We start from the raw sequence: 43079 nt of genomic DNA, 5'->3' as shown, positions 1-43079 counted from the left end.
CACCTCAGCCCTGACGAGTATGAGACGCTGTGGCACGCCATCCAGCCCGAGTCTCAGCTCTCGTAACCCTGGCTCACTTTCCAGGGGCCGGATCATACGGTCTCGGAGTCGGGGACCAGCGAGGTGCCCGGCGTGCGCAGGAACCGGGTGACGTTCGGCTCGATCAGCGGCGCGACGTCGACCTGGCCGGTGCGCACGGCATCGAGGAACTCGGCCAGTTGCAGCCGGACCAGCTGCACGTCGGAGGTGGTGAGCCCGGCCTTGTCGATGGCGCGCAGCACGGCGGCCTGCTGTGCCGTGCCCTCCGCGTAGGCGATCTTCTTGCCCTTCAGGTCCGCGAGCTTCGTCACCGACTTGCCCGGCGCCACCGCCAGTTTCAGGGCGGTGGTGCTGGTCTGGTAGGACGCGATGATCGGGACGTCCTGCCCGGCCACCAAGGCGTGGATCGGCGGGACGTCGCCGACCTGGGCGACGTCGGCGGCGCCCGCCCGGAACGCCTCCAGGATGGCGGGACCGCCGACGAAGTTGGCGAACTCCACCTTGAACGGAAGCTTGTCGAGCTCGCCGGAGATGCGCAGCACCGATTGCAGGCGCTCGGATTGGTCGGCGACCACGAGGGTGGTGCCTGCGGGAACCTCGGTCGGCAGTGGTCCTTCGGCGGTGGGACCGACCGGCTTGTCGTCCTTCGCGCAGCCGGTGAGTCCGAGGGTCGCAACGGTCGCCACGGCGAGCAATGCGGCGGTCGCGCGGCCACGGAGGCCGGACCGGAACGTACTTGGTCGGAACATAAGGCGAATTAGAACAAGACGAAACCGGCGCGAAAACGTTTTGTCTCAGCCTGGTTCGAACCCCTCAGCGGGGCGGCGCTGCCACCGTCGTCGACCGGACCTGCTGCTGGTAGCGCTGCACGAACGGCAGAATCTGCTGCTCGATCACCGTGTTGTATTCCCGGGGCCGCTGCATCGGATTCGCGTGCCCGGTGTTTCGCGCCAGCACCACCAGCAGCGTGCCGTCCACTCCGCCGGACCGCTCGATCAGCACCCGATGGGAGTACTCGACGTCGACCACGCGGTCGGCGCTCGCGTCGCGCGGCCGGATGAAGACGATGGCGGGCCGTGGCTTGTCTGCCACGGGCTGGGCGAGGGCGCGCAGGTCGTCCGTCGCGCCACCGGCCACGATTGCGGTGAACTGGGATTCGATCAGACCGTTGCTCGCCGCGTCGCGCGAGACGATCTTCTCCCGCATCACTTCCGCCAGCACCTGGCCCAGTTGGCCGAACCGGATGCCGGGCAGCCCGTCGCCCCGGTCGACGAAACGGTCCCGGCGAGCGTAGGTCTCCACGGCCAGCCGGAGCATGCGGCTTTCCCGCGCACCGGGCAGCCAGCCCATCCACCGCAGCATGTCCTCACCGCGCCCGCGACTCTCCGGACGGACCGCGTTCAGGTCGACCGGCGTGCAGTCCAGGATCACCCCGACCAGTCTGCGGTCGCTGTCCCGGTGGATGTGCTCGGCGACCTCCAGTGCGATCACGCCGCCCATGCTGTGGCCGACGAGCACGATGTTGCGCAGGCCCGACAGTTCGGCGGCGCGCACGACGAGGTCGGCGATCACCTTGGTGTCGATACCTTGATTGTCGTAGCGGATCGCCCACACCATGCCCATCCTGCGCAGAGCGGGCAGCGCGGCGGCGGTGTCACTGGCGTCGAGCCCGCCGAGCCCGACCAGATCCACCACGACGGTGTCCCAGTTCTGCGGGTCCACCGGCGGGGCGACGGGCAGGATGGCGGGCTCGGTGCGCGCCAGTCGCGCCTGTTCCGGCGCGACGTCGTACTTCCAGTACTGCGCGAACACCACGAGTCCGGCCAGCAGCAGTGCGGCCACCCGAAGCAGCGTCACCCTGGTGCGGCGCAACGTCTTCCACCCGTGCCCCAGGCTCGTGTCCCGCAGCCGAGATCGGCGTCGCGCGTCGTCCCAGTCGGAGACGGTGGACGGGTGCCTCTCGTCCATCGGCGACATCCATCCCACTGTAGGCACGGGTGCGGGCGGTCGCCATGAGCCCGCTATCGTTCAGCGTGCCGCCTCGGCCATGGCCGCGAGTTTGCCCAGCGAGTTCCGTCGGCCGAGTTCGTTGTCGTCGAGCACGATTCAGTTCGGCAGACCGTCGGGTACCTCCTGTATGTCGGTGCCGGCCTCCGCATAACGCAAGGTAGCTGATAGTGTGCTCGCCGTCACCGACGGATCGCAGGTCGTGAATTCGATGATCTGCACCACGGTGCTCGTGCGGGCCGCGCGAAATGCTGTGCGCGGTGGCCTTGCCGCTACCGTGGGCTCGTCGCGCAAGCGAGCGTGATTCGGAACACGCCGATCTCCCCGGGCATCGAATTCGCGCACGTGTCCGGTCCTGCCGTCTGGCACCATCCACTGCCGCACCGCTTCCGCGCGCAGATGCCACCGCACACGGGTCGCGCGTCCGCACTCAGCGGGGTCACCGACACGTTCGGGGAGACTCGCGTCGCGGAAACGCCATCGATCAGCGGAAAGGCGACCAGGCGGGCTCGAACCAACCCGGGGCGGCGGCGATGAATCGCGCACGCTCCCAGCCGCCCGCGCCTTGCGGCACCGAACCCACCAGGTCGACGCCGCTGACGCGCGGCAGGTCGATGCGATTGCATTCGGCGGCGAGATCCGGTTCGGCGGGCCAAGAGCCGATCACCAGGCCCTGACACCGCACACCCGCCGATTGCAGTGCGCGGGTGGTCAGTTCGGTGTGGTTGAGCGTCCCCAGCCCGGCCGCGGTGACCAGCAGGACGGGCGCGCCGAGTTTCTGGGCGAGGTCGAGCAGGGTGAAATCGCCTAGGCGCACCAGCAATCCGCCCGCGCCCTCGACCAGGACGAGGTCGGCGTCGGTCAGGGAATCGACGGCGGCGGCGGTCTCGGCGAGTGTCAGCTCCGGCAGCCCGGCCCGGCGGGCGGCGGTGTCGGGCGCCAGCGGGTCCGGGTAGCGGGCGAGTTCGAGCGTGCGGGTGACGCCGGACAACCGTTGGATCTCCGCGAGGTCTCCGGGTTCGCCCACCGCGACACCGGTCTGCCCCGGCTTGCACACCGCCACCGAACGGCCGTTCGCCATCGCCGCGGCGGCGACGGCCGCGGTGACGACGGTCTTGCCGACATCGGTGGAGGTTCCGGTGATCAGCAGGACGGTCATGCGGGCACCGCCTCTCGCGCCTGCGCCAGCACTTCGCCGAGCACCGTCGCGATGGAGTCGAGTTCGGCCGGTGTGAGATTCGCCCGCGCGGTCAAGCGCAGTCGCGACGTGCCTTCCGGAACCGTCGGCGGACGGAAGCAGCCCACGTCCAGCCCGTGCGCTCGGCACGCCCGCGCGGCGTCGAAGGCCACTTGCGCCGGACCGAGCACGACCGACACCACCGCCGAAGGCGGCGCGGGCACACCGGCGATCCCGGCGATGTCCGCGGCGCGGGCCAGCACCCGCTCGGCCAGCTCCGGCTGGGCGCGCAGCACCCGCAACGCGGCCCGCGCGGCGCCGACGGCGGCGGGCGCGAGACCGGTGTCGAAGATGAACGTGCGCGCGGCGTCGATCAGGTGGGCGCGCACCCGGCCACTGCTCAGCACCACACCGCCCTGCGCGGCAAGGGATTTCGACAGGGTCGCGGTGATCACCAGATCCGGCGCCCCCGCCAGGCCCGACTCGTGCGCCAACCCGCGCCCGCCCGCCCCGCGCACACCGATGCCGTGTGCCTCGTCCACCACGAGCACCGCCCCGTTGGCCCTGGTCACCCGGTGCAGTTCGGTCAACGGCGCGAGATCGCCGTCGGCGCTGAACACCGAATCCGTGAGCACGAGCGCACGTTCCTCGACGCGCTCCGACAGCAGCCGCTCCACGGCCGCGACGTCGCGATGCGGCGCGATCTCCACCCTGGCGCGGGAGAGCCTGCACGCGTCCACCAGCGAGGCGTGGCTGCCCGCGTCGGAGATCACCAGCGAACCGCGCCCGGCCAGCGCGGTCACCGCGCCGAGGTTGGCCGCGTATCCGGAGGCGAACACGAGTCCCGCTTCGGCGCCGACGAATTCGGCCAACTCGGTCTCCAGCAGTTCGTGCTCGGTGGTGGTGCCGGTGACCAGCCGCGACCCGGTCGACCCCGCACCCCAGCGGCGCACCGCCTCGATCGCGCCTTCGATCACCTCGGGGTGGCGCACCAGGCCGAGATAGTCGTTGGAGGCGAGATCGATCGACGGCGCCTGCGGGGCGCGCGGCCGCAGCTCGCGGCGCAGTCCCGCGGCCACGCGCGCGGAAGCGCGTTCGTCCAACCAGCTCAACGGATCGGTAGTCACAGCTCCGAAGCATACTTGAACACCGTTCAGGGCACTCTCCCGCAGGTCCGCTGGTACCGTTGAGCCCATCGTTGGTGGTGTCACCGGCCCGCGGTGACAAGCTGCACCGGGGAGGTACACGGCCGGATGCCGCGGTGGGCGATAGTCGTCGAGGAAACAACGGGCTCGGGCGATCACAAGCGCTGGTCACCCCGAATCCTGACGGAAGTGGTCGGCACGCGCGCACAGGCGCTGGCGAAACTGGCCGGCGTGCTGCCCACCTACACCCCGGAGCATCCCAAGCTGCGCGGTCGCCGCGTCGTGCTCCGCGACGGTGACACCTATCTACTGATGGTGCGCGGCTGGTCGGACGACTACCACTGCATCTTCCGGGTGTGGGAGATGCTGTCCGACAGCGATCGTCCCGAGCTCGCCGACGGCCGCCCTGGTTCGTCCGATCGGCTCACGGACCGGTGAACCAGTTCGGCGTATCCAGCCGGAACACCTCGCCGGGCGTCAGTAAACGCAGATCGCGCTCCAGTTCGGCCAGCCGATCCGCGCCGAGCAGTTCCGCCCAGCGATCGTGGATCCGGTCGAACGTTCGCGCCGATCGGGTCAGCACGTCCTCGGCGCGTTCGGTGAGCGTGTAGACCTTGCGCCGCGCGTCGGACGGATCGTGCCCGCGGCGAAGGTAGCCCAGCCGCTCCAACGCCTCGATGTGCTTGCCCGCGGCCTGTTTCGAGACACCGAGCGCGCGCCCGAGGTCGGCGGCCGCGCAACCGTGCGGCCCGCCCGCGCGGCCGATCGCCTGGAAGACGAAGCCGTGCATCGGCCGCAACTCGGCGTGACCGTGCCCGGCCAGATCCGCGTGCACCTCGTCGATCACGGCCCGGAAGCCGAGCAGCATGCGCAGCGGCAGCTCATAGCCACCCCTGTCACTTGACATGATGGACAACCTCGTTGACTATATGGACAACCATGTTGTCTATTCTAGAGGTGGTAACCAGATGACCGTCATCCGACACTCCGACACCCGCCGCACCGAAACCCCTGGCGGTGTCATGACCACGCTCGCCTCCCCCACCCAGGGCGGCTCCGGACTCGCGTTGTGGCGGGTCGAGGTGCCCGCCGACACCGCGGGACCGCTGCACTTCATCGACGCCGAGCAGATCTGGACCGTCCTCGCCGGACGGCTCCACGTCACGCTCGACGACACGGAACTCACCGCGACCGAGGGGGATACGGTGATCCTCCCGCCGAACACGCTGCGACAGGTGCACACCGGCGACGGCTTCACCGCCATCGTCACCGCGCCCGCGGGGGCGCGGGCAGGCACACCGGACAGCGACGGCACCATCGTCCCGCCCTGGATCGCCTGACCGGTCACCGACCGATCTGCGCGGCGACCGCGGCGCGCATGCCGGCGGTGATCGTGGCGATGTCGCCGGACGTGCTGATGAACGGCGGCATGGTGTAGACGAGGTTGCGGAACGGACGCAGCCACACTCCGGCCGCCACCGCTGCGTCGGTCGCGGCGCGCATGTCGACCGGGTGGTCCAGCTCGACCACACCGATCGCACCGAGCACACGCGCCTCGACCACGCCCGGCAGCTCGCGCACCGGGGCCAGCCCCGCAGCCAGCTCCGCTTCGATCCGGGTCACCTCGCCGCGCCAGTCGCGCGAGCGCAGCAACTCGATCGACGCGACGGCGACCGCGCAGGCCAGCGGGTTGCCCATGAACGTGGGGCCGTGCATGAGCCCGCCGTGCGCCGCGCTGATCGTCTCGGCGATCCGCGTAGTGCACAGCGCGGCGGCCAGGGTGAGGTAACCGCCGGTCAGCGCCTTGCCCACGCACATCACATCCGGGCTCACCCCGGCCAGGTCGGCCGCGAAAAGCGTTCCGGTGCGGCCGAATCCGGTCGCGATCTCGTCGAAGACGAGCAGCACCCCGTGCTCGTCGCACAACCTGCGCAGGTCGGCGAGATAGCCGGGATGATGCCAGCGCATCCCGCCCGCCCCTTGGACGATCGGCTCCACGATGACCGCCGCGAGTTCGCCCGCGTGCGCGGCGATCATGCGCTCGAGTTCCGCCGTGTATTCCGGGTGGTACTCGCTCGGCGGCACCGGCGCGAACAGCTGATTCGCCAGGATGTCGGTCCACAGCGAGTGCATGCCGCCCTCGGGGTCGCACACGCTCATCGGGGTGAAGGTGTCGCCGTGGTAGCCGCCGCGCCAGGTGAGCAGCCGCCGCTTCTCCGGCTTGCCCAGCGAACGCCAGTACTGCAGGCACATCTTCACGGCGACCTCGACCGACACCGAGCCGGAGTCGCACAGGAACACCTTGTCCAGCCCGGCCGGAGTCGATTCGACCAGCAGCTCGGCCAGCCGGGCCGCCGGCTCGTGGGTGAGCCCGCCGAACATCACATGACTCATCCGCCGCGACTGGTCGACCAGCGCGGCGTCGAGCACCGGGTGCCGGTAACCGTGGATGGCGGCCCACCAGGAACTCATGCCGTCGACCAGCTCGCGTCCGTCGGCCAGGGTCAGCCTGGTCCCCGCGGCGGCGGCCACCACCAGCGGTTCGGTCGTCGCGGGGAAGCCGCCGTACGGATGCCAGACGTGCTCGGCGTCGAGGGCGGTGATCTGGTCGGGGGTCAGTGCCACAGGAATCCTCGCGTCACGGCCCGGGTCGCCCCGGAGCGGCTTGAACACCGTTCAAGTTAGCACCCGAGCTGGCCGGGGCCGCCAGGGCGTGCCTAGTTCTGTAGTTTCCCCACCTAGTGGCGTCGCCGCGGAATATTCTTTGACAAAGTCAAAGATTGGAGCCGCCGTGACCGCCGCCGCCCCCGCCGACATCGCCGCCGTCCGCGAGTTCAACCGCCACTACACGCGCGTGATCGGCGTGCTGCGCGAAGGACTGCACGACAGCCGCTACTCGCTCACCGAGGCGCGGATACTGTTCGAGCTCGCCGCGTCCGACGCCACCGAAGTGGTCGCGCTACGACACGCGCTTGACCTGGACGCGGGCTACCTCAGCCGCATTTTGGCCCGGTTCGAACAGTCCGGCCTGGTGCGGCGCAACCGCTCCGGCAGCGACGGCCGCCGCCAGGAGGTCCGGCTGACCGACCGGGGCAGGGAGATCTTCGCGACGCTCGATCAGCGCTCCAGCGACGAAGTGGGCGCGCTGCTCGACGCGCAGCCGCAAGCGACCCGCGCGCGCCTGATCACGGCGATGCGAACCATTCAGCAGATCTTGGACCGGCCCGCCGACGCACCTGCCTTCTCGCTGCGACCCCCGCGCTCCGGCGATTACGGCTGGGTGATCCAGCGTCATGCGGAGCTCTACGCGAACGAATACGGCTGGGACGCGACCTACGAGGAACTGATCGTGCGCATCGTGGCCGACTACCTGACTTCCCGCGACGAGCAGCGCGAGCGCGCCTGGATCGCGGAATCCGACGGCCGCCCGGTGGGCAGCGTCTTCTGCGTTCGCGAGGACGACACCACCGCGCGCCTGCGGTTGCTCCTGGTCGAGCCGACCGTCCGCGGTCTCGGCGTCGGCTCGGCGCTGGTGGACGAATGCCTGCGCTTCGCCACGGCGGCGGGCTACCGGGAGATCGTGCTGTGGACCAACGACGTGCTCACCGCCGCGCGGCGCGTCTACCAGCGCGCGGGATTCGAGCTCGTCGACCAGAGCCCGCACCACAGCTGGGGGCACGACCTGGTCGGGCAGACCTGGCGGCGGTCGCTCACGTCCGCGAAGTGAGCCGCGCGCCCGCTCACGAGCCGCCGCACGATGCGCCAGGTCGCGTGTGCTTCCGCTATGTCGAGCACCACACGGCCCGTCGCTGTCAGTGACCCGTATCGACGCACCGCGTGCCGCAGCACCTCGGACGCGTCCGGCGAGGGCTCGCGTCATCGCGACCGCCGCTGCGGATGAGCTCGCGACCACCGCGCCCCGCTCGGGCCAAGGCCGACGCGGCGGTGGGTCCGTTCGCCCGTGCTGTGCCGCGAGACTGCGCGGCGTTGCCACAGCGGGCCGTGCTCGGTGCTCGCACCATCCCCCGATGGCGCGAAAAATGCCTCCGACCTCGTTCGATCCAGTCACCCACAACCACCCGCACCGCTGGACGCCCGGCTGACGCTACTGTCGTTGCCATGGCTCAGCCCGACGCAGCGCCCGGTGACGCGGCACCTCTGGGTGTCTGGCCCGGCACCGCCTATCCCCTCGGGGCCACCTACGACGGCGCAGGCACCAATTTCTCGGTGTTCTCCGAGGTTGCCGACGCGGTCGAACTCTGCCTGATCGACGCCGACGGAGCCGAGAACCGGATCGCGCTCGACGAGGTGGACGGGTACGTCTGGCATGCCTACCTGCCCGGAATCGACCCTGGTCAGCGCTATGGATTCCGCGTGCACGGCCCATACGACCCCGACCGGGGGCTGCGCTGCGACCCGAGCAAGTTGCTGCTCGATCCGTACGGCAAGGCTTTCGACGGCGACTTCGACGATCACCCCTCGCTCTACACCCACGGGCTCGACTCGCTCGGCCACACCATGACCGGCGTGGTGATCAACCCGTACTTCGACTGGGGCGCCGACCGGCCGCCCAACCGGCCGTACCACGAGACGGTGATCTACGAGGCGCACGTCAAGGGCATGACGATGACGCATCCCGAGGTGCCCGAGGAATTGCGCGGCACCTATTCCGGCATCGCGCACCCGGCGGTCGTCGACCATCTGAAGGGGTTGGGGGTCACCGCGATCGAACTGATGCCAGTGCACCAGTTCCTGCAGGACCGCGTGCTGCTGGATCAGGGACTGCGGAACTACTGGGGCTACAACAGCTTCGGTTACCTCGCGCCGCACAGCGAGTACGCGACGATGGATCGCGCCGGGTCGGCGGTCACCGAGTTCAAGGCGATGGTGCGCGCGCTGCACGCCGAGGGCATCGAGGTGATCCTCGACGTCGTCTACAACCACACCGCCGAGGGCAACCACAACGGCCCCACGATCTGCTTCCGCGGCATCGACAATGCCGCCTACTACCGCTTGGTCGACGACGATCCGTCGCACTACATGGATTACACGGGCACCGGAAACAGTCTCAACGTGCGCCACCCGCACACCTTGCAGCTGATCATGGACTCCCTGCGCTACTGGATCCTGGAGATGCACGTCGACGGCTTCCGCTTCGATCTGGCCGCGACGCTGGCGCGGGAACTGCACGACGTGGACCGGCTGTCGACGTTCTTCGACCTGGTGCAGCAGGATCCGGTGGTGAGCCAGGTCAAACTCATCGCCGAACCGTGGGACGTCGGCGAGGGCGGCTACCAGGTGGGCAATTTCCCCGGCCTGTGGACGGAGTGGAACGGCAAGTACCGCGACACCGTGCGGGACTACTGGCGCGGCGAACCGGCGACGCTGGGCGAGTTCGCCTCTCGGCTCACCGGTTCCTCGGACCTGTACGAGGCCACCGGCCGCAGGCCGAGCGCGAGCATCAACTTCGTCACCGCGCACGACGGGTTCACGCTGCGGGATCTGGTCTCCTACAACGAGAAACACAACGCGGCCAACGGCGAGGACAACCGCGACGGCGAGAGCTGGAACCGCTCTTGGAACTGCGGTGTCGAAGGCCCGACCGACGACCAGGACATCCTCGCCCTGCGCGACCGGCAGAGCCGCAACCTGCTGGCCACGCTCATGCTCAGCCAGGGTGTGCCGATGCTGGCGCACGGCGACGAGATGGGCCGCACCCAGCACGGCAACAACAACGTCTACTGCCAGGACTCGCCGCTGGCCTGGATGGACTGGTCGCTGCGGGAGAAGAACGCCGATCTGCTGGAGTTCACCCGTGCCGTGGTCGCGTTGCGCACCCGGCACCCCGTCTTCCGGCGCCGCCGCTTCTTCGCGGGCGGCCCGGTCCGTTCGGCGGACAACGCCCGCGACATCGCCTGGCTCACCCCGTCCGGCGAGGAGATGACCGGGGCGGACTGGGACAGCGGATTCGGCAAGTCGCTGGCGGTCTACCTCAACGGCGAGGCGATCCCCGAGCCGGGCCCGCGGGGCGAGCGGATCACCGACGACTCGTTCCTGTTGTGTTTCAACGCCCACGACGCGGCTATCGACTTCGTGCTACCGAGCACCGGCGACGGCGCGGAATGGTCGGTGGCACTGGATTGCTCGACCCCGACCGGCATGACCGACGCCCGGTACGCCGGCGGCGCGGCCGTCACCGTCGAAGCTCGCTGTCTCCTCGTCCTCCGCCAGGCCGCCTGACCCGAATGCCGATGAACGCACCCGATCCCACCGAGATGCACGTGACCGACCCGGTGTCCCTCCGACGCAAGCCCGCCCGCCAGACGACGATCCGCAGCGCCTACCGGCTACAGCTGCGACCGGACGCATTGACCTTCGCCGAGGCCCGCGCCATCGCGGAATACCTTCAGCAGCTGGGCATCTCGCACCTGTACCTGTCGCCGATCCTGACCGCGGCGCACGGCTCGACGCACGGCTACGACGTCACCGACCCGACCACGGTCTCCGCCGCCCTCGGCGGGCCGACGGGGCTCAAGGCACTCGCCGACGAGGTGCGCAGCCGCGGCATGGGACTGATCGTCGACCTGGTGCCCAATCACGTCGGCGTCGCCGATCCGCGACAGAACGCCTGGTGGTGGGACGTGCTGCGGAACGGCCAGGAGTCGCGGTTCGCGCCGTATTTCGACATCGACTGGAGCCCCGGCAACGGCGCGGGCGGCAGGCTGGCGCTGCCGGTGTTGCAGAGCGAGAACGACCCGGCCGCCTTGACCGTGGACCGCACCGGCGCCGAGCCGATGCTCGCGCTGCACGATCTGCGTTTCCCGATCGCGCCCGGCACCGACGGCGACAACGCCCTGCGCATCCACGACAAACAGCACTACCGGTTGGTGAGCTGGAAGGCCGGGCTGTGCACCTATCGGCGTTTCTTCGCGGTGAGCAGCCTGGCCGCGATCCGTCAGGAGAACCCGGAGGTCTTCGAGCTCACCCACCGCGAGCTCGCCGCGTGGTGCGAGCACGACCTGATCGACGGCGTGCGGGTCGACCATCCGGACGGTCTGGCCGATCCCGCCGGTTACCTCACCCGGCTGCGCAGACTGATCGGCCCGCACCGGCTGTTGCTGGTGGAGAAGATCCTGGCCAACCGCGAGCCGCTGGACGCGACGCTGCCCATCGATGGCACCACCGGCTACGAGGCGCTGGCCGACTTCGGCGGCGTGCTGATCGATCCGCGCGGGGAGCACGCGCTCACCGAACTCTCGCGCCGGGTGGCCGGGCACGGCAGCGACCGGGCCTGGATCGGCGAGACCGAACACCGGATCAAGCGCGCGGTCGCGGAAACCATTCTGACGCCAGAGGTCCGGCGGCTGGTGGCCGCGATCAAACAGGACGCGAACGCCGAGAGTTTCGACACCATGGCGCTGACCAACGCCACCATCGAGGTGCTGGCGTTCATGCCGGTCTACCGGGCCGACTACGCGCCGCTGTCCGGGATGACGGGCGCGGTGATCGCCGAGGTGGAGAAACGCAACAGCGAACTCACCGCGCCGCTGGCGGTCCTGGTCGCGGCGCTGGCCGCCGACGGGGCCGCGGCGATGCGCTTCAGCCAGGTCTGCGGCGCGGTGACCGCGAAGGCGGTCGAGGACACCATGTTCTATCAGGCCGCGCGGCTGGTCTCGTTGCAGGAGGTCGGCGGCAACCCGGCGCGCTTCGGCCACTCGCTCAACGAGTTCCACCTGTCCAACAGCCAGCGCGCGCAACGCTGGCCCGCCACTCTGACGACGCTGTCCACGCACGACACCAAGCGCGGCGAGGACGTGCGCGCCCGCATCGGCGTGCTGTCCCAGGCCGCGGAGACCTGGGCGCGCAACGTCGACTCCTGGCTGGAGACCGCCCCCGCGCCGGACGGTGCGACGGCGTTGTTCCTGCTGCAGAACATGTTCGGGGTGTGGCCAGCGGACGGGCGACCGGCCGCATCGGTGCCCGGCCTGCGTGAGCGTGTGCACGCGTTCGCCGAGAAGGCGATGCGGGAGGCGAACAGCAAGACCTCCTGGGAGGAGCCGGACGCCGAGTTCGAGGCCGCGGTGCACGCGTGGCTGGACGCGGTGATCGATGGCCCGGTGGGCTCCGAACTCGGCGACCTGGTGCACGAACTGGCCCCGCACGCCTGGTCGGACGCCTTGTCGCAGAAGCTCTTACAGCTGTGCGGCCCGGGCATCCCGGACGTCTACCAGGGCTGCGAGCTGTGGGAGGACTCCCTCGTCGACCCGGACAACCGCAGGCCGGTGGACTTCGCCGCCCGTGCGGGCATGCTGCAATCGCTCACCGGCACGCCCGCGCTGGATACCACCGGCGCGGCGAAGATGTGGATCGTCGCCTACGCGCTGTGGTTGCGCCGCGAACGTCCCGAATGCTTCGTCGGCGGCACGTACCGGCCGCTGTTCGCCACCGGCGACCACGCGTCGAAGGTGGTGTCCTACGCCCGCGGCCGCGCGGGCGAGGCCCCCGAGGTCATCGTCGCCGCCACCCGCCACAGCGTGAGCCTGGCCGAGACCGGCTGGAGCGATACGTTCCTCGACCTACCCGCGGGCAGCTGGACCGACCGGCTGACCGGCCACACATTCCAGGGCCGGGCCAGGCTGGAGAAGATGTTCGCCAGGCTGCCGGTCGCGCTGCTGGTGCGCTGACGGCTCGGGCACGGGCGCGCCCGCCTGCTCGAGTTTCTTGGAGAACACCCCGCGGATCTGCTCGAAAGCCGCTTCCGGGATCACACCGCCCAGTTCTTCGCGCCAGCGTCGCAGATTCGCGGGATGGTAGTCCAGCGCGTCCTGCGCGCTCGCGGACAACCGCACGCCCTGATCGGTGGGCATGGACATCCGGCGCCAGGAATCCCAGTGGAACCGGTGACTGCGCGGATTACGCAGCGTCCGAACCACGTTCAGGACGCGGTAGCCGATGCTCAGGGAATCGTGCAGCCGCATGTGGTCGCCGTTGGTGTGGTCGCAGCGCTTCGACAGCGCCGCCAGCCGGTCCCGGTCGAAGGTCAGCCCGACCGACTCCGCCTCGCGGACCATCCACTGCAGCGTGATGTCGGACAGGCCGCATTCGGTGTAGCCGCCACCGATGTCGCTGTGCACGCCGGGGAACCACACCTGCTTGACCCGCTCGAAGCCGCGCCGGTACTTCACCGTCGGTTCGACCGGCACCTCCCACACGGCCGGTTCGAAGTTGCGCCGCCGCTCGTCGATGGCCAGCGCCTGGCGGGCGCAGTGCACGTGCCGGGAGAGTTTGACGTCGTGGAAGCGGTGCCGCAGGGAGGTGATGCCAGGGACGCCGAGCGCGCCGACGGTGTCGAACACGCCGAGGAAATCGATCTTCGCTCGGTGGCAATGCTTCCGGCGGAATTCCTGCCACTGCTCGGGCTCGGCCGGATCGGGGTTCTCCCGCGTCGGCGCGGGCGGTCGCTGCCGATAGATGTTCAGGGCATCCGGGTACTTGCCTTCGATCATCGCTTCGGGGGTCATGATTCCGACACGGTTGATCAGGCCGGCCAGGCTGCGGGCGGTGAAGGCGCCTCGGCTGAAGCCGAAGATGTAGATCTCGTCGCCCTTCTCCCAGTTCAAGGCCAGATGCCAGTAGGCGGACGACAGGTTCGCCTCGAGTCCGAGTCCGAAGGCGCCGCCCATCAGGCGATCGCTGAGGAATCCGCGGGCACCTGGGCCGGAGACGTAGGTGACCCACTGCTGGATCGTCTCCCCCGCCGGTCCGGGCGCATCGAACCGGATCGTCTGCGCGATCTTGACTATGTTCGAAACCGTGCTGCTCGACTCGGCCTTCCACGTGCCGTCGCAACACACAACCAGACGTTTCATGCGCTGATCCTCCCGCCGGCATCCCACCGAAACCCGCGTATTCGACTACTCGAATTCATCGCCTGCGACGGGGAAGCGTTAATGCGGGGCGCGCTACGGCGTGCCGCCGGGCCCTTCGCCGAGACCCGCGACCGCCATGCCGATCAGCCACCGCGCCGCGCCGAGCGCTGCCGCGACGAGTACCGCGAGTTGCAGCGATCCGGTGATCAGGGCCAGGACGAGGCAGGTCACCAAGCCGACGACCAGTGCGTCGAGCTTGTATACCGGCCACGCGCTACCCGCGATGTCGATCGTGGTGCCGCGCGCCGAGGAGTGAACGACCGCCATCCCCTCAGGGTAGTCGGAATTGGAAGTTCGGGCCAGCGAACTTTTTGTCGCCGGGAACACAAGTAATCGCCGCGGCGTTGCCGCAGATATGCCACTGACAGGTGAATACGAACCGAGTACATCCGACTGGGCCCGCGAACAGGCCGAGAAGTACGAGAACTCCGGCGGCACCGAGGGCGCGACCTTGCAAGGTGTGCCGATCATCCTGCTCACCACTAAAGGGGCCAAGACCGGCAAGCTGCGCAAGACCCCGCTGATGCGGGTGGAACACGACGGCGAGTACGCCGTGGTCGCCTCGCTGGGCGGCGCGCCGAAGCATCCCGTCTGGTACCACAACATCAAGGCCGAACCGCACGTCGAACTGCGCGACGGCACGGTCAACAAGGACTACACCGCCCGCGAGGTGTTCGGCGACGAGAAGGCGCAGTGGTGGGAGCGCGCGGTCGAGGTGTGGCCGGATTACGCGAACTACCAGACCAAGACCGATCGTCAGATCCCCGTCTTCGTTCTCACCCCGCAGTAGCTTCTGCGCAGGTAGCCCGCGTGTCACCGCCACCCGCCGCAGCTCGCCGCCGCGGCGGGTGGCAGCATATTCGGGGTGTCCGATCCGCTTGATGTCCTCGACGCACTGACCGCTTCTCGTCCCGCCCTCACCGCGGACGAGATCGATGCTGCCGCCAAGCGGATTGCCGACGTCATTGATCCGACCCCGCTGCAGCGCAGCGAGCGGCTGTCCAAGCTGACCGGGGCGAACGTCTATCTGAAGCGCGAAGACCTCAGCGCGGTCCGCTCCTACAAGCTGCGCGGCGCCTACAACCTCGTGGTCCAGCTGACCGAGCGGGAACGCGCCGCCGGCGTGGTCGCGGCCAGCGCGGGCAACCACGCGCAGGGCGTCGCGTTCGCCTGCCAGGCGATGGGGATCAAGGGCCGCATCTACGTGCCGACCACGACGCCGAAGCAGAAGCGTGACCGCATCCGGGTGCACGGCGGAGAGTTCGTCGAGCTCATCGCGGTCGGCGAGACCTACGACACCGCCGCCGCGGCCGCCGCCGCCGACGTGGAGCGCACCGGCGCGACCATGGTGCCGCCGTTCGACGACACCCGCACCGCGGCTGGTCAGGGCACCATCGCCGCGGAGATCCTGGAACAGCTCCCCACCACCCCTGACCTGGTGATCGTGCCCGTGGGCGGCGGCGGCTGCCTGGCGGGCATCGGCACCTACCTGCGCGCCCGATCCCCCCGCACCGCCATCCTCGGCGTGGAGCCCGCGGGCGCGGCCTCGATGACCGCGGCTCTGGTGGCGGGCGGTCCGGTCACGCTGCCGGAGATCGATCCGTTCGTCGACGGCGCCGCGGTGCGCCGGGTGGGCGCCGTGCCGTACGCGGCGGTGTCCGGATTCGGCGGGCGCGTGGTCTCGCACGCGTCGCTGCCGCTGCTGACCACCACCGAATCTCCCAGAGGCGCGGGCACTTTCCAGATGATGCAGGTCGACGAGGGCGCGATCTGCACGACCATGCTCGACCTGTACCAGAGCGAGGGCATCATCGCCGAGCCCGCGGGCGCGCTCACCACGACGGCGCTGGCGGAGATCACCGTAGAGCCGGGCTCCACGGTGGTGTGCCTGGTGTCCGGCGGCAACAACGACGTCTCCCGCTACGGCGAGATCATCGAGCGCTCGCTCGTGCACAGCGGGCTCAAGCACTACTTCCTGGTGGACTTCCCGCAGGAACCCGGCGCGCTGCGCCGCTTCCTCAACGAGGTGCTCGGCCCGGAAGACGACATCACGCTGTTCGAGTACGTCAAGCGCAACAACCGGGAGACGGGCGCGGCGCTGGTCGGCATCGAACTGGGCGCCCCCGACGGGCTGGCGCCGCTGCTGGAACGGATGCATCACTCCCCGATCCAGTGCGAGCGCCTCGAGCCCGATTCACCGGCCTACCGCTACCTGACCTGAGCGCGACTCCGGCGGTCAGGCGGCCTCGGGCGTCTGACCGACCGGTATCCGACTGCCACGCAGCCTGGGGCCTCCGCCGCGACCGCAATCCGACATGCCACGCTCGGGCCTCCGCACAGCCGGGATCCGACGCGTCACGCAGCCTTGGGCGTCTGCGCGGCCGAAATCCGACGCGTCACGCAGCGCGCGGCCAGCATCCGACTGCCACGCAGCCTCGGGCCTCCGCGCGACCGCAATCCGACATGCCACGCTCGGGCCTTTTCACAGCCGGGATCCGACGTGCCACGTGGCCTTGGGCGTCTGCGTGGCCGAAATCCGACGCGTCACGCAGCCTCGGGCGTCAGCGCAGCCGAAATCCGACGCGTCACGCAGCCTCGGGCCTCCGCGCAGCCGAAATCCGACGCGTCACGCAGCCTCGGGCCTCCGCGCAGCCGAAATCCGACGCGTCACGCAGCCTCGGGCGTCAGCGCAGCTAGCATCCGACGGTCACGCAGCCTTGGGCGTCTGCGCGGCCGGGATCCGGCGGCGGGACGAACGCAGGCAGTTCAGCATGAGCGGCAGCAACCAGAACGCCGCCGACTGGTCGTAGCTGAGCTGCGCGACGGAGAGCCGGTTGTGCACGAAGCCGACCGACAGGCCCAGCCGGGGTTCGGCCCAGCCGAAGGAGCCGCCGAGGCCGATGTGCCCGAACCCGGCGTGGGCGCCCGGCATCGGCAGCGAGTGGTAGCCCAGACGCCACATCATCGGCAGGTAGAACAGCGCGCGATCGGGCTGGTAGGTCTCGACGCGGCGCAGCGCCTTCATGGTGCGGCGGCCGAGGTACCTGTGGTCGGCCACGGTGCCGTCGCCCGCGAGCGCGCCGTACATCGTGGCCAGTGCCGGCGCGGTGGCCACACCGTTGCCCGCACCGAGTTCGGTGTCCAGGATCGGCGGGCTGACGCCCTCGAGGATGGCTTCCAGACCGGGCAGGAACAGGCAGCGGGTGGCGGCCCCCAGCGCGCCGGGAATCCGGTGGCTACGGCCGAGAACCGCTGCGCCGAGCGGCTTTCCGAGCGCACTCAGCTGGGTGCCCGCCAGCGGGGCGTAGGTGATCGGCGCACCGGCGGGCGGCCTGCCCAGGTGGAGCCCTTCGATGCCGAGCGGCTCGGCGACCTCGGTGCGGATCAGCTCGCCGAGGCCGGTGCCGGTGATCGCGCGCGTCATGCCTCCGACCAGCCAGCCGAAGGTGAGCGCGTGGTAGGTGGGAACGCCGAGCAAGCGGTCGGGCTTGGCCGCGGCCAGGCGCTGTTCCATGAGTTCGTGGTCCAGCACGTCGGCCAGGCCGCCGGTGGCGATCGGGGCCAGCGCGGACAGTCCCGCCCGGTGGGTGAGCAGATGACGAATGGTGATCTTGTGCTTGCCGTTGGCGCCGAACTCCGGCCAGTACTCCGCGACCGGAGCGGAGTAATCGAGCAACCCGCGGTCGGCGAGACGGTGCACGACGGTGGCCGCGATCCCCTTGGTGGCCGAGAAGATGATCGTGCCGGTGTCCCTGGTCCACGGAACGTCACCGCCGGAGCCGACCCAGATGTCCACCAACGGCTCTCCGTGCCGGTGCAGCGTGAACGCCGCCCCCGCGCCCCGGCGATTGCCGAACGCCCGTGCGAAAGCGCGCACGAACGGTGCGAATTCGGCGGCAGCGCTGCCACCCATCCCCGGGGGAAGAACCGCAAAGTCCCCGGAAGCGACGTTGCTCATCTCTCCACGGTAATGGCATGGGACGATTCCGGCAAAGTACCTGTCTCGGACAGTTGTACGCCCGTTACCGGGCGAGTGCCCGAAAGGCCGCCGCGAGCTGGGGTTCCACGCGCTCAGCGCGGGCCGGGCGGCGCCGTCTCCAGCAGGGTGAACGAGTGGCCGGGAACGGTTGTGGCGGAACGGCCGATCGTCGGGGATTCCCAGGACAGCAGCGGAAGGCCCGCGATCGGCACCGCGACCTGGTCCTCGCCGAGGTTGCACACCAGGGCCAGGGTGCCCCGGCGAACGACGATCCACCGCGCGGACTCGTCGTAGTCCACCGAAACGTGGGTCAACCAGGGATCGCTGAGCTCCGCACGATCGCGGCGCAGGGCGAGCAGCGCGCGATAGCACGACAGCAGCCGGGCGTGGCCCGGCTCGTCGGCTTCCGTCCAATCGAGTTTGGAGCGCAGGAACGTTTTCACATCCTGCGGGTCGGGCACCTCGCCCTCGGGCCAGCCGTGCTGGGCGAACTCCTTCTTGCGCCCGGATGCGGTGGCGGCGGCGACATCCGGGTCGGTGTGCGAGGTGAAGAACTGGAACGGTGTGCGGGCGCCCCACTCCTCCCCCATGAACAGCATCGGCGTGAACGGTCCGCACAGCACCAGGGCGGCCTTGATCGCGAGCTGGCCGCCGGTGAGATAGGCGCTCGGGCGCTCGCCCAGCGCCCGGTTGCCGATCTGGTCGTGATCGCAGGTGTAGGCCAGCAGCGCGCTGCCCGGGATCAGGCTGCGATCGATCGGGCGGCCGTGCGTGCGGCCACGGAAACTGGAATACGTTGCGGCGTGGAAGAACCCGTGCTTCAACGTGTGGGCCAGGCAGCGCAGGGAACCGAAGTCCGCGTAATAGCCCTGCCGCTCACCGGAGACCGCGGTGTGCACGGCGTGGTGCAGGTCGTCGTTCCACTGCGCGGTCAGGCCGTAGCCGCCCGCCGCGCGCGGGGTGATCAGCTTCGGATCGTTGAGATCGCTCTCCGCGATGAGCGTCAGCGGCCTGCGCACGTGGGTGGCCAGGCGCTCGGTCGCGACGGCGAGTTCGGCCAGCAGGTGGGTGGCGGTGCGGTCGACCAGGGCGTGCACCGCGTCCAAGCGCAGCGCGTCGATGTGGAAATCGCGCAGCCAGCGCACCGCGTTGTCGATGACGTACCCGCGCACGTGATCGGACTGCGGGCCGTCGAGATTGAGGCTCTGCCCCCAGGTGTTGCGGCCCTCGGTCAGGTAGGGCGCGAAGCGCGGCAGGTAGTTCCCGGACGGGCCGAGGTGGTTGTAGACGACGTCGAGGCAGACCGCGAGCCCGCGGGCATGACAGGCGTTCACGAACCGTTGCAGGCCGTCGGGCCCGCCGTAACTCTCCTGCACCGCGTACCAGAGCACGCCGTCGTAGCCCCAGTTGTGCGGGCCGTCGAAGGCGTTCACCGGCATCACTTCGACCACGGTGACGCCCAGCCCGACCAGGTGGTCGAGCCGTTCGATCGCGGCGTCGAAGGTGCCTTCCGGGGTGAAGGTCCCGATGTGCAGTTCGTAGTAGACCGCCCCGGCCTGCGGCCGACCGGTCCACGCCGCATCGGTCCACCCCGCCGGATCGAGGGTGTGCAGCGCCGAGCGGGCGTGCACGCCGTCGGGCTGGCGCGGCGAGCGGGGATCGGGCAGCACGGTCGGATCGTCGTCGAGCAGGAAGCCGTACCTGGCGCCGTTCGCGGCGGGCACGTCGGCGCGCCACCACCCATCCGGCGACCGCGTCATCGAATGGACGACACCCTCCAGATCCAGTCGCACCGACTCCGGCCGCGGTGCCCAGACTTCGAACACAGTCACCGCGCCAGCATCCCACGGGCATGCCCGGTCCGCCCGATACGGTCACCGGCCTCAGGCGCGGCGGCACCTGCGGTCCCGGCTTCCTGACCGGCTGGCCGGAGCCGCTTCCCTCGGTCCCGTGCAGCCACTGGGGCCGGGTCGAGCAGAGGACCGCAAAGGCGCGGAAAACTGTCGGGCTGGGGCCGTGCAGCCCTGGTCGCAATGGGCGATGCCTGTCAGAGTGAAGGCATGGGTGCCTATGCCGAGCATGTGCTGCCGCGGATCGTCAATCGGTCCTGCGGATTGCGGGAATTGACTCCGCTGCGCGAGCGGGTGTGTGCCGGACTGCACGGACAGGTCGTGGAACTCGGTTTCGGTTCGGGACTGAACGTCCCGTTCTACCCGGCGGGGGTCGCGTCGGTGCGCGCGGTCGAGCCCGCCGATCTCGGCTGGCGGCTGGCGAGCGAACGCGTCGCCGCCGCCACCGTGCCGGTCGAGCGGGCCGGGCTGGACGGGCAGGCGCTGCCCTTCCCGGACGACGCCTTCGACTGCGCGCTGTCGACCTGGACGATGTGCACCATCCCCGACATCGCCGCCGCGCTCACCGAGGTGCGCCGGGTGCTCGTCCCTGGCGGGACCTTGCATTTCGTCGAGCATGGGCTTGCGCCCGACGAGAAGGTGCGGGCGTGGCAGAACCGGCTGAACCCGGTCCAGAAACGACTGTTCGGCGGCTGCCACCTCAACCGCGACATTCGCGGCCTGGTGACAGACGCCGGTTTCGAGATCCGCGACGCCGAGTCGTTCTACGGGGAGCACGCTCCCCGCTTCCTGGTCGCCCAGACGCTCGGTGTCGCGGTGTCGCCCTGAGGACTCAGACGATGCGCACCGACAAGGTGTAGGTCGCGTTGCCCCGGCTCGGCGCTATCGAGATCGTGTAGTAACCGTTCTGCGGCAAGGTGATCCGGCTCCCGATCTCCTCGGCGCACAGCACGCGTCCGTCCGGGGCGGTGGCGCTGAACCGCGCGTTGCCCTCGACCGAGATGAGTTCGGTGGTCAGGGTCTGCCCCGCCCGCGCCTCGAGCACGTAGGTGTCGGCGTCGCCGCGCACGACCGCTCCGCCGACCGACGCGTGATCGCTTCCCGGCGCGAACTCGATCAGCTCGACCGCGCCCGCGTTCGCGGCGCCCGCGCCGACCGTCGCGACGGCGAACGCGGGCACGAACAGCGTGACGCCGAGTACGAGCAGGCGCAGGGTGCGCAGGATGGCTTGCATGATGATCCTCGTTTCCTGGAGTGGACTCGCTCAGAACTATCCGCGAGCCCGCCTATCGGACGCTTAACAGCCGCTTGGACTCCGGAACAACGCTGGCCAGAAGGCCCTTCGAAGTATATTGGAACGATCGGTTCAAAACCGTGCTAGCGTAAACCCATGCCACGACCCAGATCCTTCGACGAGGACCGCGCGGTGGACGCGGCGATGCACGCCTTTTGGCGCGCGGGATACGAGGCGACCTCCACCGAAGACCTCTGCGCCGCGACCGGCCTTGGCCGCAGCAGCATCTACAACACCTTCACCAGCAAGCGGGACCTGTTCGGCCGCGCCCTGCGCCGATACATGACAGCCAAGAACGCGGCGACGTTCGACCTGCTCGACAGCGAGACTGGGGTGCGCGGCATGATCCGCGCCCTGCTGTGGCAGATCGTCGAGGCCCCGGACGAGGACCCGCTCGGCTGCCTCGTGGTCAACTCGACGATCGAACTGGCCCCGCGCGACCCCGAACTGGCCGCCGTTCTCGCCACCGATTACCAGCGACGACTCGCCGTGCTGACGGACGTGTTCGAGACGGCCAGGCGCGCCGGTGAGATCGCGCCTGACAAACAACCGACCGCCTTGGCGCACTTCGTGATCGCCACGATCGGAGGGATGCGGGTGGCCGCACGCGGCGGCGCGGACCGCGAGACGCTCGCCGCCATCGCGATCACCGCCCTCGACGCCCTCTGAGACTTGTCGACTTCGGCGACGGCCTCGCCGCGCCTAATTTTGGATAGATCAGTACAAAATAAGGAGGTACCGATGCCCGTGGCGATCTACGTCCTGGGTCTGTCGATCTTCGCCCAGGGCACCTCGGAGCTGATGCTCGCGGGCCTGCTCACCGAGATGGCCGCAGACCTGGGCGTCTCCGTGCCGCGCGCGGGCCTGCTCATCTCGGGCTTCGCACTGGGCATGCTGGTGGGCGCGCCGGTACTGGCGGTGGCGACACTGCGCTGGTCGCGGCGCACCGCACTGCTCTCCTTCCTCGCGGTGTTCGTCGGCACTCACGTCGTCGGAGCGCTCACCTCGGAGTACTGGGTGCTGTTCGCGACGCGGATGGTCGGCGCGTTCGTCTACGCCGGGTTCTGGGCGGTTGCCGCGACAACGGCGATCGGTCTCGTCCCGGCCACGGCGCGCGGCAAGGCGATGAGCATCGTCGCGGGCGGGCTCACTTTGGCCATCATCATCGGGCTTCCGGCGGGCACCGTGATCGGACAACAGCTCGGCTGGCGCGCGGCGTTCTGGGCGGTCGCGCTGCTGTCGGCGGCGGCCGGGATCGGCGTGCTGGCGAAGATCCCCGGCGGACGGACCGACGCGCCGCTACGCCTGAGCACCGAACTGCGCACGATGATGCGCCCCGCGCTCTGGCTTTCCTACGCCACCACCGCGCTCGCGATCGCCGCCCTGATGGTCACCTTCGCCTACCTCGGCGCTCTGCTGTCCCGCACCACCGGCATGGCGGACGGCTGGATTCCGGCGGTACTCGGCATCTACGGACTCGGCGCGTTCCTCGGCATCGTCATCGGTGGGCGCACCGCCGACAATCACCCGCTGACCAGCCTGTACGTCGGCATTACCGGCGGCGTGCTCACCTCGGCGCTACTCGCCCTCACGATGGAGCACACCGTCCCCGTCGTACTGCTGTCGTTCCTGTTGGGCGCCTTCGGTTTCGGCATCAACCCGACCCTGAACAGCCGCGTCTTCACCCTCGCGGGCGACGCGCCCACCCTGGCGGGAGCCACCAACATCTCCTCGTTCAACGTCGGCATCACCGCAGGCCCCTGGATCGGCGGGCTGGCCATCAGCGCGGGCCTCGGCTACCCGGCGGTCGCCTGGATCGGCGTGATTCTCGGCCTCGCCGCCCTCGCCGTCGTCGCTTGCAGCCACGCGCTGCACCGCAAGGAGGTTTCACGCGCGTCGGTCGACACACCTGCCCCGACCCTGGCGGAGGTGAACTGATAGCTCCGTCAGCGGCCCTGGCCCGACCATGCGTTGCTCGGGTGCGGGGCCGCTGTTGTTCGCGGCGGGAATCCAGTTCAAGCCGATCGGTCGAACTTCCCGTCACGGATGCCGGAGGCAAAGACATCCCACTGGCCCGGCGCGAAGATCAGCGCCGGGCCGGTTGGGTTCTTCGAATCGCGAACACCGACGTACCCTGCCTCGAGCCACGCAACTTCGACACACGCTTCTTGGCCGGTGCTGCGGCTCGATTTGAACCACTGCGCGCCGGATAGGTCGATGTTCACTGTTCGTAACTCCTTGCTGTCTTCCTGAGAAGGTCCCTCGACGCTTGTTCCTCCAGGGCGGCAGCCCGGAGGGACTCGTGTACTGCACGGAACTGGTTCACATCGGCGTCATCCTCGAAAAACATACGCCCGATGATGCTTTCGGTGTAGACGACGGATGGCTCCACGTAGCCGCGAGCGTCTCGCGGGAAGTCCAGAACTATGTACGGAGTTGCTACGTGGTGCCCCGGATGGCCTGCCGAATACGGCAGGATACGAACGGTCACGTTCTCACGTGTACCCATGTCAGCTGCGTGCCGTAGCTGTATGCCCATTGTGCGCGGCGATCCAACGATTGTGTGTAGCACGCTTTGGTGCAGTATGAACTCGGCCCGCACAGGGCTGTAATGGCGAGTGAGGATGGACGACCGCTGTAGCCGCAGAATCACGCGCCTTTCGATGTCCGCAGCCGTCTCCGCCGGGAAAATCGGTCCCTCGATAGCTGTCGCATAGTCCTTTACCTGCAATAGGCCTGGCATGACCAAAGGTTGGTAGAAATGCAAATTCGATGCACCGGCTTCGAGCCCTAGATACGTGTTGTATCCAGGCAGAAGCAGATGCCGCGATGACTGCCACCACGATTTCGTCGCTGATTGCTGGGCAAGAGCTTTCAGCTCCTCGATCTGCGCCGCGTCGAGCCCGTACAACTCGCCGAACGCATCTACGTCGCGCAGCCTTATTTTGTCGTTCTGCCCCTTCTCGATCCTGCCGACCGAAGTCTTGCCCATTTCCATGAGCTGCGCGGCGCGCTCGAGCGTGAACCCGGCACCTTCCCGAGCCTCCCGTAATGCCCGCCCGAGTTGCCGACGCGGCAATGTCGAACCAGGCTGATCGTCCTTCCCCATCGCTCCCCTTTCCCCTGCTCGGTCCGAAACGGCCCAGATGCCGGTCCGGTTCGGACTTCGAACTACGTGTGGACCGGTCCGGGCTCTGGGCGGATGGCCGACTTCATCGGACCGCCCGTTTTCCCAGCCCGGATGCTGTTGGCCTGCAGCAACATAGCCGCATGGCCACGCGACATGAAAGCCTCTCCGCCGCCGAAGTCCGAATCCTGCGCGCGCTGAACTGCGGCGGGATGCTCACCGAACATCAGATCAAGGTGTCGGCCAGCCTCACCGAATGGAAGACCCGCCAAGCCCTGGCGAACCTCATCAACCACGACCTCATCGTGACCGGAGCCCGAAGAAACCGCTACGAAATCACCCACCGCGGCCGAAACACGCTGGCTACTTACCCACCCGAAGCGTGAAGGCCCCGGAGATTCAAGATCAGCGGCACATGATGGAGAGCCCACTCGCGAAATGCCGCAGCCATGTGCCACTCGTGACATCACCAGCCCGGGTAGGCAGGAAGGGATAGGAAAGATCTTGCGTAATCAGAAGGAAGGCAGCGGGGTGGTCGCGCCGCCGAGAATCTGCGGCTCGGCTGATGTCGAGTTGGCGCACCGGCTTATGCGGCGGCACCGGGGATGCCGGGTCGATCGGTGCGCGTGGAAGTGGGTCGCCTTCTACACCTTGGTACGGCGCGGCCGGATCGTGCCACAGGAGTCGAGCCCGCGCGAACGCGCTCACCGGCGCGGTATCGCGTTCCCTACCGACCACACCGACCACCTGCCGCACGCCGACACCGCACCGGAACTCTGGACGTTCCAGCAGGTTCTGGACGGATTGCACGAGCTCGCCGAGGACCTGCGCACCGGTTCCGGCGACGGCTGCCAGCGGTGAGCCGGGTGGGGATATGGGCCCTGCTGTCGAGCATCGTGACGGTATTCGCGGGATGTGGCGCGGTGCTGCTCGGCGTCGGGTGCGTGTGGCCGACCGATCAGCCGCGCCGATTCGCTCCTCGGCGCAAACCGACTCGCTCGCAGAGTCATTCGCGCCCCGTCCGGTGGCCGGAAGCGTGGACATGCGCCGCACCCGCCCAGCCGCTGACCGTCGCCGCAGCACACCACGCCATGCAGTTACACCGCGATCACGACTGCGCCAGAAAGCGCGCCGCATTCGCCGCGTTGGTCGCCGCCGGGCGCATCACGCCGGATTCCGCACGTCAACACCGCCCATGGAGCAATCCCTCATGAATCGAACCGCAGCGGCCGCACCGGATCCGAACTCCAAGCGATTCCGCGACCTCACCGACCGCGCCACGCGAGCGGGCTACTTTCTGGTGCGCGATCCGGTGTCACCGCACGACTGGAAGCTGCTGGACGCCGAAAACGGTGACGTCGTCATCTCCGCCGCGAATCTGGAGCAGATCGAGCAGTGGCTCCATTCCTGGCCGCGCACGACCCGCCGCGTCGACCCGGGCTGGGTAGCGCCTCGAAGTCGCCGCCAACGCAGCGGCCGCTGCGCACAGCACCTCGATGCCACCGGTGTGCGCTCCCAGCCGCGCCGCGGCCTGTGGCATTCGAGCCGTTCTGCCTCGGCGAGGCCCTGGGCGGCCACTGCGCGAGGCCCGATGGCGTCGGCCAGGGATTGATCGAGGGGCTTCGAGCGCCGGTCAGCCGATCGGGCGTCAGCGCCGGGCGGCAGCACAACAGGAACAGGACCGCGCGCGGTGCCAGCGCGATGACGGCGGCGGCAACCGGCTCGCTAGCGCTTCGGATCGGACAGGTCGACCGGGCCCAGCGCCTTGCGTAGCGCCCCGGCCAGAGCTCGGAGTTCGTCCGGGCTGAGGCCGCTGAATCGGCGTTCGATCCCGGCCAGATAGCGCGGAGCCGCCTCCCGCAGCCGCTGCCGACCAGCCTCGGTGATGCTCACGAACGCTGAACGCCCGTCGTCCGGATTGGGCTCACGGCGCACCAAGCCGTGCGACTCCAGTTCGCCGACCAGGCGACTCACCCGCGTCCTGCTCAGCACGACCCGTTCGCCGAGATCGCTCACCCGCAGCCCCTGCGGTCCGTCGAGTTCCAGAAGGACGTCGTACCAGGTCAGTGGCAGCGCGGTGGCGCGACGTAGTTCCGCGTCCAGCTCCGGCACCAGCTTGGCGTGTACCTGAAGCAGTGCGGACCACGCGCGGACGGCCGGGTGGGAACGGCTCACGGAATTCGGCACGAATCGAAGCATACCAGTTGCGTGCACACGCACACATATAATAGCGTGCGCACGCACATAAATTTCGCCTGAAGGAGGCACTGCCATGACCCAACTGATCACGCGCCAGGAACTCGCCGAGCAGATCGAGGCGGGTTCGGTGACCATCATCGACGCGCTCGGCGCCGAGTACTACGCCAAAGCGCATCTTCCCGGCGCGCTCAACCTGGTCGAAGCCGACGTGGAAACCAAAGCCCCGCAACTGCTTCCGGCAAAGGACGCCGCGATCGTCACCTACTGCTCGAATGCCGCCTGCGCCAACAGCCAGCACGTGGCCACCAAGCTGGAGGCTCTCGGCTACACCAACGTCCGGAAGTACCGTGAAGGCATCCAGGATTGGACCGACGCCGGACTTCCGGTCGAGAGCTGAACGCATCCGAGGGTGTCCGGCGGACGGATCCTCTCCGGCCGCCGGACATCCGGTGGTCGGACCGCACGGGCGGAACGCGGGCCTGACCGAGCGTAGAGCCGGACCGCGCTGCCGGGGGGCTGGACAATGGACGGGGGGTCGGTTCCATTGCCGCCGAGTTCATGTGGTGATCGCTCGGATGCGGATTCCCCGCACCGGAAGCGCCGGGATCGAACTCCGTTACCTGGGCCTGGCGCGCCAACTGTTGAAAACCGTTCAACCGGCAGAGCAGAGAGAACAACCATGACCGACCGCGTTCGTCCCTACCGGATCGATATTGCCGAGGCTGATCTGCGTGACCTACGCGAACGGCTCCGTCGCACCCGGTGGCCGGAGCGTGAGCCGGTCACCGACTGGTCCCAAGGTGTGCCGCTGTCGTATCTGCGAGAGCTGTGCCGGTACTGGGCCGACGAATACGACTGATCGGCCACCGAAGCGCGGCTGAACCGAATTCCGCAGATCGTCGCCGAGATCGACAGCGTGCCGATACACGCGCTCCACGTCCGTTCTCCGTATCCGGAAGCCGTCCCGCTCGTCCTCACTCACGGCTGGCCCGGCTCGTTCCTGGAGTTCGAGCAAGTCCTCGGCCCGCTCACCGATCCGGTAGCGTACGGCGGCGATCCCGCCGACGCGTTCCACGTCGTCACGCCGTCCCTGCCGGGCTACGGTTTCAGCGGTCGTCCCACCGAGCCGGGCTGGGGCATCCACCGCATCGCACATGCCTGGGCGGAGTTGACGACCCGGCTCGGCTACGAGAAGTTCATAGCCGCAGGCAGCGACTGGGGCAGCAGCATCTCCACCAGCATCGCGTTGCAGCAACCGCACAGACTGCTCGGCCTGCACCTCATCCCACCGCTGGCCGCACCCGAGCACAACGAAGCGCACCTCACCGAGGCCGAACGGCGGGCCCTCAGCGATCTCGAGGAACGCACCCGCACCGGATCCGCCTACTCGGCGGTCCACGCCACGCGCCCGCAAACTCTGGGTTATGGGTTACTGGACTCACCGGCCGCGCTGTGCGCGTGGATCATGGAGAAGGTCTGGACCTGGAGCGACCACGAAGATGACCTCGACACCGTCTTGGACCGCGACCGGGTATTGGACAACGTGATGCTCTACTGGGTGACCGCGACGGGCGCTTCCTCCACTCGCCTCTACTGGGAGAGCATCACCGAAGTCACCGAGTGGTTCACCACCGCGGTCGGCGACCAGATCACAGTGCCGACCGCCGGCAGCGTGTTCCCCGCCGAGGTGCCCCGCCCGTCACAGCGCTGGGCAGCCAAGCGCTTCACCAACATCGTGCACTGGGGACAGCCCGCGCGCGGTGGTCATTTCGCCGCGTGGGAACAACCAGAACTGTTCGTCGCCGAGGTCCGCGCCGCTCGACGAGCTTGCCTTGCCGCTCAACGGTGATCGCTCACGGCGGGAGCGGTGACCATTCGCCTGACGGGTGCCGTTCCGTCTCCGCGCCGCGGCGAAGCGCACGCGAGGCCGGCACGCGGCCGATCGGCGATACAGGCGGCTGATCGAGGCCGGGCTGGATCCGGCGGGGTCCGTGGTGTCGGCGCATCGGCGGATGCGCCGACACTGTTGCTTTCGAATTGCGGCGACACCGTGGCTGTCGGGTCGATCGCACCGGCCCCACGCCGCCCGACGACGGCGCGCGCGGCCGGCGACCGGGCCGGCATCGCTGCGGGTCACACAACCGCCGGACAGCCCGACCGCCGACCCGAACCCGACAGTGCGGAATCCGCCGATCAGCTGGCCAGGCAGCCCGGGCCGAGCAGCGCCTTCAGATCACCCATCAGTGCCGACGACGGTGAGACGAGCCCATCGTCGCGTCGAGCGACAGCACGATCCGGGCGGTGGGTTTGGAAGATCGTCTATCGATGGAGGGCGAATTTCGTGGTCAGCTCGGTAAGGAAACGGACGGATTCGACCTTGTCGGCGTCGGTCAGGTGCAGGGGCCCGTTAGCCGTTCGAATCTCGGTGTCCCGGATTACCAGAACAGCGTTCCAACTATTAACGCGAGTGGCAAACCGCACCCTGTTCGAGGGATTCCTTTCGTCTGCTCGCATGTCATACACCCACACTGCATCACCCAGATCGGGCTTCTTCTCATACCCGCGCATGCCCTCTGTTGGGTCCGGCTCGTTCGGTGCCTGCAGCACGGTGTAGTAACCAACCTGGTCTTGTCCCTGAAAGAGTTCGCACCTCCCACCGCCCAGATCGGGTAGGTTGCTATCTGGGGAGAAGGGCGGGTCGGGCTGTATTTCAACGGCGTGCAGCTGTGTTGTGAAGAAGTTGATCAGTGCATCGCACAGCTCTCCCTGCGTCATGGCCGGTCGAGCCTGAGTCGAAGTAGACGACGATGAAGGTGAGGCCGGAGGCGGCGACGAACATCCGGTCACTACATTCACCGCGACAGCGGCGACCACGGTTGCCAAGGCAACCCTCATTGGCCCACCGTCCAGTCGGATTTGTCGCCGTCCTTGGCCGACGCATCGCCTATCGCTTCCCGAATTCCGCCGATTCCCGCACCATAGGATGCCTTGACGCCACTCGGCCACTTGCCGTCGGGCAAACCTTTTTGATTCGCTACAATCTGCATGATATTGTTCCCCTCGATCATATCGGTCTTGGCTGCATCGGCCATACTCTTCACAACGCCGATAATGAAAGTATTTGCAGCCTCCACCACTGCCACAAGATTCTTTATGAGCGAGACGGCACCCCCGACCGATATCTTGACAACATCAAGCAAGTCCTTGACGCTGCTCAACGCGGCATCTTCAACCTTCGCGATCAGGTCCTGCGTCTTTGTGGCGAGCTCGCCGTAGAGAGCCAATTCAGACGAGGCGATTCTCTCCAGGCTTCCTGCAATTTTATCGAATTCTAGCGGCAAGCTGTCCAACGGAACTTGTTGCCTGGTGCGCATTTCGCCGTACCTGACAGCTGCATCACCTTGCCATTCGGCGGTACTGAGGACAGTGTCGCCGAAGTCGTTCCCTGCCGCAAGCAAGTTCCCCCTCAGCGTGCGCCACTCGTTTGCGACATCGATGAACTTGATTGGAACCTCGAGGTCCGGATCGAGCACATCAAGCTTATCCCAGGTTTCGCCAATAGCCTTGTTCGCTTTATCCCGCTCACTCCAGATCTGATCGACCGTATCCTCCACTGTAAGCGCCGGACCTAAATTTCCGGTTAAAGCGCCGCCATAGGCCTGCGAGCGGACAATCTCAACGAGATGGCCAGCGTATGTGTTCACCTTTTCCGGAAGATCACCGATTTCGTCCTTCTTCTTCCTGAGAAACTCAACCTTCTCGAGCAGACTTTGACGGTTGTCCACAGGACTTGTCATATATCCCCCTCGAGCTTGACCAGCCTTCCTTTATTAGCAAGGTCTTCGGCTTCGTACGTGTCGTGCACATACTTGAGTACGCTGGCGATATCCCGGAAAACGGTGACACCTTCGGCCAGTCTATCGCGGAAGTAACCAGGGGCGGGCTGATACTTCGCCAGAGCTTCCGCGAACGTGCCCGCTTCCGTAGCAGTTATTTCGAGCTTTTGGGTCGTTCGAATCCCCGCCTCGAGGTCGTCGGCAGCTTCATTCCAATTGGTAACGGCCAATTTCATGGCGCCCAAACTAAGTGTCAGCTTGTCGGCCATCATGCCATCCTTTCATTCAGGAGTCGCAGGCGGTGGCGGTCCAGCTCGTTTTCCAGGTCAGCATCTGAATAGCGTGAGTAGTCGCCCCGTGCGGTGAACTTCGGGCGCATGGCACGTATCCCTTCTGCGCACCACAAAATTTCGTCGCCGATCTGATCGGGATGCGCGGTCGCCACCCAGTCACTCCAGACAGCGATCGACCGCAAATGTGTGCGGTCGGCGGTCATGGTGACAGGATGGCGTCCGCGAATCGAAACTCGGCCCGATGCTTGGTACTCGCCGCTGTCGATCATGCTGCTGGACACACTGCTGTATTGTTCCCAGGTCTGCGTCTCGAGCAACACCATCAGGATCGTCCGGTGATCCGGAGTCGCCGCATCTGAGATTTCCTGCGGACTCGGCCAATGACCACCGGCGCACAGCTGCTCCGTGCGCTTCGCCACGGCAGCTCTATATGCCGCCATGAGTTCATCGCCAACCTCATGGGGCTCAACATAGCGACTCCACCGCGGGCTCATCGAGATACGGACTGGAAGACATCCGCCGCCGAGTTCCATTGAGACGAACGATGATCCGACACGGGGTTGACTCGAGGACAACTCGGATAGCTGGAGGCTTGCCCCAACCTGCGATGGTGGCTGCCGCTGGCGTAGGAGAGGTTCCGGCATGGGAGGAGACGGCTCCGAAACCGGCTGAGCGACGTTGGACCTCTTCGGCACAAGGGGCTCCTCGTCCCAGAATTCGTTGGGATCGTCGTAGTGGTTGTAGAACCCACCAACAGTCATAGTGGAACCTCACCTGATTCGTGCTGGAGTAAGGCGTCGCCCCTTGGATGAAGATCCACTTGCCGCCCCACTCGCATCTCCCTGCCGGTTCCCTACCCTGTCGGAACCCAACCGTCTTGTCAAACGGGCATTCCACGGTCGATGCGGTGCCGAAATGCCAAGCGAGACTCGTCATCTCGGGATAACCATCTGCTCACCTAGGGGAGTTTCACTGCCCTGCCGCATTTTCGACGCTGTCCCATTTTCGGTGGTAGCGGATCCTGGACTAGCCACCACGGATTCGGTGCCGGAGTAGGCAGATCCCGCGCAGCCGTATATCTGCCGTTTTGATCAGCTTCGTTTCGTATTGACGCCTTCGCCGGGTCCGTTGCTGTAACGCAGGGGGGAACCGGCGACGACAGCATCGTGGTCTTGGTCGAGACCGGTCAAGAACAGGTTGAATTCGGTCAGGCTCGCTTCACGGACCCGCCGATCAGCTGGCCAGGCAGCCCGGGCCGAGCAGCGCCTTCAGATCACCCATCAGCGCCGACGACGGTGAGACGCGCAGGCGTTCATCGAGTTTCAGCAGTGTGGTCTTGTCTCGTGCGCCGACGTGCCGGATATGGACATCCGACGTGCCGGGGTGCCTGGACAAGACGCGCTTGAGTTCGCCGATCTTGTCCGGTGTGCACATGCGGGTGGTGACGGTGACCGCGAGCGGCTTGGCCACGCCGACGGCGGAGAGGTCGGGCACGGCGAGATCGTTGGCGATCAACGAGATTCGGTCGTCGCGGACCGAGACGCGCGCCTTGACCAGCACCACGGCGTCCTCGACGACGTCCATGCCGTACACCGAGTACGACTGCGGGAAGAACAGCACCTCGATGCCACCGGTGAGGTCTTCCAGCTGCGCCGAGGCCCAGGCCAGACCGTTCTTGTTGATGCGCCGGTTCACCGAGGCCAGGATGCCGCCGACGGTCACCTGAGTGCCGTCCTTGATGTCGCCTTCCAGGATGGCGGGAATCTGCGTGTCGGCCTGCGCGGCGAGCACGTGCTCGACGCCGTTGAGCGGATGCCCGGATACGTACAGCCCGAGCATCTCCCGCTCCAGCGCGAGCCGGTGCTTGGACTCCCACTCGTCCTCTGGCACCTTCACGTTGAACACCGAGGTCACCGACTCGTCGGCGTCCAAGCCGCCGAACAGGTCGAATTGACCCATCGCCTCGGCTTTCTTGGTGGCCATCACCGCATCGATGGCGTCCGAGTGGATCAGCATCAGACCCTTGCGCGGATGCCCGAGCGAGTCGAAACCGCCCGCCTTGATGAGCGATTCGGTGACCTTCTTGCTCGCGGCGATCGCGTCGATCTTGTTCAGGTAGTCGGAGAAGTCGGTGAACTTCGACTTCTCCTTGCGCGCCTGGATGATCGAGGCGACGACGTTCGCGCCGACGTTGCGCACCGCGCCGAGACCGAAGCGGATGTCCTTGCCGACCGAGGCGAAGTTCTGCTCGGACTCGTTGACGTCCGGCGGAAGCACGGTGATGCCGAGACGGCGGCAGTCGGACAGGTAGACCGCGGCCTTGTCCTTGTCGTCACCGACGGAGGTGAGCAGGCCCGCCATGTACTCGGCCGGGTAGTTGGCCTTGAGGTAGGCGGTCCAGAACGAGACGAGGCCGTAGCCCGCGGCGTGCGACTTGTTGAACGCGTAGCCGGCGAACGGAAGGATGGTGTCCCACAGCGCCTTCACCGCGGCCTCGGAGAAGCCGTTGGCGGTCATGCCCTCGTGGAAGCCCTTGTATTCGGCCTCGAGCACCTCGAGCTTCTTCTTACCCATGGCCTTGCGCAGCGCGTCGGCCTTGCCCATCGAGTAGGAGGCGACCTTCTGCGCGATGAACATGATCTGCTCTTGGTAGACGATCAGGCCGTAGGTCTCGGCGAGGATGTCCTTGAGCGGCTCCTCCAGCTCCGGATGGATCGGCTTGATCGGCTGCCGCCCGTTCTTGCGGTCGGCGTAGTCGTTGTGCGCGTTCATGCCCATCGGGCCGGGCCGGTACAGCGCGAGCACGGCGACGATGTCGTTGAAGCCGGTGGGCTGCATGCGGCGCAGCAGGTCGCGCATGGGGCCGCCGTCGAGCTGGAAGACGCCGAGCGTGTCACCGCGCGAGAGCAATTCGTAGGTCGCGGGATCGTCCAGCGGCAGGTTGTCCATGTCCAGGTCGATGCCGCGGTTGGCCTTGATGTTGTCCAGCGCGTCACCGATGACGGTGAGGTTGCGCAGGCCGAGGAAGTCCATCTTCAGCAGGCCGATGGCCTCGCAGGACGGGTAGTCCCAGCCGGTGATGATCGCCCCGTCCTGGGGCCGCTTCCACACCGGGATCGCGTCCATCAGCGGCTCGGAGGACATGATCACCGCGCAGGCGTGCACACCGGCGTTGCGGATCAGGCCCTCCAGACCGCGCGCGGTCTCGTAGATCTTGGCCACATCCGGGTTGCTGCCGATGAGCTCGCGGACCTCGGCTGCCTCCTTGTACCGCTCGTGATCGGGGTCCATGATGCCCGACAGCGGGATGTCCTTGGCCATGATCGGCGGCGGCAGCGCCTTGGAGATCTGGTCGGCGATGGCGAAACCGGGCTGGCCGAACTGGACGCGCGCGGAGTCCTTGATCGCGGCCTTGGTTTTGATCGTGCCGAAGGTGATCACCTGGGCGACGCGGTCGGTGCCCCACTTCTCGGTGGCGTAGCGGACCATCTCACCGCGGCGGCGATCGTCGAAGTCGATATCGATATCGGGCGCGGACGGGCGCTCCGGGTTCAGGAACCGCTCGAACAGCAGGCCGTGCGGCAGCGGGTCGATATTGGTGATGCCGAGCGCGTAGGCCACCAGCGAACCGGCCGCCGAACCACGGCCGGGACCGACCCGGATGCCGACCTCCCGCGCGTGCTTGACGAGGTCGCCGACGACGAGGAAGTAGGCGGGGAAGCCCTTCTGCTTGATGACGTCGAGTTCGAAGTAGGCGCGGGTGTAGTACTCCTCGGGCACGCCGCCGGGGAACCGGCGCGCCAGGCCTCGGTCGACCTCTTTGCGCAACCAGGAATCCTGGTCCTCGCCCTCGGGCACCGGGAAGACCGGCATGCGGTCCTTGAAGGCCCACACGTCGTCGTAGGACTGGACCCGTTCGCCGATCAGCACCGTGTTGTCGCACGCGCCGGGCACCTCGGCTTCCCAGAGCGCGCGCATCTCCTCGGCGGACTTCAGGTAGTAGCCGTCACCGTCGAATTTGAACCGGGTGGGGTCCGACAGCGTCTTGCCGGTCTGCACACACAGCAACGCCTCGTGATTGCTCGACTGGTCCTTGGTGACGTAGTGGCAGTCGTTCGTGGCCAGCGGCGGAATGCCCAGCTGCTTGCCGACGTTCAGCAACCCCTCCCGCACCCGGCGCTCGATGGACAGGCCGTGGTCCATGACCTCGAGGAAGAAATTGTCCTTGCCGAAGATCTCCTGCCACTTCGCGGCGGCCTCCAGCGCCTCACGGTCGTGGCCGAGACGCAGACGGGTCTGCACCTCGCCGGAGGGGCAGCCGGTCGTGGCGATGATGCCCTCGGCGTACTGGGCGATGATCTCCGCGTCCATGCGCGCCCACTTGCCGAGCTGCCCCTCGATGGAGGCCAGCGAGGAGAGCTTGAACAGGTTGCGCAGGCCGGTCGCGTTCTCGGCGACCATGGTCATGTGCGTGTAGGCGCCGGAGCCGGAGACGTCGTCGCCCTTCTGGCTCGGATCGCCCCACTGCACGCGCTTGGTGTCGAACCGGGAGGCGGGCGCGATGTAGGCCTCGATGCCGATGATCGGCTTGATGTCGTGCTTCTTGGCCGAGTTGTAGAACTCCGAGGCGCCGTACATGTTGCCGTGGTCGGTCATCCCGACCGCGTTCATCCCCAGCCGTTTCGCCTCCGTGAACAGTGGCGAGATCTTCGCCGCCCCATCGAGCATGGAGTACTCGGTGTGGTTGTGCAGATGGACGAACGATCCGGACGAGGCGGCCAAGACGGTCCTTCCTCCCAAGGTCTCGACGGGGGTTGGCTGGACCGATTCTAGGCGGGCGCACCGACTGGTTCGGAACGGCTCGCGGACGCTCCTCGGGCACCCGGCGTGTCGGTGGGGAAGATCACCGGCGCGTCCTGGCGACTCGCCGTCTGAGCGGCCGATTTCCGCGAGTGTCGCGATCGTGCCGAATGCCGGAACACCCCAATGACTCGACCCGTTCGGGCGACCGCCGTGTCGATCGGCTGTCGCGAGCGCCCGCGCTCGGTGGCCCGCCCGTATTCACGCCCACGGCCGCCACCATGCCGCACACGATCTCCCGGCAAGCGGCACTGCGTCCCCGTCGCCGGATTCGGCCCGTTCGCGCAGGCGCTGTCTGGATCGGATGCGCACCCGCGTCCGCACCACATGGCCGCCACCTGCCGCACGCGATCGGAGCACCGCGATAATCGGCCCATGAAGTCCCCGCGCCGCTGCCCGCCATGACCACCGCGCTGGCCGTCGTGGCCGCGGCCGCGTTGATCGCCGGTGCGTTGCTGATCTGGTCGCGCACCCGCAGAGTGGTGACCACCCCCGCCGAGCGGGCGGTGCATTCGGCGCTGCACACCGCGTCGCTGGCGGCGGTTCCGCTGCGGCGCGGGCTGACCGAGGAGTCCGCGCGGGAAGCCGCGCCCCATCTGCGCGCGCTCACCGGCGCCGAGGCGCTCGCGCTGGCCGACGCCGACGGCACGCTGCTCGCCTGGGACGGACCGCACGCCGAACTGGCCGAGTACTTCGGCGAAGCCGCCGAACGCGCCGTCGCGGGCGAGCGTCCGGTGCTCGTGGCCGGACCCGGCCGCAGCGAACACGCCGGGCGCACGCTGATCGCGCAACCGTTGCTGATCGAATCCAACGGCGTGGCCGGTGTGCTGGGCGTCGTGAATACCGGGCAACCGGGGCCGGGGCGGCTGGGTGCGGTCGCCGAAGTGGCGCGGTACGCCTGCGGGCAGCTCGAATTGGCCGAACTGGACGCGTCGCGGGCCCGGCTGGACCGGGCCGAGGTGCGCGCGCTGCGGGCGCAGATCAGCCCGCACTTCATCTACAACGCGCTGAACACCATCGCCTCGTTCGTCCGCACCGATCCGGCGCGGGCCCGCGAGCTGATCCTCGAGTTCGCCGACTTCACCCGCTACTCCTTCCGCGCCGCGGGCGAGTTCACGGTGTTGTCGGACGAGCTGCGCAACATCGAGCGCTACCTCGCGTTGGAACGCGCCCGCTTCGGCGACGCCCTCCAGGTCCGGCTGCGGATCGCGCCCGAGGTGCTCGGCGTGGTCCTCCCCTTCCTCGCGCTCCAGCCGCTGGTGGAGAACGCGGTGCGGCACGGACTGGCGGGCGCCGCCCACGGCGGCACCGTCAGCATCGTCGCCACCGACGCGGGAACCGACTGTGTGATCAGCGTCGAGGACGACGGCGTCGGCATGGACCCGGATCTGCTGCGCTCCGGCGCGCTGGACGCCGTCGACACCGGGACGGGCCCCGCGGGCTCCGGAGAGGCCGCGCACGTCGGCCTGGCCAACGTCGACGACCGGTTGCGGGCGGCCTTCGGCGACGACTACGGCTTGGTCGTGGAGACCGCGCCGGGCGCGGGCACGAAGGTCAGCCTGCGGGTTCCGAAATTCCGCGCGGGCATCCGGCCGTGAAACCGGCGCGCGACGCGCCCTAAGCAGGACAGCTCGCGCCCACAACGCACATCGAGCCACGAAACCGGCACACGCAACGCCCGGACGCAGGCACGCGACCACCCATGCAACGCCCAGAAGCACGGGCCCGTGCCCACCAGGCATCCCGGCTCGAACGCGGACGCACACGAGTAGGCAGCCTCACGCCGACGGCACCGGCTCGGCTGCCCAGCGCGAGCCCCTTACGATGGAGCGATTGTGACCCGCGTTACCGGCAAGCCGGCGGGCGCGCTGCGCGTGCTCGCCGTGGACGACGAGAAGCCCGCTCTGGACGAGCTGGTGTATCTGCTGCGCGCACGGGCCGAGATCGGGGAGATCCGCGCGGCGGGCGATGCCACCAGCGCGTTGCGGGTGCTGCGCGCTCATCCCGTGGACGCGGTGTTTTTGGACATCAACATGCCCGGCCTGGACGGTATGGAGCTGGCGGGCATCCTGTCGGAGTTCGCCAATCCGCCCGCCGTGGTGTTCGTGACCGCCCACGACGACCGGGCGATCGCCGCGTTCGATCTGGGCGCGGTGGACTACCTGCTCAAGCCGCTGCGCGAAGCGCGGCTCGCCGAGGCGGTGCGGCGAATCGCGGCGTCCCGCAGCGTGCCGCACCGGCCTGCCGCCGACGAGCGCGCCGATCCGAGCGAGGTCATCCCAGTGGAACTGGGCGGAGTGACCACGCTGGTACCGAGGTCGAGCGTGAGTTGGGTGGAAGCCGACGGGGATTACGCGCGGCTGCACACGAGCGCCGGATCGCATCTGGTGCGGATCCCGTTGTCGGCATTGGAAGCACGCTGGCACGACGCGGGATTCCTGCGGGTGCACCGCTCGTATCTGGTGGCGTTGCGGCTGGTCACCGGGCTGCGCACGATAGGTTCCGGCACGGTGGTGTGCCTGCGGGCCGAGGGCGACGCGCAAGCGGTCGAACTGCCGGTGAGCCGAAGGCAGGTGCGTGAACTGAAACAGCGGCTGGTGCACAGGCCCCGGCAACACTGGGGCAATCAGTGACCGCGCCGCAGCGTCCGGCGCGCGAGCGCGTGGTGCTCTCCGAACGACGCGGCGCGCGGCGAGTGCGCACGAGAGTCGAGGTCGCCGAGCAGACGGAGTTCGGCGAGGCGCTCATCGGCGGCCTGATCCGCGCGCAACTCGGGCTCGCGCTGCGCGTGGGCCTGGTGACGATCGCGCTGCTGTGCGCGCTGCCCATACTGTTCGGCATCGGTTCGATCGGCTCGTTCACGGTGCTCGGCATCCGGCTGCCCTGGTTGCTGCTCGGCGGCGCGGTGTACCCGCTGCTGTTCCTGATCGGCCGGACGTACGTGCGCCTGGCCGAACGCAACGAACAGGACTTCCTCGAACTGGCCGAGGACTGACGGTGCGACCGGCCCGAATGCCTGCCGCGGCGCGGACCACGGTATCGATGCGCTCCGGTCCGACGGGCTTCGTTCGTCGCTCGGCGTATCGGTGCACCTGGTCCGAGAACGCGCGCGCCGCGTTCGAGATCGGTATGTCATGACCTCCGGCACGGCGCCCGCGCTGACGGTCGCGGCGCTGATCCTCGCGGCCCTCGCGACGGTTGCGATCGGCGCGTACGGCGTGCGGCTGGCGCGCACCACCTCCGATTTCCTCGTCGCCTCGCGCAGCGTGGGGCCGCGCTGGAACGCGGCCGCGATCTCCGGCGAATACCTCTCGGCCGCCTCGTTTCTCGGAGTCGCCGGGTTGATCGCGAAATACGGCGCGGACGCGCTGTGGTACCCGGTCGGCTTCACCGCCGGATACCTGGCGCTGCTGCTGTTCGTCGCCGCCCCGCTGCGCCGCTCCGGCGCGTACACGGTGCCCGACTTCGCCGAATTCCGGCTGGGCTCGGTGCGTTTACGCAGACTCGCCGCCACCGTCGTCGTGCTCATCTGCGCGGTGTATCTCATCCCGCAGTTCCAAGGGGCGGGCCTGACGCTGCACATCTTGCTCGGGGTGCCGGACTGGGTGGGCGCGGTGGCGGTGGGCGCGATCGTGATCGCCAATGTGGTGGGTGGCGGGATGCGCTCGATCACCTTGGTCCAGGCGTTCCAGTACTGGTTGAAGCTGACCGCGGTGGCACTGCCCGCGCTGGTGCTGCTCGGGCACTTCCTCGCCGACCAACGGGAGCTCGGCGCGCCCGCACCGCCGGTGGTGTCCGAACGCACGACCGTCGACGTGACCACCGACGTGGTGGTACGGGTAGGTGCACCGCAACAGGTTTCGATCACGGGAACCATCGACGAGCACGCCGTCGACGGCACGGTGCCGCTGACGCCCGGCACGCACGAACTGGCGGCGGGGACGCGATTGGCGCTCGAGGCCGGAGCGGCGGTGCCGGTGGTGGCCGGCGCCCCCGCCGACGGCGCGGGCTGGCTGACGCCCGGCGGCGGACTCGGCGGTCCGCATCCCAGCTACCAGGTCTATTCGTTGATCCTGGCGACCTTCCTCGGCACCATGGGCCTTCCGCACGTGCTGGTGCGCTTCTACACCAACCCAGACGGGCGGGCCGCGCGCACGACCGCGCTCGCGGTGATCGGCCTGGTCGGCCTCTTCTATCTGTTCCCCGTCCTGCTCGGCGTTTTCGCCCGGCTGTACGTACCGCAACTGCTGATCACCGGAACCTCCGACGCCGCGGTGGTACTGCTGCCCGGGTCGGTGGTCGCGGGGCTGCCTGGTCAGCTGCTCGCGGCGCTGGCCGCGGCGGGCGCGATCGCCGCGTTCCTGTCCACCTCGTCGGGGCTGCTGGTGAGCATCGCGGGCGTGCTCAGCACCGACATGCTGCGCGGGCGCATCCGGGACTTCCGCACGGCCGCACTGGTCGCGGGCTCGGTACCGCTGGCGCTGTCGCTGACGGTGGTGTCGCTGGATCTGTCCCGCACCGTCGGCCTGGCCTTCGCCGTGGCCGCCTCCACGCTGTGCCCGCTGCTGGTCCTGGGCATCTGGTGGCGCGGGCTGACGGCGACGGGCGCGGCGGCCGGTCTGGTCGCGGGCGGACTCGCGGCGGGCGCCGCGACTGCTGTCTCGGTCACCGGCGGCTTCTCCGACGACGTGGCGGGCGGCTGGCCCGCCGCGTTGCTGAGCTATCCCGCGGCGATCAGCGTGCCGCTGGCGTTCGCCACCATGGTGCTGGTGAGTTCGTTCACCCGTGGGCTCGGCGCGAGGACGGTGAGCCGGATCTTCGTCCGGATGCACGCGCCGGAGCGCTTGGGCATGGGCGCGGACCGCGAGCGCAGCCTGCGTTCGGACTGAGCGGGCTCGCGCCGACCGTTCGTCGCGCCGTACCGACCGCTCACCGCAGATTCGGACACCTTCGCGGAGTGACCCACACCACAGCCTACTGGTGGCCCCTATCCCTGGCTTACCGTCCTCGAGAAGTAAGCCACGTCACTTGGTAGGACCATCATGACCAGTACCGAACTCGACGACACCGCAGGGCGGCGAGCGCCGAGCGCAGCAGAATTCGCCGAAGTCCAGGCGAGCCCCCAATTCCAGGAACTGCGAACGCGATTGCGCCGCTTCGTGTTTCCGATGACCGCGCTGTTCCTGCTCTGGTACCTCGGTTATGTCCTGCTCGGCGCCTACGCGCACGACTTCATGAGCCGCCCCGTCTTCGGCGAGATCAACGCCGGATTGCTGCTCGGCCTCGGCCAATTCGTCTCCACCTTCGCCATCACCGCGCTGTACGTCCGGTTCGCCAACCGGGAACTGGATCCGCGCGCAGCGAAAATCCGCGGCTACCTCGAGGGAGACCGGGCATGAACACCGTGCACACCTACGCCGCGGCGGCGACGGTCGGCAACCCGGTCGCCAATATCGCCATCTTCGGCGTCTTCGTCGCGATCACGATGATCGTGGTGATCCGCGCCAGCCGGAACAACGCCACCGCCGCCGACTACTTCACCGGCGGGCGCGGCTTCTCCGGTCCGCAGAACGGCGTCGCCATCGCGGGCGACTACCTCTCGGCCGCCAGCTTCCTCGGCATCGCGGGCGCCATCGCGGTCTACGGCTACGACGGATTCCTCTACTCGATCGGATTCCTGGTCGCCTGGCTGGTCGCGTTGCTGCTGGTCGCCGAGATGCTCCGCAACACCGGCAAATTCACCATGGCCGATGTGCTGAGCTTCCGGCTGAAGGAAGGCCCGGTGCGCACCGCCGCGGCACTGTCCACGCTGACGGTGTCGCTGTTCTACCTGCTCGCGCAGATGGCGGGCGCGGGCGGGCTGGTCGCGCTGCTGCTGGATGTCACCGACAAGACCGGGCAGTCCATCGTGATCGCCGTCGTCGGCGTGCTGATGATCGTGTACGTCCTGGTCGGCGGCATGAAAGGCACCACATGGGTGCAGATCATCAAGGCCGTGCTGCTGATCGTGGGCGCGGCGCTGATGACCGTCATGGTGTTCGCCAAGTTCGGTTTCGACTTCTCCGAGATCCTCGGCTCCGCGCAGAAAGCGGTCTCCGGTTCGGCGAACAAGGCCGTCGCCGCGCGCGACGTGCTCGCACCCGGCGCGCAGTACGGCGGCAGCGAGACCTCGAAGCTCAACTTCCTCTCGCTGGGCCTGGCGTTGGTGCTCGGCACCGCGGGCCTGCCGCACGTGCTGATGCGCTTCTACACCGTGCCCACCGCCAAAGAGGCGCGGCGCTCGGTGGTCTGGGCCATCGGCCTGATCGGCGCGTTCTACCTGTTCACCCTGGTCCTGGGCTACGGCGCGGCGGCGATCGTCGGGCCCGATCGCATCCTCGCGGCCGCGGGCGGGCAGAACTCGGCCGCGCCGCTGCTGGCCTTCGAACTCGGCGGCGTGGTGCTGCTCGGGGTGATCTCCGCGGTCGCCTTCGCCACCATCCTCGCGGTGGTCGCGGGCCTGACCATCACGGCGTCGGCGTCGTTCGCCCACGACATCTACGCGAATGTCATCAAGCGCGGGAAAGCCGGTGAGCGCGAACAGGTCCGGGTCTCCCGGATCACCGCCGTGGTGATCGGCATACTGGCCATCGCGCTGGGCATCCTGGCCAACGGCCAGAACGTCGCCTTCCTGGTGGCGCTGGCGTTCGCGGTCGCGGCGTCGGCGAACCTGCCGACCATCCTGTACTCGCTGTTCTGGCGGCGGTTCAACACCACCGGCGCGCTGTGGAGCATGTACGGCGGCCTGATCTCGACGATCGTGCTGATCGTGTTCTCCCCCGCGGTATCCGGCAGCAAGACCGCCATGCTGCCCGGTTCGGACTTCGACTGGTTCCCGCTGTCCAACCCGGGCATCGTTTCCATCCCCTTGGCGTTCCTGCTCGGCATCATCGGCACCTTCGTGGGAGGCAAGACCGAGGACCCGGCCAAGGCCGCGGAGATGGAAGTCCGCTCGCTCACCGGCGTCGGCGCCGAGAAGGCGGTGGTGCACTGAGCACTGCCCGGCATTCCTCGTCCCCTCTGTTCTTTCGTTAGGAGATCTCGCGTGACCAGCGCAACCACCGATGACCGCGACACCACCGCCTACCCGCCCGCCGCGGAGTTCGCCGCCCAGGCGAACGCGAGCGAGGCGCTGTACGACCGGGCGCGGTCCGATCGGCTGGAGTTCTGGGCCGAACAGGCTCGCAGGCTGCACTGGGAGCAGCCGTGGACCCAGGTGCTGGACTGGAGCGAGGCTCCGGTGGCGAAATGGTTCGTCGGCGGAAAGCTCAACGTCGCCTACAACTGCGTGGACCGCCACGTCCT

41 protein-coding genes and 1 pseudogene are annotated in these 43079 nt (G+C 68.2%); 22 read left to right on the top strand and 20 right to left on the bottom strand.

All coding sequences use genetic code 11. From position 1 onward, the window contains the following. Nucleotides 1-92: 92 nt before the first annotated feature. The 5 genes from ACIA5H_RS35485 to ACIA5H_RS35465 all read right to left on the bottom strand — a co-directional run bounded on the left by ACIA5H_RS35485 (nt 93) and on the right by ACIA5H_RS35465 (nt 4350). Entirely contained in the window at nt 93-788 is a 696-nt protein-coding gene (locus ACIA5H_RS35485) for an ABC transporter substrate-binding protein (protein WP_397080469.1), read from the bottom strand. Nucleotides 789-852: 64 nt separating this feature from the next. After that, the gene (locus ACIA5H_RS35480; RefSeq protein ID WP_397080467.1) at nt 853-2016 is read right to left on the bottom strand and encodes an alpha/beta fold hydrolase; all 1164 of its coding nucleotides are present in this window, start codon (nt 2014-2016) and stop codon (nt 853-855) included. 129 nt (nt 2017-2145) lie between these two features. Continuing rightward, entirely contained in the window at nt 2146-2391 is a 246-nt protein-coding gene (locus ACIA5H_RS35475; protein WP_397080465.1) for a hypothetical protein, read from the bottom strand. A gap of 139 nt (nt 2392-2530) precedes the next feature. Beyond that, entirely contained in the window at nt 2531-3205 is a 675-nt protein-coding gene (bioD, locus tag ACIA5H_RS35470) for a dethiobiotin synthase (protein WP_355078301.1), read from the bottom strand. Next, nucleotides 3202-4350, bottom strand: coding sequence for an 8-amino-7-oxononanoate synthase (locus ACIA5H_RS35465; RefSeq protein ID WP_397080463.1), 1149 nt, complete (start codon nt 4348-4350; stop codon nt 3202-3204). The genes bioD and ACIA5H_RS35465 overlap by 4 nt, the downstream gene beginning before the upstream one ends. Before the next feature lie 93 nt (nt 4351-4443). Between ACIA5H_RS35465 and ACIA5H_RS35460 the strand changes: the two genes are divergently transcribed. Further along, nucleotides 4444-4806, top strand: a complete 363-nt coding sequence (locus ACIA5H_RS35460; protein ID WP_379255660.1) for a hypothetical protein — start codon at nt 4444-4446, stop codon at nt 4804-4806. Here ACIA5H_RS35460 and ACIA5H_RS35455 read toward each other — a convergent pair. Further along, the gene (locus ACIA5H_RS35455; protein WP_397080460.1) at nt 4793-5275 is read right to left on the bottom strand and encodes a MarR family winged helix-turn-helix transcriptional regulator; all 483 of its coding nucleotides are present in this window, start codon (nt 5273-5275) and stop codon (nt 4793-4795) included. The genes ACIA5H_RS35460 and ACIA5H_RS35455 overlap by 14 nt on opposite strands. 61 nt (nt 5276-5336) lie before the next feature. Between ACIA5H_RS35455 and ACIA5H_RS35450 the strand changes: the two genes are divergently transcribed. Beyond that, nucleotides 5337-5708, top strand: coding sequence for a cupin domain-containing protein (locus ACIA5H_RS35450; RefSeq protein ID WP_397080458.1), 372 nt, complete (start codon nt 5337-5339; stop codon nt 5706-5708). A gap of 4 nt (nt 5709-5712) precedes the next feature. Here ACIA5H_RS35450 and ACIA5H_RS35445 read toward each other — a convergent pair whose 3' ends face one another. After that, a complete protein-coding gene (locus tag ACIA5H_RS35445) occupies nt 5713-6993 on the bottom strand; it encodes an adenosylmethionine--8-amino-7-oxononanoate transaminase (RefSeq protein WP_397080456.1) in 1281 nt (426 codons plus the stop codon). A 166-nt stretch (nt 6994-7159) separates the two neighbouring features. Here ACIA5H_RS35445 and ACIA5H_RS35440 point away from each other — a divergent pair, with 166 nt between their 5' ends. From ACIA5H_RS35440 to treY, 3 genes are all read left to right on the top strand, one after another. Further along, entirely contained in the window at nt 7160-8095 is a 936-nt protein-coding gene (locus tag ACIA5H_RS35440; protein ID WP_397080454.1) for a GNAT family N-acetyltransferase, read from the top strand. Between the two features lie 392 nt (nt 8096-8487). Continuing rightward, nucleotides 8488-10608 (top strand): glycogen debranching protein GlgX, encoded by a 2121-nt coding sequence (gene glgX, locus ACIA5H_RS35435; RefSeq protein ID WP_397080452.1) that lies wholly within the window; start codon nt 8488-8490, stop codon nt 10606-10608. Between the two features lie 35 nt (nt 10609-10643). Continuing rightward, nucleotides 10644-13052, top strand: coding sequence for a malto-oligosyltrehalose synthase (gene treY / locus ACIA5H_RS35430; protein WP_379255705.1), 2409 nt, complete (start codon nt 10644-10646; stop codon nt 13050-13052). On the opposite strand, the gene ACIA5H_RS35425 is transcribed toward treY, so the two are convergent. After that, nucleotides 12945-14237, bottom strand: coding sequence for a DUF2235 domain-containing protein (locus ACIA5H_RS35425; protein WP_397080450.1), 1293 nt, complete (start codon nt 14235-14237; stop codon nt 12945-12947). The genes treY and ACIA5H_RS35425 overlap by 108 nt on opposite strands. Before the next feature lie 93 nt (nt 14238-14330). Next, a complete protein-coding gene (locus ACIA5H_RS35420; RefSeq protein WP_355078310.1) occupies nt 14331-14564 on the bottom strand; it encodes a hypothetical protein in 234 nt (77 codons plus the stop codon). An 88-nt stretch (nt 14565-14652) separates the two neighbouring features. On the opposite strand from ACIA5H_RS35420, the gene ACIA5H_RS35415 reads away from it, so the two are divergent. Beyond that, the gene (locus ACIA5H_RS35415) at nt 14653-15087 is read left to right on the top strand and encodes a nitroreductase family deazaflavin-dependent oxidoreductase (protein ID WP_379255671.1); all 435 of its coding nucleotides are present in this window, start codon (nt 14653-14655) and stop codon (nt 15085-15087) included. A gap of 75 nt (nt 15088-15162) precedes the next feature. After that, on the top strand, nt 15163-16518 hold the full coding sequence (gene ilvA, locus ACIA5H_RS35410) for a threonine ammonia-lyase IlvA (protein WP_397080447.1): 1356 nt from the start codon (nt 15163-15165) through the stop codon (nt 16516-16518). A gap of 486 nt (nt 16519-17004) precedes the next feature. On the opposite strand, the gene ACIA5H_RS35405 is transcribed toward ilvA, so the two are convergent. Together ACIA5H_RS35405 and treZ are read right to left on the bottom strand one after the other, a co-directional pair. After that, nucleotides 17005-18255, bottom strand: coding sequence for a serine hydrolase domain-containing protein (locus ACIA5H_RS35405; protein ID WP_397080445.1), 1251 nt, complete (start codon nt 18253-18255; stop codon nt 17005-17007). 113 nt (nt 18256-18368) lie between these two features. Next, on the bottom strand, nt 18369-20108 hold the full coding sequence (gene treZ / locus ACIA5H_RS35400; RefSeq protein ID WP_397080443.1) for a malto-oligosyltrehalose trehalohydrolase: 1740 nt from the start codon (nt 20106-20108) through the stop codon (nt 18369-18371). A gap of 228 nt (nt 20109-20336) precedes the next feature. On the opposite strand from treZ, the gene ACIA5H_RS35395 reads away from it, so the two are divergent. Next, nucleotides 20337-20954 (top strand): class I SAM-dependent methyltransferase, encoded by a 618-nt coding sequence (locus ACIA5H_RS35395; protein WP_397080441.1) that lies wholly within the window; start codon nt 20337-20339, stop codon nt 20952-20954. 4 nt (nt 20955-20958) lie between these two features. Here the strand turns inward: ACIA5H_RS35395 and ACIA5H_RS35390 are convergent, their stop codons facing one another. Further along, on the bottom strand, nt 20959-21360 hold the full coding sequence (locus tag ACIA5H_RS35390) for a hypothetical protein (protein ID WP_397080439.1): 402 nt from the start codon (nt 21358-21360) through the stop codon (nt 20959-20961). Nucleotides 21361-21516: 156 nt separating this feature from the next. Here ACIA5H_RS35390 and ACIA5H_RS35385 point away from each other — a divergent pair, with 156 nt between their 5' ends. Both ACIA5H_RS35385 and ACIA5H_RS35380 read left to right on the top strand, forming a co-directional pair. Further along, nucleotides 21517-22089: a TetR/AcrR family transcriptional regulator gene (locus tag ACIA5H_RS35385; protein ID WP_397080437.1), complete on the top strand. Its 573-nt coding sequence runs from the start codon at nt 21517-21519 to the stop codon at nt 22087-22089. 72 nt (nt 22090-22161) lie between these two features. Then, complete coding sequence (locus ACIA5H_RS35380) at nt 22162-23358, top strand: Cmx/CmrA family chloramphenicol efflux MFS transporter (RefSeq protein ID WP_397080435.1); 1197 nt, start codon at nt 22162-22164, stop codon at nt 23356-23358. A 77-nt stretch (nt 23359-23435) separates the two neighbouring features. Here ACIA5H_RS35380 and ACIA5H_RS35375 read toward each other — a convergent pair whose 3' ends face one another. Together ACIA5H_RS35375 and ACIA5H_RS35370 are read right to left on the bottom strand one after the other, a co-directional pair. Further along, complete coding sequence (locus tag ACIA5H_RS35375) at nt 23436-23645, bottom strand: DUF397 domain-containing protein (RefSeq protein WP_355078319.1); 210 nt, start codon at nt 23643-23645, stop codon at nt 23436-23438. Beyond that, nucleotides 23642-24529 (bottom strand): helix-turn-helix domain-containing protein, encoded by an 888-nt coding sequence (locus tag ACIA5H_RS35370; protein ID WP_379255684.1) that lies wholly within the window; start codon nt 24527-24529, stop codon nt 23642-23644. The genes ACIA5H_RS35375 and ACIA5H_RS35370 overlap by 4 nt, the downstream gene beginning before the upstream one ends. 161 nt (nt 24530-24690) lie before the next feature. On the opposite strand from ACIA5H_RS35370, the gene ACIA5H_RS35365 reads away from it, so the two are divergent. From ACIA5H_RS35365 to ACIA5H_RS35355, 3 genes are all read left to right on the top strand, one after another. Beyond that, complete coding sequence (locus ACIA5H_RS35365) at nt 24691-24933, top strand: hypothetical protein (protein ID WP_355078321.1); 243 nt, start codon at nt 24691-24693, stop codon at nt 24931-24933. 118 nt (nt 24934-25051) lie between these two features. Continuing rightward, nucleotides 25052-25408 carry a hypothetical protein gene (locus tag ACIA5H_RS35360; RefSeq protein ID WP_397080432.1) on the top strand — a complete coding sequence of 119 codons (357 nt, stop codon included), beginning with the start codon at nt 25052-25054 and terminating at the stop codon, nt 25406-25408. A 349-nt stretch (nt 25409-25757) separates the two neighbouring features. Beyond that, entirely contained in the window at nt 25758-26159 is a 402-nt protein-coding gene (locus ACIA5H_RS35355) for a hypothetical protein (protein WP_397080430.1), read from the top strand. A 113-nt stretch (nt 26160-26272) separates the two neighbouring features. On the opposite strand, the gene ACIA5H_RS35350 is transcribed toward ACIA5H_RS35355, so the two are convergent. Next, nucleotides 26273-26734 carry a MarR family winged helix-turn-helix transcriptional regulator gene (locus tag ACIA5H_RS35350; RefSeq protein ID WP_397080428.1) on the bottom strand — a complete coding sequence of 154 codons (462 nt, stop codon included), beginning with the start codon at nt 26732-26734 and terminating at the stop codon, nt 26273-26275. Nucleotides 26735-26819: 85 nt separating this feature from the next. Here ACIA5H_RS35350 and ACIA5H_RS35345 point away from each other — a divergent pair, with 85 nt between their 5' ends. Further along, nucleotides 26820-27143: a rhodanese-like domain-containing protein gene (locus ACIA5H_RS35345; RefSeq protein ID WP_397080426.1), complete on the top strand. Its 324-nt coding sequence runs from the start codon at nt 26820-26822 to the stop codon at nt 27141-27143. Nucleotides 27144-27425: 282 nt separating this feature from the next. After that, nucleotides 27426-28595, top strand: a pseudogene (locus tag ACIA5H_RS35340) (epoxide hydrolase family protein). Nucleotides 28596-29065: 470 nt separating this feature from the next. Here ACIA5H_RS35340 and ACIA5H_RS35335 read toward each other — a convergent pair. From ACIA5H_RS35335 to dnaE, 5 genes are all read right to left on the bottom strand, one after another. After that, a complete protein-coding gene (locus tag ACIA5H_RS35335) occupies nt 29066-29521 on the bottom strand; it encodes a hypothetical protein (protein WP_355078328.1) in 456 nt (151 codons plus the stop codon). Between the two features lie 116 nt (nt 29522-29637). After that, nucleotides 29638-30543 carry a hypothetical protein gene (locus tag ACIA5H_RS35330; RefSeq protein WP_397080423.1) on the bottom strand — a complete coding sequence of 302 codons (906 nt, stop codon included), beginning with the start codon at nt 30541-30543 and terminating at the stop codon, nt 29638-29640. Further along, entirely contained in the window at nt 30540-30851 is a 312-nt protein-coding gene (locus ACIA5H_RS35325; RefSeq protein WP_355078330.1) for a hypothetical protein, read from the bottom strand. Before ACIA5H_RS35325 ends, ACIA5H_RS35330 begins: the two co-directional genes overlap by 4 nt. Next, on the bottom strand, nt 30851-31294 hold the full coding sequence (locus ACIA5H_RS35320) for a hypothetical protein (protein WP_397080421.1): 444 nt from the start codon (nt 31292-31294) through the stop codon (nt 30851-30853). The genes ACIA5H_RS35325 and ACIA5H_RS35320 overlap by 1 nt, the downstream gene beginning before the upstream one ends. Nucleotides 31295-32108: 814 nt before the next feature. Next, a complete protein-coding gene (dnaE, locus tag ACIA5H_RS35315; RefSeq protein ID WP_355078332.1) occupies nt 32109-35657 on the bottom strand; it encodes a DNA polymerase III subunit alpha in 3549 nt (1182 codons plus the stop codon). A 479-nt stretch (nt 35658-36136) separates the two neighbouring features. Between dnaE and ACIA5H_RS35310 the strand changes: the two genes are divergently transcribed. From ACIA5H_RS35310 to ACIA5H_RS35280, 7 genes are all read left to right on the top strand, one after another. After that, nucleotides 36137-37333: a sensor histidine kinase gene (locus ACIA5H_RS35310; RefSeq protein WP_397080419.1), complete on the top strand. Its 1197-nt coding sequence runs from the start codon at nt 36137-36139 to the stop codon at nt 37331-37333. A 237-nt stretch (nt 37334-37570) separates the two neighbouring features. Next, the gene (locus ACIA5H_RS35305; RefSeq protein ID WP_397080417.1) at nt 37571-38368 is read left to right on the top strand and encodes a LytR/AlgR family response regulator transcription factor; all 798 of its coding nucleotides are present in this window, start codon (nt 37571-37573) and stop codon (nt 38366-38368) included. Further along, nucleotides 38365-38730 (top strand): hypothetical protein, encoded by a 366-nt coding sequence (locus ACIA5H_RS35300; protein WP_355078335.1) that lies wholly within the window; start codon nt 38365-38367, stop codon nt 38728-38730. The genes ACIA5H_RS35305 and ACIA5H_RS35300 overlap by 4 nt, the downstream gene beginning before the upstream one ends. A gap of 139 nt (nt 38731-38869) precedes the next feature. After that, a complete protein-coding gene (locus ACIA5H_RS35295; RefSeq protein ID WP_379255691.1) occupies nt 38870-40624 on the top strand; it encodes a cation acetate symporter in 1755 nt (584 codons plus the stop codon). Nucleotides 40625-40777: 153 nt separating this feature from the next. Then, the gene (locus ACIA5H_RS35290; protein WP_355078337.1) at nt 40778-41134 is read left to right on the top strand and encodes a DUF485 domain-containing protein; all 357 of its coding nucleotides are present in this window, start codon (nt 40778-40780) and stop codon (nt 41132-41134) included. Next, nucleotides 41131-42768 (top strand): cation acetate symporter, encoded by a 1638-nt coding sequence (locus ACIA5H_RS35285; RefSeq protein WP_355078338.1) that lies wholly within the window; start codon nt 41131-41133, stop codon nt 42766-42768. Before ACIA5H_RS35290 ends, ACIA5H_RS35285 begins: the two co-directional genes overlap by 4 nt. A 51-nt stretch (nt 42769-42819) precedes the next feature. Continuing rightward, a partial coding sequence (locus ACIA5H_RS35280; protein WP_397080414.1) for an acetyl-coenzyme A synthetase N-terminal domain-containing protein occupies nt 42820-43079 on the top strand: 260 nt, incomplete at its 3' end.

It is taken from the genome of Nocardia sp. NPDC051900, from assembly GCF_044452545.1.
In the GTDB taxonomy this organism is placed as follows: Bacteria; Actinomycetota; Actinomycetes; order Mycobacteriales; family Mycobacteriaceae; genus Nocardia; species Nocardia sichangensis.
Note: the sequence above shows the minus strand (reverse complement) of the source record. Positions and strands in the feature narration are given on the sequence as shown.

What these genes read in the sequence shown, in the direction of transcription:
- ACIA5H_RS35385 (WP_397080437.1), top strand. Translation starts at nt 21,517, where the DNA reads ATGCCACGACCCAGATCCTTCGACGAGGACCGCGCGGTGGACGCGGCG.
- ACIA5H_RS35335 (WP_355078328.1), bottom strand. Translation starts at nt 29,521, where the DNA reads ATGACGCAGGGAGAGCTGTGCGATGCACTGATCAACTTCTTCACAACA.
- ACIA5H_RS35365 (WP_355078321.1), top strand. Translation starts at nt 24,691, where the DNA reads ATGGCCACGCGACATGAAAGCCTCTCCGCCGCCGAAGTCCGAATCCTG.
- ACIA5H_RS35380 (WP_397080435.1), top strand. Translation starts at nt 22,162, where the DNA reads ATGCCCGTGGCGATCTACGTCCTGGGTCTGTCGATCTTCGCCCAGGGC.
- ACIA5H_RS35330 (WP_397080423.1), bottom strand. Translation starts at nt 30,543, where the DNA reads ATGACAAGTCCTGTGGACAACCGTCAAAGTCTGCTCGAGAAGGTTGAG.
- ACIA5H_RS35390 (WP_397080439.1), bottom strand. Translation starts at nt 21,360, where the DNA reads ATGCAAGCCATCCTGCGCACCCTGCGCCTGCTCGTACTCGGCGTCACG.
- ACIA5H_RS35450 (WP_397080458.1), top strand. Translation starts at nt 5,337, where the DNA reads ATGACCGTCATCCGACACTCCGACACCCGCCGCACCGAAACCCCTGGC.
- ACIA5H_RS35345 (WP_397080426.1), top strand. Translation starts at nt 26,820, where the DNA reads ATGACCCAACTGATCACGCGCCAGGAACTCGCCGAGCAGATCGAGGCG.
- treY (WP_379255705.1), top strand. Translation starts at nt 10,644, where the DNA reads ATGCACGTGACCGACCCGGTGTCCCTCCGACGCAAGCCCGCCCGCCAG.
- ACIA5H_RS35395 (WP_397080441.1), top strand. Translation starts at nt 20,337, where the DNA reads ATGGGTGCCTATGCCGAGCATGTGCTGCCGCGGATCGTCAATCGGTCC.
- ACIA5H_RS35355 (WP_397080430.1), top strand. Translation starts at nt 25,758, where the DNA reads ATGAATCGAACCGCAGCGGCCGCACCGGATCCGAACTCCAAGCGATTC.
- bioD (WP_355078301.1), bottom strand. Translation starts at nt 3,205, where the DNA reads ATGACCGTCCTGCTGATCACCGGAACCTCCACCGATGTCGGCAAGACC.
- ACIA5H_RS35485 (WP_397080469.1), bottom strand. Translation starts at nt 788, where the DNA reads ATGTTCCGACCAAGTACGTTCCGGTCCGGCCTCCGTGGCCGCGCGACC.
- glgX (WP_397080452.1), top strand. Translation starts at nt 8,488, where the DNA reads ATGGCTCAGCCCGACGCAGCGCCCGGTGACGCGGCACCTCTGGGTGTC.
- ACIA5H_RS35455 (WP_397080460.1), bottom strand. Translation starts at nt 5,275, where the DNA reads ATGTCAAGTGACAGGGGTGGCTATGAGCTGCCGCTGCGCATGCTGCTC.
- ACIA5H_RS35425 (WP_397080450.1), bottom strand. Translation starts at nt 14,237, where the DNA reads ATGAAACGTCTGGTTGTGTGTTGCGACGGCACGTGGAAGGCCGAGTCG.
- ACIA5H_RS35415 (WP_379255671.1), top strand. Translation starts at nt 14,653, where the DNA reads ATGCCACTGACAGGTGAATACGAACCGAGTACATCCGACTGGGCCCGC.
- ACIA5H_RS35325 (WP_355078330.1), bottom strand. Translation starts at nt 30,851, where the DNA reads ATGGCCGACAAGCTGACACTTAGTTTGGGCGCCATGAAATTGGCCGTT.
- ACIA5H_RS35285 (WP_355078338.1), top strand. Translation starts at nt 41,131, where the DNA reads ATGAACACCGTGCACACCTACGCCGCGGCGGCGACGGTCGGCAACCCG.
- ACIA5H_RS35480 (WP_397080467.1), bottom strand. Translation starts at nt 2,016, where the DNA reads ATGTCGCCGATGGACGAGAGGCACCCGTCCACCGTCTCCGACTGGGAC.
- ACIA5H_RS35290 (WP_355078337.1), top strand. Translation starts at nt 40,778, where the DNA reads ATGACCAGTACCGAACTCGACGACACCGCAGGGCGGCGAGCGCCGAGC.
- ACIA5H_RS35295 (WP_379255691.1), top strand. Translation starts at nt 38,870, where the DNA reads ATGACCTCCGGCACGGCGCCCGCGCTGACGGTCGCGGCGCTGATCCTC.
- ACIA5H_RS35420 (WP_355078310.1), bottom strand. Translation starts at nt 14,564, where the DNA reads ATGGCGGTCGTTCACTCCTCGGCGCGCGGCACCACGATCGACATCGCG.
- ACIA5H_RS35370 (WP_379255684.1), bottom strand. Translation starts at nt 24,529, where the DNA reads ATGGGGAAGGACGATCAGCCTGGTTCGACATTGCCGCGTCGGCAACTC.
- ACIA5H_RS35405 (WP_397080445.1), bottom strand. Translation starts at nt 18,255, where the DNA reads ATGAGCAACGTCGCTTCCGGGGACTTTGCGGTTCTTCCCCCGGGGATG.
- ACIA5H_RS35310 (WP_397080419.1), top strand. Translation starts at nt 36,137, where the DNA reads ATGACCACCGCGCTGGCCGTCGTGGCCGCGGCCGCGTTGATCGCCGGT.